This is a genomic window from Chromatium okenii (assembly GCF_016583745.1).
Classification (GTDB): Bacteria; Pseudomonadota; Gammaproteobacteria; order Chromatiales; family Chromatiaceae; genus Chromatium; species Chromatium okenii.
Window position 1 is genome coordinate 1 of sequence record NZ_NRRQ01000029.1, and the last position, 57,671, is coordinate 57,671.

The following is a 57,671-nucleotide window of genomic DNA, read 5'->3' on the forward strand; positions in this document are numbered from 1 at the left end:
AAATGCTGGTGATGCGCTCAATATGCGTATTGGCAATTTTCGCAATATCATTGGCCCAATCTTCCCAATGATGGCGATTGCCGCATTTTTCTACCAACTTGGCATAAATCGCCCGCTCAATTTCGCCAATTTCAAATTGCAATTCACTTTGATCAGCCGCCGCTGATGATGATGGCGGTGCCGGGGTGCCAATGGTAAAATCATTGCGCCCGCTCTTCATTTTTTTACCTTTTCCAGCGGCGCTTTTTTTACCAATTTTATCGGTGATCGCAATGACTTCCATTTTTTGTGGATCGCGCCCAATTAACTCCAATTTATTCACCAACGCATCAAAATGATCGTCATGCGAGCGCAGCGCCTGTAAAACCTGCCACACCACCGCAAAAGTTTTATTATCATTTAACGCTTCGTGTGGTTCCATTCCCGCCGGAATCACCACCGGCAAAATCACATAACCGCGTTGTTTATTGGGCGCAGTCCGCATCACCCGCCCAACGGATTGCACCACGTCCACTTGCGATTGACGCGGCGTTAAAAACAACACTGCATCCAACGCCGGCACATCCACGCCTTCCGATAAACAACGGACATTACTTAAAATGCGGCAGGAATTCGCGGGTAAATCCGCTTTTAACCACTGCAATTTATCTTCTTTTTGCGCTGCGCCCATTGTGCCATCGACATGTTCCACTTCACAGCACAAATTCACCGCGGCCGCAGTAGGTTCATGCGCTTGATATGCCGCCACCACTTGCTGAAACATTGCTTTAATTTGTTTCGAGCTGACTTTATGGGTTTTAGCGGCTGTGGATTTTTCAATCACCTGACAAAACGCCACCGCTCGTTGCATCGCTGCGCCACCCGTGACTTCACGCCAATCTTGTTTTGATAACGCTTTCCAACAACCGATAATTTTCGCTGCATCATCGACTTTCAAATCGTTATCAGGACTTTTTAACAATTCCTGAATGCGCCGACTCACATAAACCTCATCAATTGAAAGCACAATCACTTTATAATCGACTAACAAACTGCGGCGCACAGCATCAGAAAACGTTAAAACAAAGAATTCTTTCCCATATAACGCTTCATCATCCATTGAACAGAGCGTGATCTTATCTTGTTCTGCTTTCGCTTTTGCCACATCCGCATAAATACGCGGCGTTGCCGTCATATACAACCGTTTCGCAGCGCGTAAATAATTGGCATCATGCACCCGCACAAAAGTACTTTCAGCGGCATCTTCAAAGATCGCGCCAGTGGTGCGATGCGCTTCATCACAAATCACTACATCAAACGCCGGCAATTGATACTGGTGCTGCGCCTGATGCACAACCTCCAGCGAGTGATAAGTGCTAAAAACGACGCTTAAATGCTGCGCATCGTGGCGTTTAATCATTTCCGCCGCCAAACGTTGCGCATTGGTGGTCGCCGGATACCGCAATTCATGCACCAACGTTTGTACTTGATCGGCATTTTTATCCCGTTTTTTGCCGATTTCACTATCCGAACAGACGGCAAAACTATGTAATGGCACCGCGCTTTCTTGCGTCCATTCCGTCAACGTTTGCGCCAATAAATTCAAACTTGGCACTAAAAACAACACGCGCCCACCGGCACCAGCAATGGCTTCGGCAATTTTTAAGGACGCAAACGTTTTGCCAGTGCCGCACGCCATAATTAACTTGCCGCGCTCGGCATGATGAAACCCATGCGTGACTGCTTTTAATGCCGAGCTTTGATGCGCTTTAATCGTTTTTTTGGGTTTTAATACCGGCGCGATGTCAGGATGATAACGGCTCCAATCAAGCTGACTGTTTTCTAGGTCATGTAAATCAATGGTGCTAACTGGCGGCTGCTGATTCTGAAATGCCGCAAATACATGATCGTTCCACTGCGTCGTGGTGGTTACAATCACACGATGCGTAAACGGTTTTTTCCCTGATGCAGTGAAAAAACTATCAATATCATTCTTGCAAATTGTATGATCTGCCGCATAAAATTTGCATTGGATCGCGTGATATTCATTGGTACCGCGAGTTTGCGCGACTAAATCAATGCCAGTATCACGGGCATCAAAATCTGGTCGCAGTTGCGCCCAATCTTTATAACGCCACACTTGGCAATATAAATCGTGATAGGTGGCTTCATGGCGCAAATAGCAAACCATCAATTCCTCAAAATAGGTGCCCTTTTCGCTTTCAGTGTGGGCAATGCTGCGATAATGCGCGAGTAAATTGGTGAGGGCGGACATCGCAAAATTCCTATTTTTAGACGGTGGAGCTGAGTTGGCGTAGTTGGTGCAGCAGTGCTGGTCACAACAGGAATAAACAGGTTAGCGATCATCATAACGCAAGCGGCGTTCAAATTAAAAGATGGTTTAACATTTTTTGCCAGCGTGTGATCAGTGGGCGCTGCATATTTAGCAGTTGTCGGGTGCGGAATCAATAGAATTGAAGTGAGATTTCCTCTAAAATAGGCGCACACTGCGATTCATCAAATCTTGACTCTTTCAACCCGTTGCGCTATTCATAACCCACAACTTGGAGTCCGCCATGTCTACTGCTACCTTGCCGCAATCCACTCCGCTGCCGGTCACGCCCCAAGATTTGCCGCTATCGTGTCCGCCAGCGCATACGCCCAATTGGAATCTTCATCCTCGCGTGTTCTTACCGATTGAGAAGAGTCCCAACCATGAAGCGATTTGTCCGTATTGCGGCGCACATTATGTGTTGACCACTTGATTCTGCGCCCCAAAGTCTGCATATTGAATGCACCATCTTTACCGTTGTTTTAACCCCTTGTTTGATTAGGAGTGACTGAAAAATGAGTACTGACAGTTTTCTGCTAAAAAGCGCCGAGAGCCGCGCCATGAGCGCCAACAAGGTGCTCAAAAACACCTACTTGTTGCTGTCGGCTACCCTCGGTTTCAGCGCCTTTACCGCGCTGTTATCGGTGGCGCTGGCAATGCCAAGCTGGACATATCTGGCGGCCGTCATCATTTCCATGATTTTAGGCGTGTTTGTATTGCCAAAAACCGCTAATTCTGCCGCTGGTGTGGGCGTGATTTTTGTCATCACCGGCTTATTGGGCTTTGGATTAGGCGCGATCCTGACGCAATATCTGGCGCTGCCGAATGGCGGTGAAACCATCGGTTTAGCATTTGGTGGCACGGCAGCAATTTTTCTCGGGTTATCCGGTTATGCGCTCACCAGCAAACGCGATTTTAGTTTTATGGGCGGGTTTTTATTCGCCGGCATGATGGTGGTAATGATTGCGGCGATTGCCAATATCTTCCTGCATTTACCGCTGTTGTCTTTGGTGATTTCCTCAGCAATTATTTTGCTGATGAGTGGCTTTATTTTGATGGATACTGGTCGCATCGCTCGCGGTGAAGAAACCAATTACATCATGGCGACCTATGGCATTTATTTGAGCATCTTCAACATCTTCATCAGCCTGTTGCAGATTCTCGGCATCATGGGCAGCGATGATTAAACGTTGCGCATGATCTGTCATTAAAAACCCCGACCCCGTGTCGGGGTTTTTGTGTCTGCTGTATTTGAGTTGTCAGTTAAAAAACAGCATTATCACCGACAACCGATAACTTTTAACATTAGGAAATCAATATGGATTTATTTTTACAAATTACCGCAGCGATAGCGATGGGTTTGATGCTGATCTATTTATGGCCGGCATATAAACATTGGCAACACAATAGCCCTAAAGCGCAACAAGGTGATTGGATGGCGGCATTATTGCCATTAGGTGCCGTCGTGCTGCTGGTGATTTTTCTCATTATGGCGGTGCGTTGACGCGATTTGCTGCGATTAGGGCAATATCTGGTAATCTTAAAACCGTTTTTTGATCGCATTCACGCCCATCGGAATCACATGAACCTCCAACCTCTTTTACTTCGCAAAGATCAAGAACGCCGCCTGTTGGCGGGGCATTGCTGGATTTATAGCAATGAAGTCAACACCCAAACGACGCCATTAAAGGCGTTTACGCCCGGGCAGCCGGTCGAGATTTTGAGCGATCACGACCGCTGGATTGGGCGCGGATATGTCAATCCGCATTCGCTGATTTGCGCCCGCATCGTCACCCGCAATCGGGCGCTGCCGTTGACGCCGGCGCTGTGGCTCCAGCGCATTCACGACGCGCTGGCGTTGCGCGAGCGGCTCTATCAACGCCCGTTTTATCGGCTGATTTTCGGCGAGAGCGACGGGCTGCCGGGGCTGATCGTGGATCGTTATGACCAACTGCTGGTGGTGCAAATCACGACGGCGGGCATGGAGCGGGTGCGCGGCGAACTGCTCGCGGCGTTGGAACAGGTGCTGCGTCCGCAGGCGATTGTGTTGCGCAATGACAGCGCCGTGCGCGAGCTGGAAGGCTTGGAGCGCACGGTGGAAACCGTGCTCGGCAGCCCCGCTGACAGTCTGATTTTGCTTGAACAGGAGCTGGCATTTGAGGTCGCGCCGTTGAGCGGACAAAAAACTGGCTGGTTTTTCGATCAAGCGGAAAATCGGCGGCGGCTGGCGCGTTACGGCGTGGGCGAAAAAGTGTTGGATGTGTGCAGCTACGTCGGCGCGTGGGGGCTGCGAGCGGCGGCGCTCGGCGCTAACAGCGTGACCTGCGTCGATAGTTCGGCGGCAGCGGTGGAACGGATTACTGCGAATGCCGCTCGCAATCAATTAGACAAGCGCGTTCATTCTATACACGGCGATGCGTTTGATGTGTTGCGCGATTTACGCGATCAAGGACATCGTTTTGACACGGTGATTCTTGATCCGCCAGCATTTATTAAACGGCGTAAAGATGAAAAAGAAGGCACCCAAGCCTATCAACGCTTAAATCGGCTGGGGATTGAATTATTAGAACCGGGCGGTTTATTGGTGACGTCTTCTTGTTCATTTCACATGGATCGTGAAACGTTTTTGCGCGGAGTGCAACTTGCAGCGCGACGGGCGGGACGCAGTGTGCAATTATTAGAAACGGGACAACAAGGGCCAGATCATCCGGTGCATCCCGCGATTGCGGAAACTGCCTATTTGAAAACCTGTTTTTTGCGCGTCTTGCCTGATTTTTAAGCTGCGCGTTTTATTCACGAGTGCATTATCGGTGCCGCAACTTGGGCACCGTTTTTTTTGAGAGTGTTGATTATGACTGTAGGTCGTTTATTTTTTGCCGCTTCCGTATGGCGGCGTACTGTATTGACGCTGGTGGCAATTGGTTTATTGGGTGTGACCAGTTGCAGCAATCACAAACCGCGTGAACCAAAAATCACCGGCCCGATTGATAAAGTGGTGGTTAAAAAAGCGCAGCGGCAATTGCAATTGCTCAGTCGCGGACAGGTGGCGCGAACCTATCGGGTGGCATTGGGTGGTTCACCGCTGGGGCATAAATACCGCGAGGGCGATCAACGTACACCGGAAGGGACTTATATTTTGGATTGGCGCAAACCGAAAAGCCAATTTTATAAAGCCATTCATGTGTCTTATCCCAACGCGGCAGATAAACGCAATAGTGCGCAACAAGGATATAAACCCGGCGGCATGATTATGGTGCATGGTTTTCCGAATTATATTCAATCGGAAGGCATGAAAAAGTATTACAACAGCCGTGATTGGACGCACGGCTGTATTGCGGTGCAAAACCATGAAATCGACGAGATTTGGAAACTCGTTCCTGATGGCACGCCGATTCAAATTTTGCCCTGAGTGCCGACTGCGCCCAGCCGTTGTCCGAGTTGCACCGGCTGTCCCACGCGCAGCGCCGCATCCCACGTCATTTGTGCGGGCGGAAACAGCACGATCACGGTTGAGCCGAGGTTAAATCGTCCCATTTCTGCGCCCCGTTCCAGCGCCAGCGCACCTGCTGGAAACGTGCGCTGTTCCAGCTTGCGCCCGGCATGTGGCGGCGTGATTGCGCCCGCCCACACCGTTTCAATGCCGCCAACGATCATCGCGCCCACCAACACCAGCGCCATCTCCGCTGCCGCCGTCGCAAAGTGACACGCCACCCGCTCGTTGCGGGCAAACAGACGCGGCACCAATTGCGCGGTGCTGTGATTGACGCTAAACAAGCGCCCCGGCACATAGGTTTGCGCGGTCAGGGTGCCGGTCAGCGGCATGTGAATCCGGTGATAATCGCGTGGCGACAGATAAATCGTGACGAATTGCCCGCCCACAAACGCTTGTGCGGCAGCGGGCGTAATGCCGAGCAGCTCGTGAACGGCGTAGTCCTGACCTTTCGCCTGCACGATGCGCCCGCCGGTGATGGTGCCGATCTGACTGATGGTGCCGTCCACCGGACTGACAATTGCCGCCGCTTCAGGTGCGAGCGGGCGGACATCAGGACGCAGCGCACGGGTAAAAAAAGCGTTGAAATGGGGATACGCGGTCAAATCTGGCTCGGCTGCCAACGTCATGTCGATGTGATATATCCGCGCAAAGTTTTGAATCAATAGGTTTTTCAGCGGTTGCCAGCGCACCAGCGCCAGCCGGTGCATCGCCATCGTCAGCAGGCGCTGCGGGAGCAGATATTGCACGGCGACAAACAGGCGAGCGCCGAGCGAGAGGGTGGTTGTTTCAGTCATGTGGTTGCATCCAAAAGCGGTGATTGTAAACGCGCAACAGCATCCGACCGCTGCTCACGCTGAACCCGTTGCGACTGCGGGCGACGTTGGCGCAGAATCATCATCACTTTTCTTATAAAATCAGATGATTGCGGCACTGCGCCGTGACAGTGGAGCAGAATCAATGCACATTCAAGCACTCACGCACGTTCCCTTTGAAGACCCCGCTGGCATCGGCGAATGGGCGGCAGCTCGCGGTCACACGCTGGCGCTCACGCCGTTATTTGCGGGCGCAGCGTTACCAAACTTAAATGCCTTTGATTGGTTGGTGGTAATGGGCGGGCCAATGGGAGTAAATGATGATGCTGAATATGCGTGGCTGACATTAGAAAAACAATTGATTCAATCAGCAATTGCGGCAAATAAAACCGTGCTGGGTGTGTGTCTCGGTGCGCAATTGATTGCGGCAGCATTGGGAGCGCAGGTAACGCGCAATGCACATCAAGAAATCGGCTGGTTTCCACTAGAATTAACCGCAGCGGGTCAACATTCACCGCTGCTGGCTGATTTAACGCCATCGCAGCGTGTTTTTCATTGGCACGGCGACACCTTTACTTTACCGCCGGGCGCAATCCAACTGGCTCGCAGTGCCGCTTGTGCGCAACAAATTTTTCTTTATGGCGAGCGGGTATTGGGTTTGCAATGTCATATAGAAGCTACGGCGACTAGCGTTGCTGCAATTGTGGCGCATTGTGCCGATGAATTAGTACCAAACGCGCCCTTTATACAAACGCCAGCGCAATTATTAGGAGTTGACGCTGCGGAATATCGTACACTCCAGAACGTGCTGTTTACTCTGTTAGACCAACTGGCGCTGGTACACTAAAAAAACCAGCTTGTTTCACTCAATAAGGAATAAAACAATGCACAAAATTGCATTAGCCGTGTTATTCAGTCTTGCGGGAGTATTGATGGCGCTGCCGGCACAAGCCGATAGCATTCGTGACCGTTTAGAACATCAGCGGGCAGTGATTGAACGCGGCATTGATAATGGTTCTATCACGCGACGCGAAGCGAAAGAATTACACAGTGAACAGCGCGATATTCGGCAATTAGCTGAAGAATTGCGTGATGCTGGAGCTTCTCGCAGCGAACGGCGGCGCGTATTGGAATCACGTTTAGATCGTATTGACCGTCGTTTACGCAAAGCCCTGCGCGACCGCGATGATCGCCCCCGCCGCGATGATCGTTATCGTCCTGATGCTGGCGAGCGTCCGCACCAATTTTTAGATCGAGATCAACCAGCGCCGCGTTTGTGGGAACGTTAGCAATTGCGTGAAGAGTTGATAGGACTGACGCAGTTGAAAAAAGTTGGCGGTTGTCAGTAAAAAGCACGGTTGTTACTGACAACTGAAAACCGACAACTGAAAAAAACCAATTCGTTAGGCAAACCACTGCCGATTGTGATTGACTTCTCATTATTTTTTCTGGCGCTCTCTGCTTATGACTTCAGAACCCACCACCTCGCGCCCTGCTGCTGAATCTGTTGCCACCACCATTGCCGCTCCGCCCGCAGCGGCGGAGCTGGCAACGGAAATTGCCCCGTTGCCAGCGGTTGAGATGGCGACCGAGATTGCGCCGTTGCCGCTAACCGTTGAGATGAAAACGGAAATCGCGCCGTTGCCGACCAATCCCGACGAAATCCCCGCCAATACGCTGATTATTAACACTTATCAGGTGAAACGCCTGCTCGGTGGCGGCGGCATGGGCGAGGTGTATTTGGCGCGTCATGCCCGCCTCGGCACGGAACACGCGATCAAGGTCGTGCGCCCGTCGATGGGCGATAACACGCAGGTGATGGATTTGTTTTACCGCGAAGCGCGGGTGCTGCGCGGAGTGCGCCACGATGCGGTGGTGAATTACGACGGCTTCGTGCAGGACGCCGAAGGGCGCGATTATTTGGTAATGGAATATGTCGAAGGGGTGCCGCTGTCCGACCGTTTGAAGCGCCAGCCGTTGACGGCAACGGAAGTGCTGAGTTTGCGCGACCGGCTGTGCGCGGGGTTGGCGACTGCGCATCGGCAAGGCGCAGTTCACCGCGATCTGTCGCCGGACAACGTGATTTTGCCGGGCGGCGAGATCGCAGCGGCGAAACTGATTGATTTCGGGCTGTGCAAACTCACCGATCCTGAGCAAAAAACCATCGTTGGCGCGGCGTTTGCGGGCAAATATCGTTATGCCGCGCCGGAGCAATTCGGCATGTTTGGCGGCGTGGTGGACGGGCGCACGGATATTTATAGCTTGGGTCTGGTGCTGGTGGCGGCAGCGACGGGAAGACCGTTGGAAATGGGCAATGAGTTCATGGACGCGCTGCGTTATCGGCAACAGGTGCCGGATTTGAGCGCCATCGCGCCGGAGCTACAGGAATGGCTGACGGCGATGTTGCAGCCCAATCCGGCGGATCGCCCGGCGACGATTGATGAATTATTGGAACGCTGGCCGGCAAAAACGCTGCTGGTGCCGCGTGCCTCCGCGCCAGCGCCCGCGCCGGAAGATGCGACGGCGATGGGTGCATGGCGCGATCCGCTCCCGTCGCCACCGCAGCCGCAGAATCGGCGCTGGCTGTTCATCGGCGGCGGGCTGATGACGGTCGCAGCGGCGAGCGCCGGGCTGTGGTGGGTGTTGCAACCGCTGCCGCTGGTGACGCTGCCGACTTCAGCGCCGCCAGTCACTGCTGCGCTGCCGGAGCGCCAGCCCGCGCTGCCGGTCGTGAGTGATGAATTGGATCAATTGATTCAATCCAATCAACTGGATGCGGCGCTGGCGCTGCTGCAAACGCGGCAGACGGCGGGCACTCCAGCGTCATCAGAACAGACGTGGGCGCTGGCGCAGCGCCTGCGGGCGGCGGGCAAATTGGATGCGACGTTCCCGTTGCTGCGCGGTTTGGCGACGAGCGGACATGGCGCGGCGTGTTTTGCGCTGGCGGAGTTTTATGATCCGCAGCATTGGTCAGCGGCGACTTCGCCTTTCTCAAAACCCAATGCTGAGAAAGCCCGCAATTGGTATCAGTGTGCCGTCAGCGGCGGGGTGACGGGGGCGGCGGAGCGGTTAGCGGCATTACCAACGGAGGCGGGGCGATGAACACAGTTGTCAGTTGGCGGTTGACGGTGATTAGTCGGCGCGGCGCGTGGGTGCTGGGCGCGGTGCTGCTGTGCGGTGGCATCAGCGGCGCGTGGGCGGCAGAGCGCGAAGCCTTGCCGATGGCGGGTAAAACCGGCTTGTATCAGCGCGTATTGACGCGCCCCGGAGCGCAACTTCAGCCGCAGCCCGGCACGAGCGCCAGCTCTGGTGGCGTGGCATTGCCGCCGTTGTCGGTGCTGTACGTTTACGGACGCCAGCGCGTGGCGGGGCAAGACTGGCTGGAAGTGGGTGCGGCAGCGCGGAATGGCGCACAAGGTTGGTTGCCTGCGCCGACGGCGATGGATTGGAAGCAAACCTTGACCGTTGCTTTCGCGCGCACCGCTGCGCGGGAGCCGACGCTGTTTTTTCGAGATCACGACGGTTTGACCAAGTTGCTGGAATCCGAGCGGCTGGTGCCGGAGGTCAACGCGCTGCGCTCGACGATCAAAAGTGGGCAATTTCCCGCCGATTTTCCGGTGCTGGCGCAGGAGCCAGACACTTATATCGACCCGAATCAGCAGTTTTATTTGCTGCCGATTCTCGGTTTTGAGGAGCTGTATTTAGACACCGGTCACACGACGACCTTGCTCAATGTCGCAGCGGTGACGCTAAATCCCCCCAACCCCCCTTTTCCAAAGGGGGGCTCTGATGCGTCCTTTTCCAACGGTGGTTTTTCCAAATCTCCCTCCGTTGAAAAAGGCACATCTTCATCTCCCCCCTTTGAAAAAGGGGGGGCGGGGGGGATTCCTAGTGATTACCGTACGGCGGTGGTGTTCGTGATTGACACCACGATTTCGATGGGACCGTACATTGATCGCACCCGCGATGCCGTGCGCCGGATTTATAACCAACTGAAAGGCTCGCCGATGGGTGAGGCGTTGAGTTTTGGGCTGGTGGCATTTCGGGATAACACTGACGCGGCACCGGGCACGGAATATGTCAGCCGCATCGTCGCCAATCTCAGTGATGGGCGCGATCCAGCGGAATTTATGACGCGGATTGCGACCGTAAAAGAGGCGCAAACCTCTAATCAGGGTTTCAATGAAGATGCGTTTGCGGGCGTGTATGACGCCATCGAGGAAATCGACTGGCGCGGTTATGCCGGGCGTTTCATCGTGTTGATTACTGATGCCGGAGCGCGGGATGCCAAGGACCCGCTCGGACGTACCAAGCTCGGCGCGGAGCGGCTGCGCTTGCTGGCGCAGGAGAAGGATCAAGCGGTTGGTGGCGGCAAGATTGCGATTGCCACGCTGCATTTATTGACGCCGGAGGGCAAACACACTCACGCCGGGGCAGCGGCGCAATATCGGGCGCTGAGTCGCTGGGGCGATGCGGGTGAGCTGTATTTTCCGGTGGCAGATGGCGCAGTGGAGGCGTTTGGGGCGCAGGTCGATACGTTGGCGGATGCGCTGTTGCAGCAAATTAAAGGCATTCGTTCTGGGCAGATGATCGCCGCGACGGACGATCCAAAAGCAACGGCGGTGCAGCGTGAAACGGCGCGGGTGGGGCGAGCGATGCAGTTAGCATATTTGGGGCGTGAGCGCGGCGCTCAGGCTCCACGCTTGTTGGAGGCATGGATTGCTGACCGCGATTTGCTTGATCCAACGCAGAAAACGCTAGAAGTGCGGGTGCTGGTCACCAAAAATCAGTTGAGCGATTTGCAGGAAACTCTGGAGGCGATTCTCAAAGCGGGCGAAGGGACGTTTATGACGCCGAAGGATTTCTTTGGGCAATTGCGCGGTGCGGCGGCGGCGCTGGCGCGAAATCCCAATCAAGTCAGTCAGGTGCAGGTCGGGCGGCTGGCCGATGTCGGCTTGGTGGGCGAATGGCTGGATGATTTGCCCTACACCAGTCAGATGATGAATCTCACCGAGGCGCGATGGCTGGCGCGGTCATTTGCCGAGCAGCAAGAAGTGCTGGATGCGATTGAAGAAAAAATCCAGTTGTATCGCCGCATTCACGATGACACCGACCGCTGGATCAGTCTCGCGCCGGACGCGCCCAAAGGTGAAATGGTGACGACGATTCCGCTGGATGCGCTGCCATGAGCGCCGTGCCGCCGGTGTATCTGTGTCGAGAGCTGGTGAAGCAGCGGGGCGGGGGTGAGAAGTTGTCAGATGCTGCCGCTCCATCCACTGCGCCAACTGACAATCGCCAACTGACAACGTTTGCGCTGCACGTTCCCAGCTTCACGATTCGCCCCGGCGAGATTGTGGTGCTGCGCGGAGCCAGCGGCAGCGGCAAAAGCACCTTGCTGGATATATTGGCGCTGGCGCTGCATCCCGACCGCGCTGCGGAGTTTCAATTTTGCCCCGAACACCGCGCTCCAACTGATCTGATGCACCTGTGGCAGCGCCACAATCTCAACCAATTAGGACGGCTGCGCGGCGGCGACATCGGTTATGTGCTGCAAACCGGTGGGCTGCTGCCGTTTCTCAGTGCGCGTGAAAACATCGCGCTGCCCGGGCGCTTGCTGGGACGTAAACCCGCCGGTCGCATTGAACGGGTGGCGGAGCGGCTGGCGATTACCGCGCAGTTGGATAAACGTCCGGGGCAATTGTCGGTTGGGGAGCGCCAGCGCGTGGCGATTGCGCGGGCGCTGGTGCATCGCCCCAGCGTGATTTTGGCAGATGAACCGACCGCTTCAGTTGATCCGCTCAATGCGGCGGTGATCCGCAAATTGCTGTTGGAATTGGTGCAAAAAGCAGGTCTCACGGCAATCATCGCGGCTCACGATTGGCCGCTGGAGCTGACGGCGGGAGTGCAATTTGTGCAACATCGGCTTGAACGTGACGACAATTTGACCCGCTCGCTGTTTTGGAACTGACGCCATGCACGCCACTCGTGAAATTTTCCGCTTGGCCGCTCGTGATTTTTTATACGAGCGTCGCTTATCGCTCTGTTATGTGCTGGCGCTGACGGCAGTGCTCGCGCCGTTGCTGATTTTATTTGGATTGAAATTTGGGCTGGTCGATACCCTCGCCCGTCGTTTGGTGGAATCGCCCGTCAATCGGGAAGTGATCGCAGTCGGCAGTCATCGCTATGACGCGGCGTGGTTTGAACGGATCGCAGCGCGGTCAGATGTGGCATTTGTGATTCCGAGCACGCGGCGGATCGCAGCCAGCCTGAGCCAATTACAAAATCCGGCGACGGGCGCGGTGGTGCGGGCGGTGCAGATGGTGCCGACGGGAGCGGGTGAGCCGCTGTTGCATCTCCCGCGCTCGCCATCTTCTGCCGCTGCCAAAGTGACTGAAGATGCGTTTGCAAAAATTCCCGAAGGCGTGACGGAGCTGATGCTGTCGGCGAGCGCCGCGCAGCGCCTCGGCGTGAGCAGCGGTGAGCGGGTGCTGGCGCGGATTGATCGCACGGCAGCGGGACGCGATGAGGGCGTGGTGTGGGAAGTGACCGTGACCGGCGTGTTGCGCCCAGAAGTGTTGACCGAAGAGGCAGCGTTGGTGCCGCTGGAGCTGTTGGTGGCGACTGAGGATTATCGTGACGGCGTGGCGGTGCCGGCGTTGGGCTGGTCGGGTGTACCGCCATCAACTGCGGCGCGACAATTTGCGCGATTCCGGCTGTATGCGGTGAGCATTAACGATGTGGCGCGACTAGAAGCGGATTTGACGGCGGAAGGGATTGATGTGCGCAGTCAGTTGACCGAAATCGCGGCGATGCAGGCGTTAGATCGCAATTTGACGCGGGTATTTTGGTTGATTGCGGGGATTGGCACGTTGGGTTTTCTCGCCTCGCTCGCGGCGAATTTGCTGGCAAATGTCGAGCGTAAACGCCGGGAATTGAGCATTTTGCGGCTGATCGGTTTTCCCACCGCCAGCTTGATGTTGTTTCCGATCACGCAGGCGGCGTTGATTGCGCTATTCGGGGCGCTGGCGGCAGTGTTGGTTTATCTGCCGGTGACGCTGACGTTAAACGATTGGTTTACGTTGAGTTTGCAGCCGGGCGAGTCGATTTGCCGCTTGTTGCCAATTCATCTGGCGCTGGCGCTGGGCACGACGCTGCTGGGCGCGATGACGGCGGCAGCATGGGCGGGATGGCGAGCAGCGCGGATTGCGCCAGCGGAGGGAGTGCGAGATGTTTGAGTGGAAAAAGTTGGCGGTTGGCGGTTGGCAGTTGGCAGTGGGGCGCGAGCTGGCGCGACTCTGGCCAGCATTTTTGCTCCTTCTCGCCGTCAGCAGCGCCAGCTCCGCCGCCGCCGAGATCACTTGGCAGACCAAGTTTTATAACCCCGCGCCAGCAGCCGCTGACCACGCTGCGGATTTGATTGTGCCGCTGCCGTGCGGCGGCGCGATGGCATTTCGTCCGGTCGAAATTCCCGGCAGCGGCTGGCTCGATGATCGCCCAGTCGAACTCGGTCAGAGCGACGCCGAGCGCGGTTACAAAGAAGGACGGCGTTTAAGTCATTTAGCTGGCGCATTCACCGCCGAGAATGGCGCGACCCGTCGTTATTACCTCGGCAAATATGAAGTCACCCGCGATCAATACGCCGCCCTGATGACGGCAGAGTGCCCCAAGCCAACGATTCGCGGACGCTTGCCGATGACCGGCATCAGTTGGTTTGACGCCGTCGATTTGACGCGCCGCTACACCGAATGGCTGCTCACTAATGCGCCGGACGCCTTGCCCACTGAAGATCACGCCGCTGGCTTTTTGCGCCTGCCGACTGAGGAAGAATGGGAATTTGCAGCGCGGGGCGGGCTGGCAGTCGATGCCGCTGATTTTCTTGCTCCGCGCTTTCCCATGCCCGACGGCGAGCTGGCGCGTTATGCGTGGTTTGAAAGCTCCGGCTCGGCAGAAGGTGAATTGCATCCAGTCGGCTTGCTCAAACCCAATCCGCTCGGTTTGCACGACGTGCTCGGCAATGCCTCCGAAGTGACGTTAGCGCCATTTCATTTGGATCGGCGCGGACGGGCGCACGGTCAAGCTGGCGGATTTGTCAGTCGCGGCGGCGATCTGTTCACGCCCGACAGTCAGCTCGCCAGCGCAGTGCGGCAGGAACACAACTATTTTGATCCCGGCACCAAACGCGCCAAATCAATGGACAGCTTGGGGCTGCGGCTGGTCATCACCGCGCCGGTGATCGTGTCGCCGGAGCGCCTGAACGCGATCAAAGATTCATGGACGGGTTTGCCCACGCTCAACGGCGATGCCGGCACTGACGCCAAGCTGGCGCTGCAACAGTTGCACACGCTGGCGCTGCAAACGCAGGACGACGCGCTGCGCTCGCGGCTGGAATTGATTCAACGCGATTTTGAATCGTCGCAAACTGCGCTCAACGCCGCACGAGCGCGGACGTTACGAGCGTTGCTGCGCACCGGTGCGTTGTTGGGCAAGCGCGTGGTGAATGACGTTCAGCGCGGCGAGGCGATTCGCACTCTGCGCCGGTTGGCAGAACAGCGGTTTGACGCCCTGCGCCAGCAAGCACAAGGCGTTGCTGGCAGTGATGCCGAGCTCGCCGAAGCGCGTAAACTTTTGACGGAAAAGCAGAAAAAATGGGATGAATCGCTGCGCGAGATTGACGCCAGCCTCGCTAACAGCTTGTCGTATTACGCCGATCTGACCGTTGAGGTGGGCAGCGATTATCCCGCCGCCGAACTCAGCACGCAGTTGCCGCTGGTGGAGGCGGAATTGGAGGCGAAAAGTAACGCCTATCTCATTGCTTATGCGCGGGTTTTTGTGGCGCATCTCCGCGCTTATCAGGATCGACGTGCCGTTGATAAAAGCAGTTGGCAGCGTGATTTGCTCCACATTGAAGCCGCGAGGAATAAAAAATGACCATGCGTTTCAAAGCCTTAGCCGTTAGCGCCGCGCTGCCGCTGCTCGCCCTCAACGGCTGCGTCGGTCAGCCAGTTGTCGATGCCACGCGAGCGCCCGCGCAGACCGGCGGACGCTTTCTGCTCGGCGGTTTGGAATTGCTCAAGCCGACGGATGATTACGGCTTCACCGGCGAATTGAGCGCCAGCGAACAGGCGCTGCGGGAACAGGGCAAGGCGTTTGATCGCACCGTCTGGCAGGCGACTTTGTTGGGCGCAGTCGCGGGTACGGCGATTGGCGCAGTCGTCGGCGGTGATGCGGAAGATATGGTGGGTGGCGCGATTGCGGGCGCGAGTTTGGGCGCACTGGCGGGGCTGTATGTCGCTAATAAACAAAAACAATTTGCGGCACAAGAAGATCAGCTTGAGGCGATGACCAACGATGTGCGCTCCGCCAATCGCAATACCCAAGCCTTGATTGATCAGTTGCAGAAGGTGATTGCCGAAGATCAACGGCGGCTGGCGGCGGTGCAGGCGCGGTTTCAACGCGGTCAGGCGACGGCGGCGGAATTGCAGCAGGAACGCGGTCGGATTTGGAGCAATCGCACGGTGGTCGAAAAAGCGACGACGGGTGCTAAAGATCAATATCGTCTGTTTGAACGCGCCCAACAGCAGGTCGTGAAAGCGCGGCCGGCAGCGCGAACCCAAACGCTCACCAGTGAAATCAGCGCCTATCGTCAAACGCTTGAGACTTTGGATCGCGTCGCCGCCAACATGGCAAAAGCCTAAGCCTAAATCCCCCCAACCCCCCTTTTTCAAAGGGGGGCAACCGACAACTGACCCAACACAGGCCGCCGTCATGCCGCGACTCTCTCCTCCGCTGACGCTCATCGCCGCCCTTTTCAGCGCCCTCACCACGCTCGCCGCTGCCGATCCCGCCGCCACTGCGCTGCCCAACGGTGGCAAGGTCGCCGCCGGTTCCGCGCAGATCACGCAGTCCGGCGCACAGATGACCATCGACCAAACCAGCCCTCGCGCCGTCATCAATTGGCAAGGCTTCGACGTCGGGCATGAGGCGGAAGTCAACATCAAACAGCCGAATCGTCGCGCCGCCGTGCTCAATCGCGTCACCACGCCGCAGCCCTCGCAGATCAACGGCAAAGTCAAAGCCAACGGACAGGTGTTCATCGTCAATCCCGCTGGCATCGTGTTTGGTGATAAGGCGCAGGTCGATGTCGGTGGCATCGTCGCCTCCACGCTGGAGATTGACGATGCTGATTTTATGGCGGGAAAACAAGAATTTAAGCGTAAAAAGAAAGCTGGCAAAGTCGTCAATCGCGGCAAAATCACCGCCACCGACGGCGGCTATATCGCGCTGCTGGCGCCAGAATTGCGCAACGAAGGCGTGTTATCCGCCCGTCTCGGCACCGTCGCCCTCGCCGCTGGCGATGCCGTCACATTGACAATTGGCGATCACGTCGCCGTCAAGGTCGATCCGGCAACGGTGGACACGCTGATCGAACAAAAAGCCATGATCCGCGCCGAAGGTGGGCGCGTCATTCTCAGCGCCAAAGCCGCGAGCGCGTTGTTATCCGGCGCAGTCAACGTCAGCGGCACCATTGAAGCTGGCTCGCTCACCCGCAGCGGTGGCGAGGTCGTGTTGGAAGGCAGCGGCGCGGTCACTGTCAGCGGCAAGATCAAAGTCGCTGGCACCACCGGCGGCTCCGTCACCGTCAGCGGCAAATCCGTCAAATTAACCGGAGCCACCATCGACGCCAGCGGCAAACACGGCGGTGGTCGCGTCAGCGTCGGCAGTTGGGAGAGCGATAAAACTGAGGTTGACGCCGCCTCCACGCTCACCGCTTCGGCGAAGGAGCGCGGCTCCGGCGGCACCGTCACCGCAATTGGCAAAACCAGCCGTTTTCAGGGCACGGCCACTGCGCGGGGCGGCGCGGCAGCGGGCAATGGCGGCGTGGTGGAAACCTCCGGTCACACGCTCGACATCGCCGGAGCCAGAGTGGACGCCGGAGCGCCAGCGGGTGCGGCTGGCACTTGGCTGCTTGATCCGCAAACGCTCCTGATTGACGCCGCGAGCGCCAGCAACATCGCCGCCGCTTTGAGCAGCGGCAGCAACGTCACGATCACGGTTGCCGACACCGGCAGCTCGCCCTGCGGCACCGGCGCGTTTGCAAGCTGCACGACTGACGACAATGGCGATTTGATCTTTGGCACTGGCGCAGAAATCACCATTGCACCTTCAATTCCCAGCATTGCCACTTTAACGTTGCAAGCAGATCGCAATATCACCTTTCAAAATCACGCCAGCATTAACGCCAGTGGTGGCGAATTAAATGTCATTTTGAATGCCGATTTGAATAGCGACGGCTCCGGCGCAATTGTCTTTTATTCTGGGGCCGCAATTAAAAGCAACGGCGGCGATATTATTCTCGGTGGCGGCACCGCTGCCGCAGGGTATCCCACTGGCTATGCCGTCGGCGATCACAGCGCCGATTGCGCTTTATTACCGTTCTGCGCCGATTATCTCAATGGCATTTCCTTATTTGGAGCCACCCTCGAATCAAAAGGTGGTGACATTCGATTGCGCGGTCAAAATGCTGCTGGCGCGGCACCAGATGCCGCCCACTCAACGCTTGGCAATAGCTACAGTTCGGGAATTTTAATCAGCGATGCTGGTGGCTTATCAACGACGCTCAATAGTGGAACTGGGCAAATTGAAATTGCCGGCATTTCTGAGTATTTTTATTACAACAGCGAGATCAAACGCCACGCCGTGCAATTATTAAGCGGCAACATTATTTCTGAAAGCACTGCCGCCACCGCCATTCAAATCAGCGGCGACGCGAGTGGCGCGGGTTACGGCAGCGAGAACGGCATTCAATTAGCGAATGGTTTAGAACTGAGCGGCGGCACAATTAAAAACCTCAGCAACGGCGGAATTATTTTAACGGGCATTGGTAGCGCAGATGACTTGGCGTTGACTGGAGAAGCAGTGATTGGTAATGACATCACTCTGGATGATGTCGATATTTATTCAGCAGGCGGCAGCATTCAATTCAACGCTGACACCAAATTGCAAGTCTCCTCTCGCGCCACAATCAATAGTTGGGATGAATACTACCCTGCTACGCTGATTATTCAACCGCGCACAATTGGCACAGCATTGACGCTCGATTTAACTAATCTTGTGACGACACAACTTGCACGCATCAATCTCGGCGGTTCTGATACTGAAACCATTGCGCAGGACATTACCCTCAGCGGCATCAATAACACATTACCGAGCCTGCATATCTATGGAACTGGCAATATCATTCTTGATGGTTCCTTTACTCTGAATGGCGGTTTTTTAGCCAAAGCGGACAACAGTATTGCTGTAAAAACCAATAGCGCAATCACCACGCGGAATGGCGACGCTGTATTATGGGCAGACGCAAATAATGATAACGCAACAACGGACACGATTCTTTTTGAGAACAACGCAGCATTAACGAGCAACGCCCGCATTTTAATAGCGGGTGGTGAAGATGCGAATAACGATGGTTTTCCTGATGGCGGCGCGATGGGAATCACATTAAATGACGCAGTCACGTTAGCGGCTAATCAACCCATTATCGTTCGTTCTGATGCGAATTTAACGCTGGGTGCGAATAGCACATTCAGCACCGCAACCACAGAAACCGACGCAGTAACTTTTATTATTGGCAATCAATTTATTAACAATGCTGGTGCGGATGTTATTACACTAACAGGCACTGGGACGCCGCGTTGGTTAATTTATAGCAATGATATTGATAGCGATGTTCGCGGTTCATTAACAAGCACACCGTTTTTTAATTATTATGGCTGCACATATAACGCGGCTTGTACCGCTGCATTGTCAAGTGGCAGCGGCTTTGTTTACTCAAAACAACCAATAATCACTGTTGTCTCTGACGCACTAACCAAAGAATATGGCGAAGATGATCCAGTATTTACTTATTCAGTCACCGGATTAAAAGATGGTGATGATCTATCTATTTTTACTGGAGATTTAGAGCGCCTTGCGGGTGAAACTGCGGGCGACTATTTAATTGAGCTGGGGACATTAGCCACCACCACCAACTACCAACTTGATTATATCAGCAACTATTTAACGATTACTCCAGCACTCCTAAAAATTCTAAATGTGAGTGGCAGTAAAAGTTATGACGGCACCCCCATTTTTACCTACAACCAATTAGCACTTGATCCCGCCACCATTATCGGCACTGATGATGTAACGTTACAAAGCGGCACGGCAACAGTGAATAGCCGCAACGTCGGAACCTATAACGCTTTTATTAGCAGCACGTTAGCATTAGGTGGCGGCGATGCAGCGAATTATAGTTTAATTGATGGAGCTGTGGCGGTGAGCATCAATCCGGCGCTATTAACAATTAACGCCGTGCCAGAAACCCGCACTTATGACGGCACCAAGTATTCAACTGCCAGCGTGATTTATGCGGGATTGCAAAGTGGCGATACGCTAACCGAATTAACACAAGAATTCGATAGTGCTCATGCTGGCGAGCGAATTTTAACCATTACACCTGATTATAGTTTAAGTGACGGCAATGGCGGTTTGAATTACAACGTGGTGTTAAATACTGCGAGCGGAGTGATTACTCTGGCGCTCGCTAGTTTGAATGCCACTAAGGATTATGATGGCACCACTCAATTCACGGCGGCGCAAATCACGATAAACGGTATTTTAGGAGAAACTTTAGTACTCAATGGCAGCGGTACTGCGACTGCTAATAGTAAAGCAGTGGCGGATAATGCGACTAATTATATTAACAATCTTGGTGGTTTAGTTTTAGCAGATGGCAGTGGTTTAGCCAGTGATTATGTATTACCTGCGCTCACTGCAGCGAACTCAAATAATCGCGTGACCATTAACCCAGTTGCTGCTTATTTAGTTGGGATTACGGGCAGTAAAAGTTACGACGGCACCCCAATTTTTACTTACAACCAACTAGCCCTTGATCCCGCTACCATTATCGGCACTGATGATGTAACTTTACAAAGCGGCACAGCAACAGTGAATAGCCGCAATGTCGGAACCTATAACGCATTTATTAGCAACACGTTAGCATTAGGCGGCGGCGATGCAGCGAATTATAGTTTAATTGACGGGGCTGTAGCGGTGAGCATCAATCCGGCGCTATTAACGATTAACGCCGTACCAGAAACGCGCACTTATGACGGCACCAAGTATTCAACTGCCAGCGTGATTTATGCGGGATTGCAAAGCGGCGATACGCTAACCGAATTAAAACAAGAGTTCGATAGTGTTCATGCAGGTGAGCGGATTTTAACAATTACACCTGATTACAGTTTAAGTGACGGCAATGGCGGTTTGAATTACAACGTGGTCTTAAATACTGCGAGCGGAATGATTACTCCGGCGCTCGCCAGTTTGAGTGCCACTAAGGATTATGATGGCAGCAATCAATTCACGGCTGCGCAAATCACGGTAAATGGTATTTCGGGAGAAACGTTAATACTCAATGGTAGCGGTACAGCGACTGCTAATAGTAAAGCAGTGGCAGATAATGCGACTAATTATATTAACACTCTTGGTGGTTTGGTTTTAGCAGGTGGCAGTGGTTTAGCCAGCGATTATGTATTACCTGCGCTCACCACTGCGAGTGCAAATAATCGCGTGACCATTAACCCAGTTGCCGCTTATTTAATTGGGATCACTGGCAGAAAAAGTTATGACGGCACTCCACTTTTTACCTACAACCAATTAGCACTTGATCCCGCTACCATTATCGGTACTGACGAAGTAAATTTGCACAGCGGCACGGCAACAGTGAATAGCCGCAATGTGGGAAACTATAACGCTTTTATTAGCAGCACGTTAGCATTAGGTGGCGGCGACGCAGCGAATTATAGTTTAATTGATGGAGCTGTGAATGTCAGCATCAATCCGGCGCTATTAACGATTAACGCCGTGCCAGAAACCCGCATTTATGACAGTACCAAGTATTCAACCGCCAGCGTGATTTATGAAGGGTTGCAAAGCGGTGATTTACTGACTGGATTGGTGCAAGAATTTGATAGTGCTCACGCAGGCGAGCGGATTTTAACAATTACACCTGATTACAGTTTAAGTGACGGCAATGGCGGCTTGAATTACAACGTGGTCTTAAACACTGCAACTGGAACCATCACTCCAGCAACCGCTAGTTTGAATGCCAATAAAGATTATGATGGAACCAATCAATTCACGGCAACGCAAATCACGGCAAACGGTATTTTGGGGGAAACTTTAATAATTAATGGCAGCGGTATAGCGATCGCTAATAGCAAACTGGTCGCAGATAATGTGACTAACTATATTAACAATCTTGGTGGTTTGGTGTTAGCAGATGGCAGTGGTTTAGCCAGCAATTATGTATTACCTGCGCTCACTGCTATGAGTACAAATAATCGCGTGACCATTAACCCAGTCGCCGCTTATTTAGTTGGCATCACGGGCAGTAAAAGTTATGACGGCACTCCAATTTTTGCTTACAACCAATTAGCACTTGATCCCGCCGCCATTATCGGCACTGATGAAGTCAATCTACAAAGCGGCACGGCAACAGTAAATAGCCGCAACGTCGGCACCTATAACGCATTTATTAGCAGCACCTTAGCATTAGGCGGCGGCGATGCAGCGAATTATAGTTTAATTGATGGAGCTGTGAATGTAAGTATCAATCCGGCACTATTAACGATTAACGCCGTGCCAGAAACCCGCACTTATGACGGCACCAAGTATTCAACTGCCAGCGTGATTTATGCGGGATTGCAAAGCGGCGATTTATTGACTGAATTGGCGCAAGAATTCGATATTGCTCACGCAGGCGAGCGGATTTTAACAATTACACCTGATTACAGTTTAAGTGACGGCAATGGCGGATTGAATTACAACGTGGTATTAAATACTGCGAGTGGAATGATTACTCCGGCGCTCGCTAGTTTGAATGCCAATAAAGACTATGATGGCACCAATCAATTCACAGCAGCGCAAATCACGGTAAACGGAATTTTAGGAGAAACGTTAATATTCAATGGCAGCGGTACAGCAACTTCTAATAGCAAATTGGTCGCAGATAATGCGACTAGCTATATTAACAATCTTGGTGGTTTAGTTTTAGCAGATGGCAGTGGTTTAGCCAGTGATTATGTGTTACCTGCGCTCACCGCTGCGAGTGCAAATAATCGCGTGACCATTAACCCAGTCGCCGCTTATTTAATTGGTATCACGGGCAGTAAAAGTTATGATGGCACCCCAGTTTTTACCTACAACCAATTAACACTTGATCCCACCACTATTATCGGCACTGATGATGTAACGTTACAAAGCGGCACGGCAACAGTGAATAGCCGCAACGTCGGAACCTATAACGCTTTTATTAGCAGCACGTTAGCATTAGGTGGTGGCGACACAGCGAATTACAGTTTAATTAATGGCGCTGTAGCGGTGAGCATCAATCCGGCGCTATTAACGATTAACGCCGTGCCAGAAACCCGCACTTATGACGGCACCAAGTATTCAACTGCCAGCGTGATTTATGCGGGATTGCAAAGCGGCGATTTATTGACTGAATTGGCGCAAGAATTCGATATTGCTCACGCAGGCGAGCGGATTTTAACAATTACACCTGATTACAGTTTAAGTGACGGCAATGGCGGATTGAATTACAACGTGGTATTAAATACTGCGAGCGGAATGATTACTCCGGCGCTCGCTAGTTTGAATGCCACTAAGGATTATGATGGCACCACTCAATTCACGGCTGCGCAAATCACGGCAAGCGGTATTTTAGGAGAAACGTTAGTACTCAATGGTAGCAGTACAGCGACTGCTAATAGCAAATTGGTCGCAGATAATACGACTAACTACATTAACACTCTTGGTAGTTTAGTTTTAGCAGATGGCAGTGGTTTAGCCAGTGATTATGTATTACCTGCGCTCACCGCTGCAAACCCAAATAATCGTGTGACCATTAACCCAGTTGCCGCTTATTTAATTGGCATCAGAGGAAGTAAAAATTATGACGGCACCCCAGTTTTTACCTACAACCAATTAGCACTTGATCCCGCCACCATTATCGGCACTGATGAAGTCAATCTACAAAGCGGCACGGCAACAGTAAATAGCCGCAATGTGGGAACCTATAACGCATTTATTAGTAGCACTTTAGCATTAGGTGGCGGCGATGCAGCAAATTATAGTTTAATTGACGGAGCTGTAGCGGTGAGCATCAATCCGGCGTTATTAACGATTAACGCCGTGCCAGAAACCCGCATTTATGACAGTACCAAGTATTCAACCGCCAGCGTGATTTATGCGGGATTGGAAAGCGGAGATACGCTAACCGAATTAAAACAAGAATTCGATAGTGCTCATGCTGGCGGGCGGATTTTAACAATTACACCTGATTACAGTTTAAGTGACGGCAATGGCGGTTTGAATTACAACGTGGTATTAAATACTGCGAGCGGAATGATTACCCCTGCGCTCGCTAGTTTGAATGCCAGTAAGGATTATGATGGCAGCAATCAATTCACGGCTGCGCAAATCACGGTAAACGGCATTTTGGGAGAAACGTTAATACTCAATGGCAGCGGTACAGCGACCGCTAATAGTAAACTGGTCGCAGATAATGCGACTAACTATATTAACAATTTTGGTGGTTTGGTTTTAGCAGATGGCAGTGATTTAGCCAGTGATTATGTATTACCTGCGCTCACCGCTGCGAGTGCAAATAATCGCGTGACCATTAACCCAGTTGCTGCTTATTTAATTGGCATCATGGGCGCTAAAAGTTACGATGGCACCCCAATTTTTACTTACAACCAATTAGCACTTGATCCCGCTACCATTATCGGCACTGATGATGTAACTTTACAAAGCGGCGCGGCAACAGTGAATAGCCGCAATGTCGGAACCTATAACGCCTTTATTAGCAGCACGTTAGCATTAGGTGGCGGCGATGCAGCAAACTATAGTTTAATTGATGGAGCTGTGGCGGTGAGCATCAATCCGGCGCTATTAACGATTAACGCCATGCCAGAAACGCGCATTTATGATGGCACTAATTATTCAACTGCCAGCGTGATTTATGCGGGATTACAAAGCGGCGATACGCTAACTGAGTTAAAACAAGAGTTCGATAGTGCTCATGCCGGCGAGCGGATTTTAACAATTACACCTGATTATAGTTTAAGTGACGGTAATGGCGGTTTGAATTACAACGTGGTCTTAAATACTGCGAGCGGAATGATTACTCCGGCGCTCGCTAGTTTGAATGCTATTAAGGATTATGATGGCGCCAATCAATTCACGGCTGCGCAAATCACGGTAAACGGTATTTTAGGAGAGACTTTAACATTAAATGGCAGCGGTACAGCGACTGTTAATAGCAAATTGGTGGCAGATAATGCGACTAATTATATTAATAATCTTGGCGATTTAGTTTTAGCCGATGGCAGTGGTTTAGCCAGTGATTATGTATTACCTGCGCTCATCGCTGCGAACTCAAATAATCGCGTGACCATTAACCCAGTTGCCGCTTATTTAGTTGGCATCACGGGCAGTAAAAGTTACGACGGCACCCCAGTTTTTACCTACGACCAATTAGCACTTGATCCCGCCACCATTATTGGCACTGATGATGTAACTTTACAAAGCGGCACCGCAACCGTGAATAGCCGCAATGTTGGTACCTATAACGCATTTATTAGCAGCACGTTAGCATTAGGCGGCGGCGATGCAACAAATTATAGTTTAATTGACGGGGCTGTGAATGTGAGCATCAATCCGGCGCTATTAACGATTAACGCCGTGCCAGAAACCCGCACTTATGACGGCACCAAGTATTCAACCGCCAGCGTGATTTATGCGGGATTGCAAAGTGGCGATACGCTAACTGAATTAAAACAAGAATTCGATAGTGCTCACGCAGGCGAGCGGATTTTAACAATTACACCTGATTATAGTTTAAGTGACGGCAATGGCGGTTTGAATTACAACGTGGTATTCAATACTGCGAGCGGAATGATTACTCCGGCGCTCGCTAGTTTGAATGCCAGTAAGGATTATGATGGCACCAATCAATTCACGGCAGCGCAAATCACAGTAAACGGTATTTTGGGAGAAACTTTAATAATCAATGGCAGCGGTACAGCAACTGCTAATAGCAAATTAGTCGCAGATAATGCGACTAACTATATTAACAATCTTGGTGGTTTGGTTTTAGCAGATGGCAGTGGTTTGGCGCGGGATTATCAAGTTCCTGATTTAACAAACAGGAATAGTAATAATCATGTGACCATTAACCCTGCGATAACACCTGAGCCAGAACCGACGCCCGATCCTGAGCCAGAACCGACGCCCGATCCTGAGCCAGAACCGACGCCCGATCCTGAGCCAGAACCGACGCCCGATCCTGAGCNCCGATCCTGAGCCTGAGCCGACGCCCGATCCTGAGCCTGAGCCGACGCCCGATCCTGAGCCTGAGCCGACGCCCGATCCTGAGCCGACGCCTGCGCCTATTCAAACTCGCGCTTCTGTCGTGACAATTCAATTGAATAAAAATACTTCATGTGTATTGGCGGATTTGGAACGTTTAACTGCGCTCACTAGCGCCAATAACACCTCAGAAGCAGGTCGCGCTGCATTGAATGCGTTATTTCAAACCACTACCGTTGCTACACAGCAAACGACTACTACCTCTGCCTTGCCGCTTGCATCATCAACCACGACATCAATAACAACTGTTGATGCTATAACGCCTACAGTGAATAGCGATCCTATTGCGTCGATTCCTGAAACGATCAATCTTCCGATTGAAGTTCCAGCGTATCAACCAATTATTACACCGCCGCACATTGAATTGCCGGTAATTGTTGCACCAGTTTCCACTGATGATGACGAAGCGACGAATGATGCGTGTAGTGGTGAAAACGCGCAGCAATCAGAAACATGCCGACGTGTGAATGTGCCTTAAAACCGATACCCAAAGTTAAATTCTAAACCTTCGATGTCGCCATCGCCGGTGAGGTATTTAATTCCTAAACCAAACGGATGACTTGATTGATTGGCTTCTAACTTCGCACTGGAACGCGCTGGTCCAAGAGATATTCCAAATTCTTGATAACTGTTGGTGTATAACGCATCACCAAAGAAACTGGTATCTGTTATAAAGACATCAACGCTAAATGCGCGATTCCAAAACCGCGTTTGCATTGGAATAGAAAATAACAACCCATTGCGAGTGATGGTATTTTTAAGCGTGTAGTTAATGCTGTATTCACCAAAATCAGTGGGTAAGGTTGCATAATAACCAACCATATTGCCCATGCTGATGCGTAAAGCGTCACTGCGATGCAAAATTAAATCACTCGTCAGCGAGCCAGAAATCATTTGACCTAATGATCCTAAATTTGAAGAACCAGAAATACCATAACCAAGCGCCGGCGTGATTGACCATTCAGTAAAAACGTTTTTACGATACGCAATACCAAGATTACCGCGATATGCAGTCGCTCCATCCACCTCAATATAGGTGATGGGGGCGCGAACAATAAGCCGATCATAATTGCTAAATGTGTAGCTATATGAAATAGGCAAAGTGAATACATTTTGCGTCACGTCGCCAATGCTATAGCTCCCAAAACGCGCATCTAAACTCAAATTTTGCCCGGTTGGTGTGGATTCATAAGTGGAACTGGTGCCAGCCTCGAAATCACCTTCTGACATCTGACTTTGTACGCTTGCTGGATTTCCGGCAATGGGATCAACCGGTGAACTTCGCAATAACTCTTTGGCAACTTCTTTGCCGCTTTCTTTAAGATATTGTTCAAATAAATCATTGCTCGCATTGCGATTGCCACCATCAAAAATTTCGCTAATACCAAGACTTGGCACCACAAACATCAATGCCGTTGAGCCATAGCTATAGCCCAAGGTTGCATCTAAACCGCGTAAATCAAGATGATACACTGCTGCGGAAACGCCTTGTTCATAAGTGTTGAATTGTCCAGCCAATTGTGTTTCATCCAGTTGCGCAATAATTCCGCTAATTGAATTTGCACTCGTTTGTGCTGATGCGCCATCAACACACAACGATAAATTGAATAAATCAGAACCCACTGGCGCCGGACAAGTGCAGGGCGGCAAGGTGCATTCTTCTTCTGCCTGTACGTTAAACACGCAACCAATTATCACCGCACCACATAATTTAAGCGCAAAACGTGCTGTATTCATAGTATTCTCCGCACTGTTGATCTCATAAAATGAATTGACTGAGGAAACCGCTGATGTGTTATTTCAATATTCACCGCCCATTTTACTATTGCTTGGTTATCTTGTGGGCAACTGCGAGCAGTGGGTGCGCAACCAATCCCGATCCGCATCAAGGCGGGTTTATTAACGGTCTTGCTGGTTTAGGTGGCGGTGTTTATCAAAACCGAGTGGATACGCGCACCGCGCAATATCATAATGAATTGCAGACTGGTGACCAACTAAAAAGTGAAGTTGCTGCTTTAGAAATTGAGCGGGCGCAATTAAATAGTAGTCTCGAACAAGCGCAACAGCGATTGGCGCAATTAGAACAGCGAATTGCACAAGAACAGGCGGCGCTTGCTAATCAACGCCGCCAACAACAAGCGGCAGTTGCTGCTGCCGCTGCGCAGGCGCGGCAAGCGCGTTTGGCGCAGGCACAAGCGCAGGTGGTGCGCACAAAACGTCAATTGACAACTTTGCGCCCGCGTATTCCAACCGCCACTGCGCCAACGGTGGCGACGCTTAAACAGCAGTCGCAGGCGTTACAACAAGAACTGAATGCAATTGATGAGTTAGTTGGCGTCATTGCTGGTTAATACGATTGGAATGATGCAGTTGCACTTTTTAGTTGAGTTTTAATTCAGCGTTATTTTATAACGAAACGCTCAATTGCAGCGTGGTTTAATAAACAAGTTGATAACAGTTATGATGAATGCGCCAGAGAGTTTACCCGCAGAACGCCTGCTTGATCCTGTGCTGTTGACCGATGATCGCGGTCTTGATCGCGCCATTCGTCCGCGTCAACTGGTTGATTATATTGGACAACCCGCCGTCTGCGAGCAGATGGATATTTTCATCAGTGCGGCGCGAGCACGCGGTGAGGCGCTTGATCATGTGTTGATTTTTGGCCCGCCCGGGCTGGGCAAAACCACGCTCTCGCACATCATCGCCCATGAAATGCAGGTGAATTTGCGCCAAACCTCCGGGCCAGTGTTGGAAAAGCCCGGCGATTTGGCGGCGCTGCTGACCAATTTGGAACGCGGCGATGTGTTGTTTATTGATGAAATTCATCGCCTTAGCCCGCTCATTGAGGAGATGTTATACCCGGCGCTGGAGGATTATCAGCTCGATATTATGATCGGCGACGGGCCGGCTGCGCGGTCGATTAAACTCGATTTGCCGCCGTTTACGCTGGTTGGTGCGACCACTCGCGCCGGGCTGTTGACCGCGCCGCTGCGGGATCGGTTTGGGATCGTGGCGCGGTTGGAATACTACGCGGCGGCGGATTTGACGCGCATCGTGACCCGGTCGGCGCAATTATTGGGTATTGACACGGACGCGGCGGGCGCGGCGGAAATTGCGCAGCGGGCGCGGGGAACGCCGCGCATTGCCAACCGGTTGCTGCGGCGGGTGCGCGATTACGCGCAAATTCGCGCTGACGGTCGCATCACTCACGCGGTGGCCGATCAGGCGTTGACGCTGCTCAAAGTTGATGCGCTGGGTTTCGATCACTTGGATCGGCGGTTGTTGGAGGCGGTGATTGAGAAATTTGCGGGCGGGCCGGTCGGGCTGGAGAGTTTGGCGGCCGCGATTGGCGAGGAACGCGGCACCATTGAGGATGTGTTGGAGCCGTTTTTGATTCAACAGGGATTTTTGATGCGGACGCCGCGGGGACGGATGGCGACGCCCCGCGCTTATCAACATTTTGGGCGAACGCCGCCGCCGAGTTTGGCAGCAGATGTCGCGCCGGATTGGTTCGATTTGAAGCTAAATTATTGATTTACGGTGCCATTTATTCACCGCAGCCGGCTCCAGCACCAACACTTCACCGCCATTCACCTCATCCCACGCCGCCAGCACCCGCCGCGTCGCACCGTTATCCAGATGGTCAGCGGGGCGATGCGTGTGTCCATGCACCATCTGCGTTGCGTCAAAACGGCGCAGAGTCGTCGCCACCGTTGCCGGATTCACATCCATGATTTCCAACGTTTTTTCTGCGGTTGCGGTCATGCTGCGCTGACGATAGTGCTGCGCCAGCGCCCGTCGTTTTGCCAGCGGTTGCCATAAAAAAAGCTGCTGCAACAAGGGGTTGTGGACATGACGGCGGAAGCGTTGATACGCGACATCATCGCTGCACAACAGATCGCCGTGCAGCAATACGGTCGATTCACCGCCGCAGTTGAGCAACGTCAGGTCGCGCAGACGCTGGCAGCCGGAGGTGCGGAAAAAAGCGCGTCCCAGCAAAAAATCGCGGTTGCCCGGCACAATCGCGCAGTCCACGCCAGCAGCGGTCAAGTCGCGCAATGCGGCGCAAATATCCCGCTGCAATGGCGTGTCGTCATCGTCGCCAATCCACGCATCAAATAAATCGCCGAGAATATAAAGCTGCTGCGCGTGGCGGGCGTGTGTGCGCAGAAAATGAATAAAACGCGCTGTTGTGGCGGGGCGCTCCGGCGCTAAATGCAGGTCAGAAATAAATAGAATCACGGCAGTGACAATGCAATTATTTTTGCGATGATGGCGCATCAAATAAATCAGTGAGACCTTCCAATTCTTCGGCGCTAATTTCCACTTCCGCTTCTGGTTCAGTTAATTTTGATTTTGCGCTTTTCACTGCGGGAGGTTCTTCGCCATCAGTGCTAAACGCCGCCGAATACTCTTTCATCAATTCATCGAGCGTGTGGCGGGTGGTTTCTAATTCTTCGGCAAGCTTTATTTTTTCACTTTCTAAGGCGCCATCTGACAGTTGTGTTGAGACCAAATCTGCCCAAGGATCGAGCACCATTGCCAATTCGTTGGGAATATCTGCTAATTTTTTACCATCGCGCTCTAAATATAAACTGAGCATCGCTTGATAAAAGGCTTGTTCGCGCCGCGCATATTCATCAACTTTTGCTTTTAGTGCGTCATCTTGTAGCTGATATGTTGATTCAAATAACGCGGTGAGCGCATCGCGCCGTGATAATTCAATCCGTTCAAATTTTTTAATCACTTCGCCAGCATGTTGTAAATCATCATGCACTTTTTGATTGTGATGGCGCATTAAAAAAAACAGAATTGCCCATGCCACCAGTGCGAATTCCGCCGCCAGAATGAAACTGCTTAACGTCAATGCGTTCATGCGGATGCCATTGTGGAAGAAGTTGTTATTTGTGCTGCTAATGCGCGTTGTTTGGAGCGGCGCAATAACCACCAAGTCAGGCCGAGAAATGCGCCAAGGGCGACGTTGCCCAACATGACATACAGGCTCACATCCAGCCATGACAGCGGCGCGGTTGGCGCATCCGCATCCGTCGCTGGCGCGGCAAATTGCACCTCAAGTTGTTCCGGTGCGGGAGTGACATCAATGGGTTCGCCGCTGCGGGAACGCGCCAGCAGCCGCCCTTCCACCCGATAACTGCCGGGGTGCGCGATGGGAAGTGTGAGCACCAGCGGCTGCGTGGTCGGTTGGGGAATGTCGAGCACGACCTGCTGTCCCGTTGTGCTGTGCGCCCGTAAATAGCCGGAAAGTGTTTTCAAATCAACCAGATCAGCTTCGGCAGTGAGGGTGGCGACGATGGTGGCAGTTGGCGTTACCTCTGTGGGTAATTGCACTTGGTAATTTACGGTCAGCGGTGCGCCAATCAGGCGGAACCGTTTGGCAAGCTGGCGCTGGAAAGTGCCGCTATCGAGAATGATTTGGAGCTGATAATTTCCGGGCGCGAGTGGATTGGTTTCGAGTTCGGTGTGATAGCGACCGGTTGCAGGATCAAGTTCCAAGCGCACTTCAATCGGCGCGAGATGATTTTTCTCAGCATCGTGTGACGGGGGCGGCACTTCTGCTGCATAAACATTGCCCACAAAATCAAGCAGATGTGGTGGTTCTAGCGCGGAATGTGCTGGCGCATCATGGTGTGCGGGAGCTGGCGCAGGATGATCCGGTGGGGCTGGCGCGGCGGCGGGTACAACCGCAGTGTCTAGCTGCGTCAACGTGACTTTAGCGGTGACGAGTTGTAATAAATCTTGGCGCGTCACTGGCTGCTGATGATTGGTGAGCCAAGCACTGATATTGAGTTTTGCGCCATGCGGCAACACCCCCGGCAGCGGTTCTAATTCCAATCCCAAATCAGTGACCACCACCACGCGATTATCGGGATCGCTCACGCCCTGCAATTGCCAACGCCCGGACTGCGGCGTGGTCAGTGTCACCAGATCGTAGCCCTCCTCTTCGCGCCACAACACATTCGGCGTGGGTTTGGTGCCAGAAATCGTTTTGCCGTCCGGCGTGATGAGCGCCGTTGCCATCTCGCCGCTGCGGAAAGCTAACAGTGTGAATTCAGACACTTGCGCGTCAATTTGAAACTGATTGCCGCTTAATGGCACCGTCGTCGGCGCTGCCGCTTGCTCAAGCATGTGCAGAAAAATCCGTTGCAGCGCGTCGGCATCAGCCGCTTTTTCCAACCAACCGCCGGTATCGCTGGTCAAGATGCGCAACAACTCAGCATCCACCGCATCCGACAACGCCACCGCGTGTACCTTGACATGCAACGCCCGCAGCCGCGCCAATTGCTCAGACAAAATGCGCGTCCGCGACGCCGCACTTTGCGTCGGGTCTTTACCGACATCGACCAACCCGTCCGTCAGCAACACCAGATGCCGATCCGTCGCCTCCTTGGACGCTTCCCAGCCGCTGAGACCGGCCGTCAACGCTTGCTCAATATCCGTCAACGCGCCCCGCGAATGAATCCGCTCTAACCGTGAGCGCGTGCGCGTTTTCCACGCTTCATTGACGACACCTGGCGGCACCAAAGCCTCAGTTTTATCCGCAAATAACCACACTCCCGCTTCTGCGCCCAGCGGCAGTAATTCATTCACCAATCGCAGCGCAGGTATGCGCAAATTTTGCGGATCGTTTTGGCGCATACTGCCAGAGACATCAATTAATAAACGGACATCTGGCGGCGGTGCTGCCCACAAACTGCTGGCGCTCAACAATAAAACGCACGAAAACAAAATTTGTCGTTTAAATAACAGCAAAAAGTGATCTTTCATAGAAAATACCGCCGTGTGGTGCGGTGAAGGCGCGGGGATTAAAAATTATGGCAACCACAACTCAAAACAACCGCCGGGGAGTGAATAGTCATTCCGCAATTGAATATACCCTTTACGCCCGTCGGGAGTGTGATGCAATTCAGCCACCCGCGCCGCAAAGTACAAACCGAGATGCGTTCGCGCCGGATCGCTGCTACCACCAGTGGACACCATGATCTGTTCAGGCTGCTGTTGTGAAGTAAACCATTGCAATAACGATTCGGGAAATCCTACACCGTCATCTTCTAAACGGATCACTAAATAGTTCTGGGTTTTAGCAGCACTGAGTTGAATTTTTGTGCGGGCATAGCGTCCGGCATTACCAATCGCACTATTGAGCAACCCGTGAATTAAATCAGCATCAAAATAACCAGTTGTTTGCGCGTCGCAAACATAGGTTAAATCAAGCGCCAATGCCCGACATAGCGCCTGATTATCAGCAATCACATCCTCAAAAAAATCACCAAGATGCTGCTTAGTGACTCGCGCTGTTAATTGCGCATTGCCAAGTTTATAGAGATTGAGCAATTGGATCAGCGTACTGTTTGCGCGTTGCGTTTCATGTTGCAACAGACTCACTTGTTGCGAATCAGCGAGTTGATTATCCGGGTTGTTAATCAACGCATCCAGCGTGTTAAGAATTGATCCGAGTGAATTCTTGATGTCATGGATGGAAGAAGCAAGAATATCGGAGAAGTCCATCATCCAGCCTCACTACTAATTCGTTGGCGTCATGTTTTTTAACCGCGAAGTCACTTCGTGCAACCGCCAATCTTGCAGTGCAAGTGCCTGTACACGATCAACATAACGGCGCACAGTGAGAATATCATCCATCGAAGCGCCCTGCTTTTCCATTCTAATAATCATTGCCTTGGCAGCATTGAGGTTAATGGTTTTATTGCCGGGCATTTCTTCGGCAGCTTCATTCAACAGTTTAATCGCTTCGTCAAACTTGCCTTGTTTAATTAAATACACACCGGTGTTGTTGGTTTTAACCACACGCTGTTGAATTTCACGAATGGCAGTTTCGGCGTCGTATTCAAAGTTTGCTTCCCGACACACCTGCACCAATTCCATCAAAAACTCTTCGTCATCATGGTTATTGGCAATAGCATGTTGTAGCAGCAGCGTGGCTTTTTCTTGTTCACCAATCTGGACATACGTTTTGGCCATTTCTAAGCCAAGTTTCGAGCGCGTCGTCTCACCGCATTGCGCAATTGCTTTTTCTGCATTCTGCATAGCATCCGCTGCAGCAGCCGTATCACCTTGATTCTGTTTCACCGCTGCCGTTGCCGTTGCTTTATAAAACACCGCTTCGGGTTGACCGGGAAAAACCTTGGTAATTTCACCGATGATCTTTAATGCCTCAATATGCTTGCTATTGCTCGATTTAGATCGCGCTAAACCAGCAAATAATGAGGGATGATTGAGTACTGAATGCTTGGCTAACGTCACTGCTTTCGTGAATGCAGTTTCCGCTTGTTCAGGATGACCATTGCTTAATGCTAAATCACCCAATTGTTGCTGCCGTTTCAAGGCGCGGGGCGAAATTTTCACTGCCGCATGTAACGTTTGCTCGGCTTCTTCAAATTGTTTTAATTCCGCCTGCGTTTTTGCCAGCCAATCATACGCGGCAACAAAATTCGGATCGTTGACGATCAATTGCTTAAACATCTCCATCGCCTGAGCATGGTTGCGCTTCCAATACAACGCTTTTCCCATGCCCCACCGCGCCCAAGAGGTTTCATGTTCAGCCAATACCTGCTCAAAAATCACTATCGCATCATCATAGCGCGTTGCGGTTAAACACACTTCGCTTTTTAACTTGAGCAAATCCGGTAAATTTTTCGGATTCCTTGCAATCAAATCGTCCAATTCAGCAATAGCGGCACTGTAATCTTTTGCCATCAGTGCTTTATTGACTTTTCTCAGATCAGCCTTGCGTTCAAATAGCTTATCTAACCGCCGCTTCAAGATGTCTTTGGTGAAAGGTTTGGAAAGATAACTATCGGGCGCGTATTCAACCGCACTCATCACCATGTCGCGGGTGTTTTCCGCAGTAATCATAATGAAAATGCTATCCACACCTAAGAGCAAATTATGACGCGCTTCTTCTAAAACCTGTTGTCCATCTTTGCCGGGACCAAGGTTGTAATCACAGAGCACGACGTCATAACGTCTACTTGTCATCTGCGCAATGGCATCATTACCATCACGCGCTTGATCGACCTGTGTCACTTCCAGTGAACGCAGAATACTTCTAATTGCTGAACGCACATCACTAAAATCATCAACAATCAGATACTTTTTATTAAGATATTCTTCATCTGCCATTGGATTGCGCCCCTAAGCGCCTTTTATTCACTCATTCTGCTACAGATCGTTTCAGATATTACTCTTTACTCTCTGTAGCGATCAAGACAGTTGTTTTTAAGATGCCATTGCAATTTCACGCGCAATGGCGCGATAACCAATATCACGGCGGCAAAATGCGCCTTCCCAATGAATATGATCCAACGCTTGATAAGCGCGTCGTTGCGCATCCGCTACAGTCGTCCCCAGCGCCGTCACGCACAGCACGCGCCCGCCATTCGTCAACAGCGCCCCGTCTACCATCCGAGTGCCGGCGTGAAAAATCATCGCTTCCGACGGCGGCACCGCCTCAACGCCAGTAATTAATTGTTCCAGCGCGTGTTGATCGGGATAACCGCCCGCCGCCAATACCACGCCCAGCGCCGGACGCGGATCCCATTCAACCGTCATCTGGTCGAGGGTGCCGGCAAGTGCCGCTAAACATAATTCAACTAAATCAGAACGTAAGCGCAGCAATAGCGGCTGAGTTTCGGGATCACCGAGACGGCAATTGAATTCCAATACCTTCGGCGTGCCATCAGCCGCAATCATTAAACCGGCATATAAAAAGCCGCGATAATGAATTCCCGCAGCTATTAAACCCGCCACCGTCGGCTCCATTACTTCGCGCAAAATGCGGGCTTGAATTGCGGGCGTTACAATCGGCGCAGGCGAATACGCGCCCATGCCGCCGGTATTCGGGCCGAGATCGCCATCATCTCGCGCCTTGTGATCCTGCGAAGTCGCCAGCGGCACAATCTGTTCACCGTCGATCATGGCGATAAAACTCGCCTCCTCGCCAGTCAAAAACTCCTCAATCACCACCCGCGCTCCCGCCGTGCCAAAGCGTCCGACAGTCAACATATCGCGCACGGCAGCCGCTGCGTCTGCCAAATTGTCCGCCACAATCACGCCCTTACCGGCAGCCAAGCCGTCAGCTTTAATCACAATCGGCGCACCCACTTGTTGCAAATACGCCAGCGCTGGCTCCACTTCGGTAAACACGCCGTAAGCGGCAGTCGGAATGTGATGCTGCGCTAAAAACTGTTTGGCAAAGGCTTTGGAACCTTCCAACTGCGCGGCGGCTTGACTGGGGCCAAAACAGGGTAAACCGGCCGCCAGAAACGCATCGACGATGCCCGCCACCAGCGGCAACTCCGGTCCGATGATAGTTAAATCAATCGCTTGCTCGCGGGCAAATTGCAGCAGCGCCGGAATATCGGTGGCGGCAATTGCCACATTTTCAACGCCGGCTTCTCGCGCCGTGCCGCCATTGCCGGGCGCAACAAACACCCGCTTTGCCAACGGCGATTGCGCCACTTTCCACGCCAGCGCGTGTTCACGTCCACCATTACCAACAATCAATATATTCATAATTCATCGTATTCGTTATGAGAAAGCGTGACATTGCGATAACTGTCCGCCAAGGTTAAACCACAATTCAATTAACCAAACGAAATTAAACCACGCCGACTGGATTGAATAAACTGCACAATATGCGCCGTTTCGGGGCTGGGATAGTCTTGTTCAGCCCGAATTAACGCCTGCGCCAAACGTAATCCCGAACGCAAAATTAACCGATACACGGCTTTAATATGCTGGCGTTGTTCGGCAGTAAATCCATTGCGGCGTAAACCAACCACATTTAATCCTAACATTTTAGCGCGATGTCCATCCGCTAATACAAATGGTGGCACATCTTGCGCCACGCCCGTCACTCCCGCCACCATTGCATACGCGCCAATCCGACAGAACTGATGCACTGCCACTTGACCGGATAAAAATACGCGATCTTCAATCGTGACATGCCCTGCGAGCGTGGCGGTATTGGCAAAGATATTGTGATCGCCAATCACGCAATCATGCCCAGCATGAGAAAATGCCATCCAATAATTATCGTTGCCAATTCGAGTGCCGTCGTCGGATTTAATACCGCAACTGATATTAACGCCTTCTTTGAAGTGATTGCGGTCGCCAATGGTTAATGGTTTAGCGCGGTCGGGAGTGAAAGTGAAATCCTGCGGCTCGGCACCGAGTGTGGCTCCGTGACACACGCGGTTATTCATGCCCATGCGCGTATTGCCATAAATACGCGCACAGCTATCAATAATGCAGCCAGCACCAATGACAGCTCCTGCTTCAATAATTGAATACGCGCCCACTTGCACCGTGTCGTGCAATTGAGCGCCAGCTTCAATAATCGCAGTGGGATGAATCCGCATGTTTAACTTTAACCCTTGCCAATCTGAGTAAAAAGCCCCCTTTGAAAAAGGGGGTTGGGGGATTTATAAAAGGGCTGGAGAATTTAATGGCGGAAATGGCGCATTTCTGTGAAGATCATCGCCATACCATGTTCATTTGCAGCGGCAATGACTTCAGCATCGCGCATGGAGCCGCCCGGTTGAATCACGGCAGTAATTCCCGCTTCTGCCGCTTGATCAATGCCATCGCGGAATGGAAAAAACGCATCGGATGCCATGACAGCGCCAGCAACAATTAACCCCGCGTGTTCGGCTTTAATCCGCGCAATTCGCGCCGAATTTACGCGGCTCATTTGCCCTGCGCCAACGCCAATCGTCATTTGTTCACGGCCATAAATAATGGCATTGGATTTTACAAATTTGGCCACGCGCCAGCTAAATAATAAGTCGGCATATTCCTGTGCAGTGGGAGCGCGTTCGGTGACTGTTTTCACCTGTTCGGTGAGACACAAATCCGCATCTTGCACCAGCAGACCACCGTTGACCCGTTTGAAATCAAGGCGATACGCAGGTTCTGCATTCCAACTGCCGCATTCGAGCAGCCGCACGTTTTGTTTTGCAGCGACGACGGCACGCGCAGCGGCGCTGATGCGCGGGGCGATGATGACCTCAACAAATTGCCGTTCAACAATGGCTTGCGCGGTTTCTGCGTCGAGTTCGTCGTTAAACGCGATGATGCCGCCGAATGCCGATTCGGGATCGGTTTGATAGGCGCGGTTGTAGGCGTCGAGCAGGCTGGTGCTGACGGCGACGCCGCACGGATTGGCGTGTTTGACGATCACGCAGGCGGGCGCTCCGCTGAATTGTTTGACGCATTCGAGCGCGGCGTCGGTGTCGCCAATGTTGTTATAAGACAGTTCCTTACCTTGAATTTGGCGGGCGGTGCTGATGCCGACTTCGCTGTGATCGTGTTCGACATAAAACGCAGCATTTTGATGCGGATTTTCGCCATAACGCAGCGCCTGCTGGCGCTTGAATTGCAGGCTCAAAGTGCGCGGGAAGGCGCTGTTTTCACCCGCCGCAGTCGCCACGCGGGCGCCGAGATAATTGGCAATTGCGCCGTCATAACGGGCGGTGTGTTCAAACACTTTGACTGCTAAATCAAAGCGCGTGGCGAAGCTGACTCCGCCGGTGCTCTCCATTTCGGACAAGACGCGGGTGTAATCCGCTGCATCAACGACGACGGTCACGCCGGCGTGATTTTTGGCGGCAGCGCGCAGCATGGTCGGGCCGCCGATGTCGATATTTTCAATCGCCGTGACCAGATCGCAGTCGGGATTGGCGACGGTCTGCTCGAACGGGTACAGATTGACGACCACCAAATCAATCGGCGCAATCGCGTTGACCGCCATCACCGCCTCGTCAATGCCGCGTCGTCCCAAAATGCCGCCGTGAATGCGCGGATGGAGCGTTTTGACGCGCCCGTCCATCATTTCAGGAAACCCTGTGTAATCAGAGACTTCGATGACGGGAATGCCGTGCGCGGTGAGCAGTTTGGCAGTGCCGCCGGTGGAAAGAATTTCGACGTTGTGCGCGGCGAGGGCGCGGGCAAAATCGACTACTCCGGTTTTATCAGAAACGCTAATCAGGGCGCGATGAATGGCTTGCATCAAATTGAGTCCGAACGTCGTTAAAGGGTTGAAAATTCAAGTTATATCCGCGCAGCGGGCGAAAAATGTTTGCACCAGCGCGGTTTGTTGGGCTGGCGTCTGCGCCTGATTGACCGTTGCCCGAAATGCCGTCGCCTGAGGAAAGCTGCGGCAATACCACGCGAGATGTTTACGCGCAATTTGCACGCCCATGGTTGCGCCATAAAATTGATATAATTCATCAAGATGGGTGCAGACAAGCGCGGCAATCCAAGCTGGCGCGGGCAGTGGCGGCGGGGCAACGCCGGTGGTCAATTCCGCCGCGAGATCACGAAATAACCACGGTCGCCCTCGCGCAGCGCGTCCAATCATAATCGCATCCGCCCCGGTTGCATCCACAATGCGGCGAACGTCCTCCGCCGTAGCGATGTCGCCGTTGGCAATTAAAGTGCCAGTGAACACCTCGCGGACGGCAGCCAGCGTGTCGTGTTCGGCCGGAATGTTGTAATGACAAGCGCGAGTGCGTCCGTGTACGGTCAACGCCGCAATGCCAGAATCGTGCGCGATGTGCGCAATGGCGGGCGCGTTGCGGGTTTCTGGCGACCAGCCGGTGCGAATTTTCAGCGTGACCGGCACCTGCACTGCCGCGACGACCGCCGCCAAAATCCGCCCAACCAATGGCTCATCGCGCAGCAACGCGGAACCGGCAGCGACGCGGCAGACTTTTTGCGCGGGGCAACCCATATTGATGTCAATAATCTGCGCACCTAAATCGACATTCAGCTGGGCAGCTTGCGCCAATTCAATTGGGTTTGCGCCGACAATTTGCGCGGCAATGATGCCGGATTCACCGCTATAATCAAGACGGCGCAATGATTGACGACTGCCCCATAATGCCGTATTCGCTGCGACCATTTCCGCTACAGTATAACCGGCACCGAATTGGCGACATAACACACGAAAGGGGCGATCCGTAATTCCTGCCATTGGCGCGAGCACCAGATTATTCGCAAATTGATGATTGCCAATGACAAAAGGGCGCAATGGTGATTGGAGGTTTGGTTGTGTTGCAGAAGGCGTGATCATAGAATAATGTATCAATCCTAAAGATGAGGTTTATCCATGAATATGCCACAGCTTGCCGGTACGACCGAGCGGTTTACTTATGGCGATTATTGCCAATGGCCTGATGATGAACGTTGGGAATTGATTGATGGACAAGCCTTTGCGATGTCCGCCCCCAGCCGTATTCATCAAGAATTCGTGGTGGAATTGACGCGCCAGATCGCCAATGCACTACAGAACCATCCTTGCAGCGTTTATATTGCACCGTTTGATGTGCGTTTACCGCAGCGCGACGAAGCGGATGATCAAGTTGATACGGTGGTGCAACCTGATTTGGCAGTGATTTGTGATCGGAATAAACTGGATGATAAAGGTTGTCGCGGTGCGCCGGATTGGATTATTGAAATCCTCTCACCGAGTACGGCTGCGCACGATCAAATCCGCAAACTGGCGTTATATGAACGGCACGGAGTGCGTGAATACTGGTTATTGCACCCACTTGATCGCATTTTAATGATTTATCTGCTGGGTGAAGATGGTCGTTTTGGCAAGCCAGAAGTGCGCGAATTAACTGATCCCACTGCGGTGATGGTGGTGAATGGTTTGGAGATTCAGTGGCCTGAGATTTAAGCACTGCAGATAACAAAAGGTGATATATGAATTTTGAGTGGGACGATAAAAAAGCTGCAAAAAATCTGAAGAAACATGGTCTTTCATTTCAAGAAGCGGCTTCAGTTTTCGGAGACCCTTTGGCTATCACCTTTGATGATTCAAGTCATTCTGTTAGTGAGTATAGATTGTTAACATTTGGGCGCACCATAAATGGAAAAATGGTTGTTGTTTCTCATACTGAAAGGAGTCAATCAATGAGAATTATCAGCGCCCGTCTTATGGCGCAACATGAGAAGAGTATTTATGAAGAAGGTTAAGGTTCAAAATGATGGAATGAAATCGGAGTACAAAAGAGAAGATTTAGGCGTTGGTGTGCGGGGAAAGTACTACAGCGCATACTGTGAGGGGCACAATCTTGTGTTGCTTAACCCAGAAGTAGCAAAAGCATTTCCATCTGATGAAGCAGTGAACGAAGCATTGTTGTCTTTAATCAGAATTGCGCAGGCATCAACCGGTTTGGTAAAATAATCAAGGGAAAAGTGATTAAAAATTTGCGCCCTAGCTGTGGATAAAAACAAAATCATTTACAGCTTTTGCGGATAGCATTTTATCAGATTTTTCTGATTGACACGCCTGACACCACCAACAAATAGTGATTTTACTGACTAGCGCGGGAGCACTGAATGGACATCGCCGAACTGCTCGCTTTTAGCGTCAAAAATAACGCTTCAGATTTACATCTTTCTGCTGGTTTACCGCCGATGATTCGCGTTGACGGCGACATGCGCCGCATTAACGTCCCGCCTTTGGAACATCGCGCCGTGCATTCATTAGTGTATGACATTATGAATGACAAACAGCGCAAAGATTATGAAGAATTTTTAGAAACAGACTTTTCATTTGAAATTCCGGGCGTAGCGCGGTTTCGTGTCAATGCGTTCAATCAAAAACGCGGTGCGGGTGCCGTGTTTCGTTCTATTCCGTCTAAAGTATTGTCACTAGAAGATTTGAAAGCTCCTGCTATTTTCAAAGACATCGTTAGCGTTCCGCGTGGTTTAGTGTTGGTCACTGGTCCAACGGGTTCGGGTAAATCAACCACCTTGGCAGCAATGGTTGACCATCTCAACGAGAATGATTATGCCCATATTCTCACCATTGAAGACCCGATTGAATTTGTGCATATCAGTAAAAAATGTTTAGTCAATCAGCGTGAAGTTCACCGTGATACGCACGGATTTAGTGAAGCCCTGCGTTCTGCGTTACGTCAAGACCCCGATATTATTCTCGTTGGCGAAATGCGCGATTTAGAAACTATTCGGTTGGCAATGACTGCTGCGGAAACGGGACACCTCGTTTTTGGCACCTTGCATACAACTTCGGCAGCAAAAACGATTGACCGTATTATTGACGTATTTCCGGCGGCAGAAAAAGACATGGTACGCGCCATGTTGTCAGAATCATTGCGCTCAGTGATTGCACAGACGCTCTTAAAAAAGGTGGGCGGTGGACGCATTGCAGCGCACGAAATTATGATTGGTACGCCGGCGATTCGGAATTTAATCCGCGAAGCCAAGGTCGCGCAGATGTATTCTGCAATCCAAACAGGTCAGGCGCATGGAATGCAAACCTTGGATCAAAATCTTAAAGAACTGGTACAAAAAGGATTGATTAGTCGCAAAGATGCGCGTAGCAAAGCGCAGAATAAAGATGATTTCATGTAATGGACTTAAAACGCGCCTTAGAACAGTTGCTCACTGCACTCGATGATAAAAAAGGTTCAGACCTATTTATTACCGTAGGCTGGCCGCCGAGTATAAAAATTAATGGCGCTATTTATCCGGCAGCTAAACAACCACTCACCGCCGAACAGGTACGGGGAATGGTTTATGAAATCATGAATGAACGGCAACGGGCTGAATTTGAAGACACCAAAGAATGCCAATTTGCTGTTGATCGTTCACCCCTTGGTCGGTTTCGCGTCAGCGCCTTTGTGCAACGCGATTCAGCAGGAATGATTTTGCGCCGCATTGAATCGCGGATTCCAACGTTGGAAGAATTGAAATTGCCTTCTGTGTTGCGCGATCTTGGTATGAGTAAACGTGGTTTAGTGATCTTTGTTGGCGCAACAGGTACTGGTAAATCAACGTCGTTAGCTGCTCTCATTGGTCATCGCAATCGTAAAAGCAATGGTCATATTATTACGATTGAAGACCCGATTGAATTTGTGCATGAGCACGACGGTTGTATTATTACGCAACGTGAAGTTGGCGTGGATACTGAATCCTTTGAGGTGGCATTGCGTAATACATTACGTCAAGCACCAGATGTTATTCTTATTGGTGAAGTACGCACTCGTGCTACAATGGAATACGCGATTAACTTTGCTGAAACTGGTCACTTAGTATTGGCGACACTACACGCAAATAATGCAAATCAAGCTCTGGATCGAGTGATTAACTTTTTTCCAGAAGAATCACGCAATCAAGTGTTGCTTGATTTATCACTTAATCTAAAAGCAATCGTTGCACAACAGTTAATTCCGCGCAAAAATGGTCAAGAACGTCGCGCCGTAATTGAAGTTTTAATCAATACGCCACTGGCTGCTGATCTCATTCGTAAGGGCGAAATTACTAAATTAAAAGAACTGATGAAAAACTCCGGTGAACAAGGAATGATTACCTTTGATCAGGCGCTGTTTAATCTCTATGCAGAAGGTGAAATTAGCCATGATGACGCAATTCGTTTTGCGGATTCTGCCAATGAAGTTCGTCTTGCGATAAAACTTCAAGGTGGTGAGGCGCAACGGATCGCCACCGGACGCGCTATCGACGCGATCACCTTGGTTCCAGAAGAAGATCGTAAAAAATCAGAACGTTAGAACAAATACATTCGTTGTGCGTGTCGGTGCTTATAAAAAGTAGCTTGACAGCATGTGAATACGTTGCTTTAATACGCGCCTCACTTCAGCAACGCTTTTGTTGAATACGCCCAGGTAGCTCAGTTGGTAGAGCAGAGGACTGAAAATCCTCGTGTCGGTGGTTCGATTCCGCCCCTGGGCACCAAACATCATCCTCGCTTTTCATCACGGAAAGCGGGGATTTTTTATGCCTGATTTTTTAGTACCTAGTTGATTCATGAGGAAATGAAAAATAATGACACATACACGTAACGCCCGGCCACCGTTAATTGCACATATTATTCACCGTTTAGCAATTGGCGGTTTAGAAAATGGTTTGGTTAATCTGATTAATCACATGCCTGCTACACGCTATCGTCACGCAATTATTTGTATGACGGAATACACTAATTTTAGTCAACGATTACAACGTTCAGACGTCACGCTTCACGCGCTACAAAAACGCGAAGGTAATGATATTGCTATTCATGGACGCTTGTGGCGATTGTTGCGACAATTACAACCAGCAATTGTTCATACGCGCAATTTAGCCACCTTAGAAATGCAAACGACAGCCGCTTTAGCTGGAGTACAGCAACGCGTTCATGGTGAGCATGGTTGGGATATTGGCGACCTCGATGGCTCTGGATTAAAACCACAACGCTTACGACGATTATTTCGTCCTTTTATTAAGCAATATGTGGTGCTTTCTCAACACCAAAGTCATTATTTAGCGGAGCAAATTGGAGTACCTAAGGCGCGGATTAATCAGATTTGCAACGGCGTTAATACCCAGCGGTTTTATCCCGCATTAAATAACAATCAGCGTGCATTGCCAGAAGGATTTGCACCACCGGGAACGCTCGTGTTTGGTAGTGTGATGCGAATGCAGCCGGTTAAGGCTCCAATGATATTGGTTGAAGCCTTTTTACAGTTATTAGCGCAAGAACCACGCGCACGAGAACGTATTCGTTTAGTGATGATTGGAGATGGTTCGTTGTTGCCAGAATTGCGCGAGCGCCTAATAGCAGCGAATGCGATGGATATTGCGTGGCTGCCGGGCGCTCGTGATGATATTCCAGAACTATTACGCAGTTTTGATCTCTTTGTATTACCATCTCTCGCCGAAGGAATTTGCAATACTATTTTAGAAGCAATGGCAACTGGACTGCCTGTTATTGCGACGCGAGTTGGTGGTAATCCAGAATTAGTTGTCGACCAACAAACTGGATATTTAATTACGGCAGCACAGGTTGATGAATTAACAATGGCACTCACAACCTACTTGAATAACCCTTTACAAATACAGCAACAGGGCGCAGCAGCGCGTATTCGCACTGAACAAACATTCAGTCTTGTTGCAATGGTAAACCACTATCTCGCGCTCTATGATCGGTTATTGCAGTGAATTTTTTACTGATGATTATCGTGTTTCAGAATCACCTGTTTTTGCTTGAATATCCCTAAGCCGTCGTGTCAGCATCTCTGATGTTTTACTGCGACTAATACCCTGCTGGAGAATTTTAATTGCTTTTTCTTTGTTGCCTTTTTCGAGGTAGTAATCGCTGAGACGTGCATAAGCGGGACTATAATTCGGGCGCAAAGTAATAGCTTTTTCAAGCCAAGGAACAGCGTCATTTGCCTGATCCATCTTGAAAAGAATTCGCGCTTTCGCAACATAAATTTCGGGAAGAAATATAAATTTAGGATCGTTGTTATTGTGTAACACATAGTCAATATTACTAATTGCGGTTCCAAGCCAAAACCGACCATCTGGGGGATGACGTTGAGAAATATCGTTTTCAGTATTTAATGCCCAACAATAGTGGTGTAAGTGATTATAAGTTGGCCCATACCGTTCTATGTATACGCTCATTGGTGTTGGGTCTTGACTAATAGCACGAACTTGTTGAGTACCACGACAATAGCTCGGCAATCCAAGTAGTTGGGATGCGCTTGTTACATTACCATCACCACTTGCATGGCTAACACCTAAATTTAGCCACAACAACATTGCAACAATCAGTCTCATGTTCATGTTTGGTCTCCTCTTACAATAAAATTAACTGTTATTGTTGACACCACAGTTCTCCATTCTTCACTTGAAAAAGTGTGATTGGCTTGTGGAACTAACTGTTGTGAAACACGCCGATTCTGAAGCACAGTGCGCCAGTGGCGATCACGCTCAGTTAATGAAATAAATTCTTGTGCGGTTAAATCGTTGCCACTTAAAATAAATAGTACCTGCCCCTTAAAGCATTGCAACCCTTCGCGCATCTTAATCACAAAACTGTGTGACTGTTTGGCAGTTTGTGGTGCAGATTTTATCCTGTCATCAGTAGATTGCAGCACGGTCGAACGTAACGAATACAATACATCTCGCCATGACGTTAGAAACGCAAAGCGTCCAGAAACTAATTTCCGCCAAAACGCCGGTTGTGTTAATCGCTGCACATAATAATGCGTCAAGCGAACGCGAGCTGCTGTTGCTTCTGTATGCACCCAAGGATTTAATAATACCAAACCACTCACTCGCGCATCTTGCGGCGCATACATTAACGCAGCAGCGGCGGCATCACATAAGCCCCAAATAATGACAGATTCCACACTCGGTACCTGCTGCAATAGCGTATCAATTGCTGCTTTAATATCCGCATCAATTGCCATAAAGGTGCGTAATTCTCCTTCACTATCACCCATGCCGCGATAATCAAAGCGTAAACTACTGATCCCTTTTTGTGCGAGATCACGCGCTAATAAAGTGAATTGACGATGACTGCCAGCGCGGTATTGTGGTCCGCCAACAACAATCACAACTCCAGTACGCACTGCGTGTTGATTCGGCTGCGCAATAATACCAATCAGTCGCTCATCTGCACATTGAAAAACCAGCGGTTGTTCTGTGAAGTTCATCGTTGTATGTGCTCAATCAATTCCAAAGTTACCTCGAATAGCGCCGGACAATCAGTGATTTCTTGTGTCACCCAAAAAGGATCACCCATTACCTGTTGATTGTGCATCACAACGCCTCGCGGCTGCCAAGTCTGTATGAGCTTTTGTAGTGCTGGCGGTGGCGCATGTGGTAATTCAGAAACCACTTCTATCCATCCCACCGGGCACGGTGGTATCATGCGTTCTAAATGCAATTCGCCAATTGCAGTAGCCAATTCTGCGGTTAAGCAATAACCACCAATTTCAATTGATAACCCCTGCTGAAACTGCTCGCGCAATTGACGTGTGCCAGTACGCGCTTGACCTTCATTCAATAGATCGCTGGCAAGTTTAAGCCGTAGAAATTGATTGAGGAATAGGTCGCCATTGATAATGGGTTGCCATAATAAAAGTCCATTGAGTATTGGCGTATGTTGCGCAACATTAACCGCTAACGTCGCTCCTAAACGCAAGCCCGATATAAACAAGGGTAATTCTTGATCTTGCTCTTTTAACCATTGTATCGCGCAAGCTGCATCCGCTAACCACTGCTCCCAACGCGCTGCACTAAAATCCCCCCAACTATCACCACAACCCGTTAAATCTAATTGTAAAACAGCATAACCGGCAGCAGCAAAACGGCGGGCTTGTAATGCTGCCATGCGCCGCGATTTGTGCATTTCTTCAGCAAACGGCGGTAGATATAATATCTGCCCGCGCCGCGCTCCGTGAGTTGGCGTGGTATACAACGCAAATAGTTTTCCCGCCGGAGATGATAAAAAGAAAGGAGTGAGAGTGATTGCCGCAGTGGTCATGCTGATTCATCAAGTTTGTGCGTTACAAATGCAGTTAAACTGCCTAGCGTTGCAAAATGATCGGCTTCTATTTCATCATCTTCAATACTAAATCCAAAGTATTCTTCTAATGCTGCAATGATGTTTACTACGGCCATAGAATCAAATTCTGGAATAGCGCCGAGCAGTTGTGATGCAGCATTCAAATTGGCGCCACGTTCACCTAATTGTAGGCTGTGGACTACAAGCGTTTTGACTTGATCTAAGGTGTTCATTGGCAAAAACCTGTGTTGTAACGTGCAAATGAATTAACTGTGAATGCCATTATTCAGCGGTAAGCGCACCGTTGCAATCGTGCCGCCGCCGCGCCGTAATCCTAAACGCAATTTCATTTGATTTGCCAGCGCCAGTTGATGGGCAACGGCTAATCCTAACCCACTGCCGCCCGTTTGACGATTGCGTGAGGCTTCGAGTCGATAATACGGTTGCAACACGGCTTCGCGGTGGGATTCGGGAATGCCCGCGCCGCGATCCAGTACAAAAATGAGTGGCTGCTGTGCTTTGCAATCTACATAGATTTCAACCGGATTGGCGCTATAACGCAGCGCATTTTCTAATAAATTTCCCAAAATACGGCGCAGTGCTAAGGCGTTGAGTCGATAGAAACATAGCGGCCCGCGTTGCCATATAATGCGGTCGCGTCCAGCCACTAAATCATCAATCAAGTTATTGAGATCAATCAGTTCGGTTTCACCTGCGCCGAGATGTTTTCCAAATTCTACCGCTTGTGTGATTAATCCATTCATCTCTTCAATATCGCGTTCCATGCGAGAAATTAACGTCGGGGCAATTGATGCCGGCAGCATTTCAATAGCGAGGCGCAAGCGCGTTAATGGTGTGCGCAAGTCGTGAGAAATTCCAGTTAATAATAACGTGCGATTCGCCAGCAATTCTCGAATTTGGCGGCTGGCGTGATTGAATTGTCGCGCAAGATTGGCTAATTCTGTTGGGCCGGTTTCTGGCAATTCATGCGGTGAAAACCCGTGTGCGACCTGTTCGGCAGCGCGGGATAATTGTTGCAGGGGGCGGGTGATGCGTCCGGCGAGAATGACGGTGGTGGCAAAAATAAGTAGGGCGGCGACGCCGATGATGATGGATAACCCTTCAATTGGGCGGGTGCCGAGGCGGCTGCGCGGAAAACCCGCCCACAAGTTGTGCTCGGCGCTGGGCAAGGCGACCCAAAACCAGCGTTCGTCGTCGCTCAGGCTGCTGATGATGTCAACGGGAGCGCCGAGGCGCGTGGTCAGCGCCTGTTTGAAATGATGCAAATACGGGAAAAAAAACTGGGTGTCGTCGCCGCTGGGGGGCGATTCGAGCAGGCGAATTTGATATTCACGGTCGAGGCGCTCGCAGTATTCCCGCCGTTGCGTGGGCGGAATCTGCGGCAGGGTTCGCGCTGCTAAAACCATGATGCTGGCTAAATCCGCTGCCGAGCGTTGCGCGATGGGGTGGAGCGCATAAGCGGCGATGGCACCAAAAGTCACCACCGCAAATAGTCCGAACGTGCAGATCAGGGTGAGCAGCGCCCGCCCAAATAATGTGCGCGGAAGCAGGCGCGGCCACTGGCTCATGTGTCGCCCTGCGGCGTGAACAAATATCCTTTGCCCCAAATCGTGCGGATATAACGCGGATGTTTGCTATCGGGTTCGATCTTGGCGCGGAGCCGTGCGATTTGCACATCAATGCTGCGATCAAAGGGCGAGCGTTCGTAGCCTTTGAGCAGATCAAGCAGGCGATCTCGACTCAGCACCCGCTCGGCGTGTTCGCTCAACACTTGCAGCAAATCAAACTCGCCACACGTCAAATTGACCAACTCCGCACCGAGCCGCAGCTCCCGCAGCACCGGATCAAGGCGATAGCCACCAAACCGCATCACTTCAGCGCGTTCTGGTTCCACTTCACGCGGGCTGGCGCTGTGGCGACGCAGCACGGCACGAATTCGCGCCAGCAATTCGCGGGGATTAAACGGTTTTGCCAAATAATCATCCGCGCCCACTTCCAGCCCCACAATCCGATCCAGCGCCTCGCCGCGTGCTGACAACATGATGATGGGCAAATCGGTGTGGGTGCGCATCTGCCGCGCCAGCGCCAGCCCATCTTCTCCGGGCAACATCAAATCCAAAATCATCAAATCAGTGGAATGCGCCGCCAGCCACGCCGTCATTGCTTGACCATCCGCCACTGCTGCCACCGCAAAACCTTCGCGGGTTAAATAATCACTCAATAACCCCTGTAATCCGGTGTCATCGTCAACGATGAGAATGTGTGTGGTGTGACCAGACATGTGAATGACTATGCAATGAGAAGCGGCGCGAAAGAATGAAACATCTTGATACAATATTAGCAGATAGCGAAATACTCTGGTAACGCCCCGCCTTATACACTGAAACCCATGTTGCTTGGTGGCACCTTGCAAACCGCTTTTATTAAGAGAAAGAGATATGAGCTTTGACGCCCTAACCATCACCGGCATTGCTGTTGCCATCGCGTGCGCCGGCTTTTTTATCGCGCTAGTCAATCGCAACGGTCGCGCTCGGTCGCCCCGACGCTAATCAATTCTCAGCAGCCCGGTGCTGCTGACCATCCGCTTTTTTCGGCAGCAAGCCAGTTCGATCGCTGCGGCAATGACACACCTGCCGCCGCGATCTTTTTTATGCGCCGCAATTCCTCGGTTTGACACACCGCGCTGCGATTTCTAGGATCGCCGACACTGTTTTCTGTTTATTGAGCATTGTCGATGCCAAAACTGTCACCACTTCACTGGGCGCTATTCATTGCCGGGCTGTTTGTATATGGCTTTATCGTCTTCGCACTGACCCGCGATTATTACCTCTATCACGCCAACCTCCCCATGACCGCTGCCACTTCCGCGCCCGGCAGCGCCGTGACCACCAGCCCCGCCGCACTTCAGCAACAAGCCGATCAATTGTTCAGCCAACAGCGGTATGCCGACGCCGTGCCGCTGTATCGGCAACTGCTCGCCCGCAATCCCGATGATGCTGGCGCATACAACGATTTAGGGCTGGCGCTGTTGTATTTGAACGACAAGCCCGGCGCACTCTCCAGCTTGCAAACCGCAGTCGCCAAGCGCCCGCAGTTGCAGCGCCCGTGGCTGACGCTCGGTTTTATTCAGTTGCAACTGGGAAATAAGGCAGACGCCAAGATCGCGCTGGAACGGGCGCGGGAGCTGAATCCTGAGACCGATGTTGGCAAGGAAGCGACGCGCCTGTTGGAACTCAGCGCCGCGCCAAAATGAACTGGTGATTTAGCGCAGCGCCAGCGCCACCGTGTAATGCGTGCCCTGCTTGAGCTTGTCGTAATTTCCAAACACCTCGGTCAGGTTGCGCTTCATGTACTGGCGCAACCCATTGATCGTCACCAGATACAGCCGCCCGCCGGGGCGCAGACGGGCATGAGCATCGTGCAGCAACAGCGCCAGCAACTCTTTACCCACCTTCGCCGGCACATTGCTGGCAATCACATCAAACTGCCGTCCGGGTTCCACCTGATCGAAACCGTTGCTCAACTGCGCGGTCGCGTTATGAATACCGTTGCGCAGCAGATTGCGACTGGCGTAATCAACAGCGACAAAATCTTTATCAATCAATAACGTGCGCCCTTGCGGTGCCCACGTTGCCAGCGCCAGCCCGATCACTCCATAACCGCAGCCGAGATCAAGACAATCCGCCGTCGGTTCTGGCTGCTGCACATACTCCAGCAGCAGCCGCGTCCCGTCATCAATCTCACGCGGCGAAAACAAGCCCCAAGTGCTCATCACCGTCAGCGAGCGCCCGCCGAGTTCAGCATTAAATTCAATATCGCGCCGTAATTCAGCGAGTTGGGCAGCGGTGAGCATGAGATGCACTTCCAAAGGCAGAAAAAAGCCCCCCTTTGAAAAAGGGGGGTTGGGGGATTTGAGATCGGTTTGATTACAGCAACAACCGCCGAATATCGCCCAGCAACTGCGCCAACAGCGTGGTAAATCGCACCCCGTCTGCGCCGTCCACCACGCGATGGTCATACGACAATGACAGCGGCAGCAGCAAACGCGGCACAAAGTCGCTGCCGTTCCAAACTGGTTTCATCGCCGCCCGCGACACGCCAAGAATTGCCACTTCTGGCGCATTGACAATCGGCGTGAACGCAGTGCCGCCAATCCCGCCGAGGCTCGAAATCGAAAAACAGCCGCCCTGCAAATCCGCAGGTAACAACTTGCCATCGCGGGCACGGGCGCTGAGTTCCGCCAGCTCAGTCGCCAGCGTCGTCAGGCTTTTCTGCGTCACATCGCGCACCACCGGCACCAGCAACCCGTTGGGCGTATCCACCGCGACGCCGATGTGCGTAAAGTGCTTATAAATCAAGCTCTCGCCATCGCTACTCAGCGAGGCTTGCAGAATTGGCATCTGTTTGAGCGCCACCGCGACCGCTTTGAGCAGAAACGGCAGCAAGGTCAATTTAACGCCATCTTTTTGATTCGCTTGCGCTTTGCGGAACGCCTCCAGCTCGGTGATGTCCGCCTCATCAAACTGCGTGACGTGCGGCACCGTCAACCAACTGCGGTGCAGATGTCGCCCGCTGAGTTTTTTGATCCGCGCCAGCGGCACGACCTCAATCGCCCCAAAACGGCTGTAATCCACTTCCGGCGCAGACGGCAGCGCAAACGGTGACGCAGCAGCGACGGCGGGAGTGCTGGCGCTGCCCTGGGTTAAGGCTTGTTTTACAAAGGCTTGCACATCGACCTTGGTCGCCCGCCCTTTCGGACCGCTGCCCTTCACTCGCGCCAAATCCACGCCCAACTCCCGCGCCAACCGCCGCACGGTCGGGCTGGCGTGCGGTTTACGCCCCACCGCAATCGCGGTCATATCGTCCGGGCGCGGCAACACTGGCGCTGGTCGCCGCTCGGCTTCACCGTGCGCCCGTGTCGCAGCTTCCGCTGGCGCTGGCGCAGCGGCTGCGACTGGCTCCACCGGCGCTGGCTCCGCCAACAAGGTCAAAATCAAATCGCCGGGATTGAGCACATCGCCGATGTTGACCAGCACCTGCGCCACGACGCCGGACTGCGGGGCAGGAATTTCCATCGTTGCCTTATCGCTTTCCAGCGTCAGCAGCGATTGATCGACGGCGATGCGGTCGCCGGGCGCGATCAGAATTTCCACCACCGGCACGTCGGTGAAATCGCCGAGATCGGGCAACACCACCGCAACCGTGTCGGCGCGAGCTGCCGCCGCTGGGCTGGTTGCAAGCACCGGCGCTGGTACCAGCGCGGCAGGTGGCGGTGCGACTGGCGGCGCAATGGCTGGCGCAGTCACGGCAGCCGCCGTCGCGTTCTCCACCACCACCGTCATCAGCCGCGCACCTTGGCTGATGCGGTCGCCCACTTTGACGATGATGTCCTGCACCGTGCCCGCTGCTGGCGCGGGAATTTCGATGGTTGCTTTATCGCTTTCCAAGGTCAGCACCGATTGCTCGGCCTGAATCTGGGTGCCGGGGCTAACCAAAATCTCAATCACCTCAACATCAACAAAGTCGCCGATGTCTGGGAGCAAAATGTCTTCAATCGTTGCCACGCAAATTCTCCTTTTAAACAGCGATCTGGCACGAAAATCTTATAAAATTAACACTATTTTCCCGCATTTCAGGATGTGTTTTTACGCAAAACTGCTGAATACGCTTGGGGCAGTCTAACGTTCTTAGCCCGAGATTCAATCTGAGATATTCCATGAAAGAATGATGGTTCGATGATGTTGTTTTTATCATCTTCATCTTCACAGATGAAAACCAAAATCAAGTATAAATTTTTAATATACCCACACCAAACACAAACAACCTAACAATTCGAGTTACGAAAAACTAAGTATTTACTCATAAAGTAAGATGCAACTGTAAATACTGGTATTCCAAGCGCCTGAGCGAGATAACTATTAATTCCTAAATACTCTATAGATGTTAATACTGTGACTAGATTCATCCCGTAGGCTATAATGCTTGTTATGCTAAACTTAATTAAAGCTGTAGCAAAATTACCTTTATAAGCAAACGTCCACTTACTGTTCAGTGAAAAACTGATAAATAACCCAACAGTGTAGCCTATTAAATTAGCTGCCAAATCCCCCATCAAAAAAAACCATTTTGCTGTGTAGATCAAGGATAAGCCAATCAACGAGTTGACAACGCCAACACTTATAAATTTGAAAAACTGATGGAGTTTAGTATAAGTCATTTTTGCGACATTATGTAATACTGTGCCCCAAGTGGTAGCCTAGAAAACAATGCTTCTAAGGGACGAACTGCTCTCAGTACATGAGGAAAGAATACGCGATACCGAATCTTTGCATGTGAAAATCCGGCTGAACACAAATGCTGTGCCATTTTTCCTGCGGTTATTAACTGGGCGTTTTCGTCGAGAGGACAGTTCCTAACGACACGCACAGTCAGCGGATTATAAGGATTGTGTTCAAATATAAATAGGCTCCCTTTTGGTCTTAATACGCGCCGCAGTTCTTTCAGTAGAGGCACATGTTGATTGGGTTCGATGTGATGAAAGACGCACATTGCGTAGGCAATATCGAAGTGCCCAGTTGGAAAAGGAATATCTATTCCGTCGAAGTGAACATAATCCGCTAAAGATTTAAATTGATCTTTTGCGAGGTCTAAACTGCGTTTCGAGACATCCAAGCAGGTGATTTGAGCTGAGTTGAAATGCGCAAGGGTAAATGGGATTAATTTTCCCGTGCCAGAACCAAAGTCAAGAATGTTTACTGGAGCTGTAATTGCGTCAATAGTTTTTTGATATTCGCGTGCAACGTCCTTAATTTTATATTCATGGAAATAGTCGTGTGTTTCACCGGATGTTGAAATTGCCTCGGACATCATTGCATCGTATTCATCAGCAAAAGCATCAAACTCTGCTTTGCTTGTCGATTGATGTTGGCGTGGTTCCATTGTGTTCTCCGCAATACTGGCTTTTAGTAAAGATAGCACGTTCCGCATTCATAAGTTGGGAAATACCAACAAACAGGCTTCGGGGTTGTGGTTTTTCTGAAAGGACGATAGAACGAAATCGTAAACGTTTGGTATAAAGGGAAGACAGTTGATTAGCACTCGTGATAATCCGAGGCGGACGTGGTGAAAGTCTTTTGAAAATAGAAACAATCTCAGCAATTGTTGTCGGTTGTTCTGAAGCGATGATTTTGGTAAGCATACGAAACCTTCGCTGGGGCATACGCACGGTATCGACAATAGCCGCTGCTGCATCGTCGGCAGCAATGTAATCACGAATTGTATCGAAAGGAACGTAAATTTGTATCGGTTTGGCTCTTAAAATGCTGCGCGCTATGTGGGTCAAAAGCCCTTGCGACTTTCCCGAAGCCTGACCGCAGCCATATAATGTAGAAAGACGGGCGAGCAAAACTGACATCTGCTCATTTTCTGCCGCAAAACAACTTAATAATTCCTCTTGCTTGAGTTTTGCATGTGCGTAGGGAGTTGTGGGAGCAGGTGGGGTATTCTCTGTGATGAGGTCGTCTAAAGCTCCAGCATAAATTGCACCTGCTGAACTCGAAAAAATCACTGCACCAGGCATATCCATGAGCTGCACATTTAACTGCAAATGCTGTAGCAGCACAGATAAAGCAAGAGTTTCGGGAGCAAGTGCCTCCTCGGAACAACTCATCGTGCCTACTCCAGCCGCCCAATAAATCTCCCATTGACCTGTTTTGGCTGCTTGCAATGAAAACGCGCGCACACTCTCTTCGATCTGAGAGGGTAGTCGCTGCATGTCATCCCAACAAAATTTTTCAGCAGAAAAAAAGAGATTGTTGTCGTCGCGGGATAGCCTGCGACAAATAGCCGAACCAAGAAGACCTCTACTCCCAAGAACCCAAGTAAGAATCATAGATCGACCGCCGGTTTTATTGGCTTAGAGCTAACAACATACAGAGGTTTTCCCATTACAATACCCATTGTGACCGCAAGATATTCAGCAATGATACCTAATGCGGTCAGAATGATTCCAGAAAAAAAAGCGACGACGATAAAAAGAGAAGCCCAACCTTGGATCGGTACTTGATCGGTATATTTTTCATAAATTGCATACATCGTGAGAACGACAGATAGCAACATAGAAATAAAACCAACGATTGTGATCAGCCTCAACGGACGGGTTCCGGACGTAAGAATAAGATTCCAAAAGTGTCCAAATAACCTGAAATAAGAATACCCTGATGGTCGTCCTAGTTCATTTCTCAAAAACACTGAACAATGACCAATGCGCCCGGTAATCCAAAAAAGACCTACATCTAAGTAAACGCCGTTACCGCAGTAAGCTGCAAGAGTTCTAGCGATTTCACCGTCAATCAATCTGAAGCTATTGAAATGCCCGATCGCGTTATTACCAAGAAGTCGTGAACTGATTTCTTTTGCCGTTTGGCTCAACGCATTGCGTAGCCAACCATGAGGCGGCGGATTGATTGGCTTTGCATAAACTAATTGCAATGAATAGCGCATTGCGTGATCCAGCATTTTCCCTATATCTGCAGGATTTTGTTGACCATCCTCATCCATAGTAATGATCCAATCACCAGTGGCGCTTGCCATTCCTGCCATAGTTGCAGCGTGCTGTCCATAGTTACGAGAAAGCCATATCGGTTTTACAAAAGAATACGTTGCGCTTAATTCTTCAATCGTTTTATCAGAACGGTCAGCGCCACAATCATGTACGAGTAAAACTTCGTAAACAACAAAAGCATTGCCAGCCGCTGTTGTTTGTCTCTTAGTTAATGGCTCAATTTCTTTGATTAACGTTGGGAGGGTATGTTCTCCAGAATAAACGGGAATAACAACTGAAACTAACTGCGGTGTTTTTTTGTTCATATTTTTTAACCTAAAAAAGAGATAATTTATTTGATAGTCAGCTAGAATGATTGTATTAAAGTTAGTTAAACCTGTAGTGTTTGATTGCCATTTTTCCGTAGTTTCGAGTAATGATGAATGCACTTGAGTTTATGAGCAGTATTGCAGTTTAGCATTTAAGCAATCAAATTGATCAGATATGCAAGAAGATACATTTCAGCACACAACCACTCTGCGACATGATAAGTGAAGCAGATGGTGTGTGCATGATTTTAAAACCGATGATGATGCGCCTTTACACCGTGACCGGATTGGGTTTTTCGGGGTCGATGCGGTATTTAGCGATGGCTTCTGCCACCCGCGCCGCGGGGATTTCGCCCTCATCTGCCAGCGTTTTGAGCGCCGCCACTACGATGTAATAGCGATTGACCTCAAAGAATTTGCGCAACTGGCTGCGCATGTCGCTGCGTCCAAAGCCGTCAGTGCCTAATACTGAATACCGGCGCGGCACATACGGGCGGATTTGTTCGGCATAGATGCGCATGTAATCGGTGGCGGCGATGATCGGGCCGCGAGTGCCAGCCAATTGCGCCTCGACATAAGTGGTGCGCTGTTCCTGATCGGGATGCAGCATGTTCCAGCGTTCCACGTCGATGCCGTCGCGCCGCAGCTCATTGAAACTGGTGACGCTCCACACCGCCGAGCCGACATCAAAATCCTGCGCCAGCAATTCCGCTGCGGCGAGCACCTCGCGCAGAATCGTGCCGGAGCCGAGCAATTGCACACGATGGCTGCGCTCTTCACCGCGCTGGATGCGATACATGCCGCGCAAAATGCCAGCTTGACTGCCATCCGGCAGCGCGGGCTGAACGTAGTTTTCGTTCATCGCCGTGAGGTAATAAAAGACGTTCTCCTGCTCCTGATACATCCGCCGCAGCCCGTCGTGAATAATCACCGCTAATTCATAGGCATACGCAGGATCGTAGACGATGCAGTTGGGAATGGTGGACGCCAGCAGCGGGCTGTGGCCGTCTTGATGTTGCAGCCCTTCACCCGCCAGCGTGGTGCGACCGGCAGTGCCGCCAATCAGGAAACCACGCGCTCGCATGTCGCCGGCTGCCCACGCCAGATCGCCAATGCGCTGGAAGCCAAACATCGAATAGTAGATATAAAACGGGATCATGCTTTGGCCGTGATTGGCATACGCAGTCGCCGCCGCAATCCACGATGACATCGCGCCAGCTTCGTTAATCCCTTCCTCTAAAATCTGCCCTTTTTTGTCCTCGCGGTAATACATCACCTGATCGGAATCGACCGGCTCATATAACTGACCTTGCGAGGCGT

48 protein-coding genes and 1 tRNA gene (1 of these 49 running past the window's edge) are annotated in these 57,671 nt (G+C 51.4%); 24 read left to right on the forward strand and 25 right to left on the reverse strand.

Annotation, left to right across the window (positions count from 1 at the left end; translation table 11 throughout):
• Positions 1 to 2,254 (reverse strand): restriction endonuclease (locus CKO12_RS10850; protein WP_200154765.1); only part of this gene is annotated, 2,254 nt, incomplete at its 3' end.
• A 301-nt stretch (positions 2,255 to 2,555) separates the two neighbouring features.
• Here CKO12_RS10850 and CKO12_RS10855 point away from each other — a divergent pair.
• The 5 genes from CKO12_RS10855 to CKO12_RS10875 all read left to right on the forward strand — a co-directional run bounded on the left by CKO12_RS10855 (position 2,556) and on the right by CKO12_RS10875 (position 5,720).
• On the forward strand, positions 2,556 to 2,744 hold the full coding sequence (locus CKO12_RS10855) for a zinc-finger domain-containing protein (protein ID WP_200154766.1): 189 nt from the start codon (positions 2,556 to 2,558) through the stop codon (positions 2,742 to 2,744).
• A gap of 82 nt (positions 2,745 to 2,826) precedes the next feature.
• Positions 2,827 to 3,498: a Bax inhibitor-1/YccA family protein gene (locus tag CKO12_RS10860; RefSeq protein WP_200154767.1), complete on the forward strand. Its 672-nt coding sequence runs from the start codon at positions 2,827 to 2,829 to the stop codon at positions 3,496 to 3,498.
• A 131-nt stretch (positions 3,499 to 3,629) separates the two neighbouring features.
• Positions 3,630 to 3,815, forward strand: coding sequence for a hypothetical protein (locus CKO12_RS10865; protein ID WP_200154768.1), 186 nt, complete (start codon positions 3,630 to 3,632; stop codon positions 3,813 to 3,815).
• A gap of 78 nt (positions 3,816 to 3,893) precedes the next feature.
• On the forward strand, positions 3,894 to 5,090 hold the full coding sequence (locus CKO12_RS10870) for a class I SAM-dependent rRNA methyltransferase (protein WP_200154769.1): 1,197 nt from the start codon (positions 3,894 to 3,896) through the stop codon (positions 5,088 to 5,090).
• Between the two features lie 72 nt (positions 5,091 to 5,162).
• Entirely contained in the window at positions 5,163 to 5,720 is a 558-nt protein-coding gene (locus CKO12_RS10875) for a L,D-transpeptidase family protein (RefSeq protein ID WP_200154770.1), read from the forward strand.
• Here the strand turns inward: CKO12_RS10875 and asd are convergent.
• A complete protein-coding gene (gene asd, locus CKO12_RS10880) occupies positions 5,705 to 6,598 on the reverse strand; it encodes an archaetidylserine decarboxylase (RefSeq protein WP_200154771.1) in 894 nt (297 codons plus the stop codon). The genes CKO12_RS10875 and asd overlap by 16 nt on opposite strands.
• Positions 6,599 to 6,761: 163 nt before the next feature.
• On the opposite strand from asd, the gene CKO12_RS10885 reads away from it, so the two are divergent.
• From CKO12_RS10885 to CKO12_RS15410, 9 genes are all read left to right on the forward strand, one after another.
• Positions 6,762 to 7,463 carry a type 1 glutamine amidotransferase gene (locus tag CKO12_RS10885; protein ID WP_200154772.1) on the forward strand — a complete coding sequence of 234 codons (702 nt, stop codon included), beginning with the start codon at positions 6,762 to 6,764 and terminating at the stop codon, positions 7,461 to 7,463.
• 37 nt (positions 7,464 to 7,500) lie between these two features.
• Positions 7,501 to 7,905 (forward strand): hypothetical protein, encoded by a 405-nt coding sequence (locus tag CKO12_RS10890; RefSeq protein WP_200154773.1) that lies wholly within the window; start codon positions 7,501 to 7,503, stop codon positions 7,903 to 7,905.
• A gap of 175 nt (positions 7,906 to 8,080) precedes the next feature.
• Positions 8,081 to 9,718, forward strand: coding sequence for a serine/threonine-protein kinase (locus CKO12_RS10895; RefSeq protein WP_200154774.1), 1,638 nt, complete (start codon positions 8,081 to 8,083; stop codon positions 9,716 to 9,718).
• Complete coding sequence (locus tag CKO12_RS10900) at positions 9,715 to 11,805, forward strand: vWA domain-containing protein (protein ID WP_242466304.1); 2,091 nt, start codon at positions 9,715 to 9,717, stop codon at positions 11,803 to 11,805. Before CKO12_RS10895 ends, CKO12_RS10900 begins: the two co-directional genes overlap by 4 nt.
• Positions 11,802 to 12,584 (forward strand): ABC transporter ATP-binding protein, encoded by a 783-nt coding sequence (locus CKO12_RS10905; RefSeq protein ID WP_200154775.1) that lies wholly within the window; start codon positions 11,802 to 11,804, stop codon positions 12,582 to 12,584. Before CKO12_RS10900 ends, CKO12_RS10905 begins: the two co-directional genes overlap by 4 nt.
• 4 nt (positions 12,585 to 12,588) lie before the next feature.
• Positions 12,589 to 13,851 (forward strand): FtsX-like permease family protein, encoded by a 1,263-nt coding sequence (locus tag CKO12_RS10910; protein ID WP_200154776.1) that lies wholly within the window; start codon positions 12,589 to 12,591, stop codon positions 13,849 to 13,851.
• A complete protein-coding gene (locus tag CKO12_RS10915; RefSeq protein ID WP_200154777.1) occupies positions 13,844 to 15,544 on the forward strand; it encodes a formylglycine-generating enzyme family protein in 1,701 nt (566 codons plus the stop codon). The genes CKO12_RS10910 and CKO12_RS10915 overlap by 8 nt, the downstream gene beginning before the upstream one ends.
• On the forward strand, positions 15,541 to 16,311 hold the full coding sequence (locus CKO12_RS10920) for a glycine zipper 2TM domain-containing protein (RefSeq protein ID WP_200154778.1): 771 nt from the start codon (positions 15,541 to 15,543) through the stop codon (positions 16,309 to 16,311). Before CKO12_RS10915 ends, CKO12_RS10920 begins: the two co-directional genes overlap by 4 nt.
• Positions 16,312 to 16,381: 70 nt before the next feature.
• The coding region (locus CKO12_RS15410) for a YDG domain-containing protein (RefSeq protein WP_420826839.1) at positions 16,382 to 26,015 on the forward strand (9,634 nt) is incomplete at its 3' end.
• Between the two features lie 551 nt (positions 26,016 to 26,566).
• Here the strand turns inward: CKO12_RS15410 and CKO12_RS10935 are convergent.
• Positions 26,567 to 27,829: a hypothetical protein gene (locus CKO12_RS10935; protein WP_200154781.1), complete on the reverse strand. Its 1,263-nt coding sequence runs from the start codon at positions 27,827 to 27,829 to the stop codon at positions 26,567 to 26,569.
• Positions 27,830 to 27,921: 92 nt separating this feature from the next.
• Between CKO12_RS10935 and CKO12_RS10940 the strand changes: the two genes are divergently transcribed.
• Together CKO12_RS10940 and ruvB are read left to right on the forward strand one after the other, a co-directional pair.
• Positions 27,922 to 28,443 (forward strand): hypothetical protein, encoded by a 522-nt coding sequence (locus CKO12_RS10940; RefSeq protein WP_207146341.1) that lies wholly within the window; start codon positions 27,922 to 27,924, stop codon positions 28,441 to 28,443.
• Positions 28,444 to 28,552: 109 nt separating this feature from the next.
• Positions 28,553 to 29,626, forward strand: a complete 1,074-nt coding sequence (gene ruvB, locus CKO12_RS10945; RefSeq protein ID WP_242466305.1) for a Holliday junction branch migration DNA helicase RuvB — start codon at positions 28,553 to 28,555, stop codon at positions 29,624 to 29,626.
• Here the strand turns inward: ruvB and CKO12_RS10950 are convergent.
• The 9 genes from CKO12_RS10950 to dusB all read right to left on the reverse strand — a co-directional run bounded on the left by CKO12_RS10950 (position 29,615) and on the right by dusB (position 40,205).
• A complete protein-coding gene (locus CKO12_RS10950; RefSeq protein WP_200154784.1) occupies positions 29,615 to 30,373 on the reverse strand; it encodes a UDP-2,3-diacylglucosamine diphosphatase in 759 nt (252 codons plus the stop codon). The genes ruvB and CKO12_RS10950 overlap by 12 nt on opposite strands.
• Entirely contained in the window at positions 30,351 to 30,968 is a 618-nt protein-coding gene (locus CKO12_RS10955; RefSeq protein WP_200154785.1) for a hypothetical protein, read from the reverse strand. The genes CKO12_RS10950 and CKO12_RS10955 overlap by 23 nt, the downstream gene beginning before the upstream one ends.
• Entirely contained in the window at positions 30,965 to 32,878 is a 1,914-nt protein-coding gene (locus CKO12_RS10960) for a VWA domain-containing protein (RefSeq protein ID WP_200154786.1), read from the reverse strand. Before CKO12_RS10960 ends, CKO12_RS10955 begins: the two co-directional genes overlap by 4 nt.
• Positions 32,879 to 32,923: 45 nt before the next feature.
• Positions 32,924 to 33,622, reverse strand: coding sequence for a sensor histidine kinase (locus tag CKO12_RS10965; protein WP_242466306.1), 699 nt, complete (start codon positions 33,620 to 33,622; stop codon positions 32,924 to 32,926).
• A gap of 12 nt (positions 33,623 to 33,634) precedes the next feature.
• Entirely contained in the window at positions 33,635 to 35,251 is a 1,617-nt protein-coding gene (locus CKO12_RS10970) for a tetratricopeptide repeat-containing response regulator (RefSeq protein WP_200154788.1), read from the reverse strand.
• A 96-nt stretch (positions 35,252 to 35,347) separates the two neighbouring features.
• Entirely contained in the window at positions 35,348 to 36,643 is a 1,296-nt protein-coding gene (purD, locus tag CKO12_RS10975) for a phosphoribosylamine--glycine ligase (protein WP_200154789.1), read from the reverse strand.
• Between the two features lie 71 nt (positions 36,644 to 36,714).
• Positions 36,715 to 37,491, reverse strand: a complete 777-nt coding sequence (gene lpxA, locus CKO12_RS10980) for an acyl-ACP--UDP-N-acetylglucosamine O-acyltransferase (protein WP_200154790.1) — start codon at positions 37,489 to 37,491, stop codon at positions 36,715 to 36,717.
• 83 nt (positions 37,492 to 37,574) lie between these two features.
• Positions 37,575 to 39,140: a bifunctional phosphoribosylaminoimidazolecarboxamide formyltransferase/IMP cyclohydrolase gene (gene purH / locus CKO12_RS10985; RefSeq protein WP_200154791.1), complete on the reverse strand. Its 1,566-nt coding sequence runs from the start codon at positions 39,138 to 39,140 to the stop codon at positions 37,575 to 37,577.
• A gap of 36 nt (positions 39,141 to 39,176) precedes the next feature.
• Positions 39,177 to 40,205 carry a tRNA dihydrouridine synthase DusB gene (gene dusB / locus CKO12_RS10990; protein WP_200154792.1) on the reverse strand — a complete coding sequence of 343 codons (1,029 nt, stop codon included), beginning with the start codon at positions 40,203 to 40,205 and terminating at the stop codon, positions 39,177 to 39,179.
• A gap of 42 nt (positions 40,206 to 40,247) precedes the next feature.
• Between dusB and CKO12_RS10995 the strand changes: the two genes are divergently transcribed.
• From CKO12_RS10995 to CKO12_RS11025, 7 genes are all read left to right on the forward strand, one after another.
• Complete coding sequence (locus tag CKO12_RS10995; protein WP_200154814.1) at positions 40,248 to 40,814, forward strand: Uma2 family endonuclease; 567 nt, start codon at positions 40,248 to 40,250, stop codon at positions 40,812 to 40,814.
• Positions 40,815 to 40,840: 26 nt separating this feature from the next.
• On the forward strand, positions 40,841 to 41,113 hold the full coding sequence (locus CKO12_RS11000; protein WP_200154793.1) for a BrnT family toxin: 273 nt from the start codon (positions 40,841 to 40,843) through the stop codon (positions 41,111 to 41,113).
• A complete protein-coding gene (locus tag CKO12_RS11005; protein WP_242466307.1) occupies positions 41,100 to 41,324 on the forward strand; it encodes a hypothetical protein in 225 nt (74 codons plus the stop codon). Before CKO12_RS11000 ends, CKO12_RS11005 begins: the two co-directional genes overlap by 14 nt.
• Before the next feature lie 155 nt (positions 41,325 to 41,479).
• Positions 41,480 to 42,517, forward strand: a complete 1,038-nt coding sequence (locus tag CKO12_RS11010; RefSeq protein ID WP_200154794.1) for a type IV pilus twitching motility protein PilT — start codon at positions 41,480 to 41,482, stop codon at positions 42,515 to 42,517.
• Complete coding sequence (locus CKO12_RS11015; protein WP_200154795.1) at positions 42,517 to 43,674, forward strand: PilT/PilU family type 4a pilus ATPase; 1,158 nt, start codon at positions 42,517 to 42,519, stop codon at positions 43,672 to 43,674. Before CKO12_RS11010 ends, CKO12_RS11015 begins: the two co-directional genes overlap by 1 nt.
• Before the next feature lie 108 nt (positions 43,675 to 43,782).
• Positions 43,783 to 43,858 (forward strand) — tRNA-Phe (locus CKO12_RS11020).
• A 90-nt stretch (positions 43,859 to 43,948) separates the two neighbouring features.
• Entirely contained in the window at positions 43,949 to 45,100 is a 1,152-nt protein-coding gene (locus CKO12_RS11025; RefSeq protein WP_200154796.1) for a TIGR03088 family PEP-CTERM/XrtA system glycosyltransferase, read from the forward strand.
• 15 nt (positions 45,101 to 45,115) lie between these two features.
• Here the strand turns inward: CKO12_RS11025 and CKO12_RS11030 are convergent, their stop codons facing one another.
• Genes CKO12_RS11030 through CKO12_RS11055 form a run of 6 tightly spaced genes read right to left on the reverse strand, consistent with a single transcriptional unit; the run spans position 45,116 to position 49,761 of the window.
• Positions 45,116 to 45,730: a tetratricopeptide repeat protein gene (locus tag CKO12_RS11030; protein WP_200154797.1), complete on the reverse strand. Its 615-nt coding sequence runs from the start codon at positions 45,728 to 45,730 to the stop codon at positions 45,116 to 45,118.
• Positions 45,727 to 46,605 (reverse strand): hydrolase 1, exosortase A system-associated, encoded by an 879-nt coding sequence (locus CKO12_RS11035; protein WP_200154798.1) that lies wholly within the window; start codon positions 46,603 to 46,605, stop codon positions 45,727 to 45,729. Before CKO12_RS11035 ends, CKO12_RS11030 begins: the two co-directional genes overlap by 4 nt.
• Entirely contained in the window at positions 46,602 to 47,438 is an 837-nt protein-coding gene (locus CKO12_RS11040) for a hydrolase 2, exosortase A system-associated (RefSeq protein ID WP_200154799.1), read from the reverse strand. The genes CKO12_RS11035 and CKO12_RS11040 overlap by 4 nt, the downstream gene beginning before the upstream one ends.
• Positions 47,435 to 47,692: an acyl carrier protein gene (locus tag CKO12_RS11045; RefSeq protein WP_200154800.1), complete on the reverse strand. Its 258-nt coding sequence runs from the start codon at positions 47,690 to 47,692 to the stop codon at positions 47,435 to 47,437. The genes CKO12_RS11040 and CKO12_RS11045 overlap by 4 nt, the downstream gene beginning before the upstream one ends.
• Before the next feature lie 33 nt (positions 47,693 to 47,725).
• Complete coding sequence (locus CKO12_RS11050; protein ID WP_200154801.1) at positions 47,726 to 49,048, reverse strand: ATP-binding protein; 1,323 nt, start codon at positions 49,046 to 49,048, stop codon at positions 47,726 to 47,728.
• Positions 49,045 to 49,761, reverse strand: a complete 717-nt coding sequence (locus tag CKO12_RS11055) for a response regulator (RefSeq protein WP_200154802.1) — start codon at positions 49,759 to 49,761, stop codon at positions 49,045 to 49,047. Before CKO12_RS11055 ends, CKO12_RS11050 begins: the two co-directional genes overlap by 4 nt.
• Positions 49,762 to 50,214: 453 nt before the next feature.
• Between CKO12_RS11055 and CKO12_RS11060 the strand changes: the two genes are divergently transcribed.
• The gene (locus CKO12_RS11060) at positions 50,215 to 50,733 is read left to right on the forward strand and encodes a tetratricopeptide repeat protein (protein ID WP_200154803.1); all 519 of its coding nucleotides are present in this window, start codon (positions 50,215 to 50,217) and stop codon (positions 50,731 to 50,733) included.
• Positions 50,734 to 50,742: 9 nt separating this feature from the next.
• On the opposite strand, the gene CKO12_RS11065 is transcribed toward CKO12_RS11060, so the two are convergent.
• From CKO12_RS11065 to aceE, 7 genes are all read right to left on the reverse strand, one after another.
• Positions 50,743 to 51,333: a class I SAM-dependent methyltransferase gene (locus CKO12_RS11065; protein ID WP_200154804.1), complete on the reverse strand. Its 591-nt coding sequence runs from the start codon at positions 51,331 to 51,333 to the stop codon at positions 50,743 to 50,745.
• A gap of 73 nt (positions 51,334 to 51,406) precedes the next feature.
• The gene (gene aceF, locus CKO12_RS11070; protein WP_200154805.1) at positions 51,407 to 53,044 is read right to left on the reverse strand and encodes a dihydrolipoyllysine-residue acetyltransferase; all 1,638 of its coding nucleotides are present in this window, start codon (positions 53,042 to 53,044) and stop codon (positions 51,407 to 51,409) included.
• Between the two features lie 260 nt (positions 53,045 to 53,304).
• Positions 53,305 to 53,697, reverse strand: coding sequence for a GtrA family protein (locus CKO12_RS11075; RefSeq protein ID WP_200154806.1), 393 nt, complete (start codon positions 53,695 to 53,697; stop codon positions 53,305 to 53,307).
• Positions 53,694 to 54,419, reverse strand: a complete 726-nt coding sequence (locus tag CKO12_RS11080) for a class I SAM-dependent methyltransferase (RefSeq protein WP_200154807.1) — start codon at positions 54,417 to 54,419, stop codon at positions 53,694 to 53,696. The genes CKO12_RS11075 and CKO12_RS11080 overlap by 4 nt, the downstream gene beginning before the upstream one ends.
• On the reverse strand, positions 54,376 to 55,371 hold the full coding sequence (locus CKO12_RS11085; RefSeq protein ID WP_200154808.1) for an NAD-dependent epimerase/dehydratase family protein: 996 nt from the start codon (positions 55,369 to 55,371) through the stop codon (positions 54,376 to 54,378). Before CKO12_RS11085 ends, CKO12_RS11080 begins: the two co-directional genes overlap by 44 nt.
• Entirely contained in the window at positions 55,368 to 56,471 is a 1,104-nt protein-coding gene (locus CKO12_RS11090; RefSeq protein ID WP_207146342.1) for a glycosyltransferase, read from the reverse strand. Before CKO12_RS11090 ends, CKO12_RS11085 begins: the two co-directional genes overlap by 4 nt.
• 151 nt (positions 56,472 to 56,622) lie before the next feature.
• Positions 56,623 to 57,671, reverse strand: the 3' portion of a protein-coding gene (aceE, locus tag CKO12_RS11095) for a pyruvate dehydrogenase (acetyl-transferring), homodimeric type (protein WP_200154810.1). The gene runs 1,606 nt beyond the window's last position; the window shows 1,049 of its 2,655 coding nt (coding positions 1,607-2,655); the start codon falls outside the window, past its right edge; its stop codon occupies positions 56,623 to 56,625.

What these genes read in the sequence shown, in the direction of transcription:
- CKO12_RS10855 (WP_200154766.1), top strand. Translation starts at nt 2,556, where the DNA reads ATGTCTACTGCTACCTTGCCGCAATCCACTCCGCTGCCGGTCACGCCC.
- CKO12_RS10860 (WP_200154767.1), top strand. Translation starts at nt 2,827, where the DNA reads ATGAGTACTGACAGTTTTCTGCTAAAAAGCGCCGAGAGCCGCGCCATG.
- CKO12_RS10865 (WP_200154768.1), top strand. Translation starts at nt 3,630, where the DNA reads ATGGATTTATTTTTACAAATTACCGCAGCGATAGCGATGGGTTTGATG.
- CKO12_RS10870 (WP_200154769.1), top strand. Translation starts at nt 3,894, where the DNA reads ATGAACCTCCAACCTCTTTTACTTCGCAAAGATCAAGAACGCCGCCTG.
- CKO12_RS10875 (WP_200154770.1), top strand. Translation starts at nt 5,163, where the DNA reads ATGACTGTAGGTCGTTTATTTTTTGCCGCTTCCGTATGGCGGCGTACT.
- asd (WP_200154771.1), bottom strand. Translation starts at nt 6,598, where the DNA reads ATGACTGAAACAACCACCCTCTCGCTCGGCGCTCGCCTGTTTGTCGCC.
- CKO12_RS10885 (WP_200154772.1), top strand. Translation starts at nt 6,762, where the DNA reads ATGCACATTCAAGCACTCACGCACGTTCCCTTTGAAGACCCCGCTGGC.
- CKO12_RS10890 (WP_200154773.1), top strand. Translation starts at nt 7,501, where the DNA reads ATGCACAAAATTGCATTAGCCGTGTTATTCAGTCTTGCGGGAGTATTG.
- CKO12_RS10895 (WP_200154774.1), top strand. Translation starts at nt 8,081, where the DNA reads ATGACTTCAGAACCCACCACCTCGCGCCCTGCTGCTGAATCTGTTGCC.
- CKO12_RS10900 (WP_242466304.1), top strand. Translation starts at nt 9,715, where the DNA reads ATGAACACAGTTGTCAGTTGGCGGTTGACGGTGATTAGTCGGCGCGGC.
- CKO12_RS10905 (WP_200154775.1), top strand. Translation starts at nt 11,802, where the DNA reads ATGAGCGCCGTGCCGCCGGTGTATCTGTGTCGAGAGCTGGTGAAGCAG.
- CKO12_RS10910 (WP_200154776.1), top strand. Translation starts at nt 12,589, where the DNA reads ATGCACGCCACTCGTGAAATTTTCCGCTTGGCCGCTCGTGATTTTTTA.
- CKO12_RS10915 (WP_200154777.1), top strand. Translation starts at nt 13,844, where the DNA reads ATGTTTGAGTGGAAAAAGTTGGCGGTTGGCGGTTGGCAGTTGGCAGTG.
- CKO12_RS10920 (WP_200154778.1), top strand. Translation starts at nt 15,541, where the DNA reads ATGACCATGCGTTTCAAAGCCTTAGCCGTTAGCGCCGCGCTGCCGCTG.
- CKO12_RS10935 (WP_200154781.1), bottom strand. Translation starts at nt 27,829, where the DNA reads ATGAATACAGCACGTTTTGCGCTTAAATTATGTGGTGCGGTGATAATT.
- ruvB (WP_242466305.1), top strand. Translation starts at nt 28,553, where the DNA reads ATGATGAATGCGCCAGAGAGTTTACCCGCAGAACGCCTGCTTGATCCT.
- CKO12_RS10950 (WP_200154784.1), bottom strand. Translation starts at nt 30,373, where the DNA reads ATGCGCCATCATCGCAAAAATAATTGCATTGTCACTGCCGTGATTCTA.
- CKO12_RS10955 (WP_200154785.1), bottom strand. Translation starts at nt 30,968, where the DNA reads ATGAACGCATTGACGTTAAGCAGTTTCATTCTGGCGGCGGAATTCGCA.
- CKO12_RS10960 (WP_200154786.1), bottom strand. Translation starts at nt 32,878, where the DNA reads ATGAAAGATCACTTTTTGCTGTTATTTAAACGACAAATTTTGTTTTCG.
- CKO12_RS10965 (WP_242466306.1), bottom strand. Translation starts at nt 33,622, where the DNA reads ATGATGGACTTCTCCGATATTCTTGCTTCTTCCATCCATGACATCAAG.
- CKO12_RS10970 (WP_200154788.1), bottom strand. Translation starts at nt 35,251, where the DNA reads ATGGCAGATGAAGAATATCTTAATAAAAAGTATCTGATTGTTGATGAT.
- purD (WP_200154789.1), bottom strand. Translation starts at nt 36,643, where the DNA reads ATGAATATATTGATTGTTGGTAATGGTGGACGTGAACACGCGCTGGCG.
- lpxA (WP_200154790.1), bottom strand. Translation starts at nt 37,491, where the DNA reads ATGCGGATTCATCCCACTGCGATTATTGAAGCTGGCGCTCAATTGCAC.
- purH (WP_200154791.1), bottom strand. Translation starts at nt 39,140, where the DNA reads ATGCAAGCCATTCATCGCGCCCTGATTAGCGTTTCTGATAAAACCGGA.
- dusB (WP_200154792.1), bottom strand. Translation starts at nt 40,205, where the DNA reads ATGATCACGCCTTCTGCAACACAACCAAACCTCCAATCACCATTGCGC.
- CKO12_RS10995 (WP_200154814.1), top strand. Translation starts at nt 40,248, where the DNA reads ATGCCACAGCTTGCCGGTACGACCGAGCGGTTTACTTATGGCGATTAT.
- CKO12_RS11000 (WP_200154793.1), top strand. Translation starts at nt 40,841, where the DNA reads ATGAATTTTGAGTGGGACGATAAAAAAGCTGCAAAAAATCTGAAGAAA.
- CKO12_RS11005 (WP_242466307.1), top strand. Translation starts at nt 41,100, where the DNA reads ATGAAGAAGGTTAAGGTTCAAAATGATGGAATGAAATCGGAGTACAAA.
- CKO12_RS11010 (WP_200154794.1), top strand. Translation starts at nt 41,480, where the DNA reads ATGGACATCGCCGAACTGCTCGCTTTTAGCGTCAAAAATAACGCTTCA.
- CKO12_RS11015 (WP_200154795.1), top strand. Translation starts at nt 42,517, where the DNA reads ATGGACTTAAAACGCGCCTTAGAACAGTTGCTCACTGCACTCGATGAT.
- CKO12_RS11025 (WP_200154796.1), top strand. Translation starts at nt 43,949, where the DNA reads ATGACACATACACGTAACGCCCGGCCACCGTTAATTGCACATATTATT.
- CKO12_RS11030 (WP_200154797.1), bottom strand. Translation starts at nt 45,730, where the DNA reads ATGAACATGAGACTGATTGTTGCAATGTTGTTGTGGCTAAATTTAGGT.
- CKO12_RS11035 (WP_200154798.1), bottom strand. Translation starts at nt 46,605, where the DNA reads ATGAACTTCACAGAACAACCGCTGGTTTTTCAATGTGCAGATGAGCGA.
- CKO12_RS11040 (WP_200154799.1), bottom strand. Translation starts at nt 47,438, where the DNA reads ATGACCACTGCGGCAATCACTCTCACTCCTTTCTTTTTATCATCTCCG.
- CKO12_RS11045 (WP_200154800.1), bottom strand. Translation starts at nt 47,692, where the DNA reads ATGAACACCTTAGATCAAGTCAAAACGCTTGTAGTCCACAGCCTACAA.
- CKO12_RS11050 (WP_200154801.1), bottom strand. Translation starts at nt 49,048, where the DNA reads ATGAGCCAGTGGCCGCGCCTGCTTCCGCGCACATTATTTGGGCGGGCG.
- CKO12_RS11055 (WP_200154802.1), bottom strand. Translation starts at nt 49,761, where the DNA reads ATGTCTGGTCACACCACACACATTCTCATCGTTGACGATGACACCGGA.
- CKO12_RS11060 (WP_200154803.1), top strand. Translation starts at nt 50,215, where the DNA reads ATGCCAAAACTGTCACCACTTCACTGGGCGCTATTCATTGCCGGGCTG.
- CKO12_RS11065 (WP_200154804.1), bottom strand. Translation starts at nt 51,333, where the DNA reads ATGCTCACCGCTGCCCAACTCGCTGAATTACGGCGCGATATTGAATTT.
- CKO12_RS11075 (WP_200154806.1), bottom strand. Translation starts at nt 53,697, where the DNA reads ATGACTTATACTAAACTCCATCAGTTTTTCAAATTTATAAGTGTTGGC.
- CKO12_RS11080 (WP_200154807.1), bottom strand. Translation starts at nt 54,419, where the DNA reads ATGGAACCACGCCAACATCAATCGACAAGCAAAGCAGAGTTTGATGCT.
- CKO12_RS11085 (WP_200154808.1), bottom strand. Translation starts at nt 55,371, where the DNA reads ATGATTCTTACTTGGGTTCTTGGGAGTAGAGGTCTTCTTGGTTCGGCT.